General features: G+C 45.6%; 63 protein-coding genes (2 of these 63 only partly in view). 30 read left to right on the top strand and 33 right to left on the bottom strand.

Annotated features, from left to right (window positions below):
* Positions 1–143, top strand: the 3' end of a protein-coding gene (locus PKF022_RS03610; protein ID WP_281777254.1) for a helix-turn-helix transcriptional regulator. Its footprint begins 172 nt before the window's first position; only the last 143 of its 315 coding nucleotides appear in the window; the start codon falls outside the window, past its left edge; its stop codon occupies positions 141–143.
* Between the two features lie 106 nt (positions 144–249).
* Here PKF022_RS03610 and PKF022_RS03605 read toward each other — a convergent pair whose 3' ends face one another.
* Positions 250–1,359: a linear amide C-N hydrolase gene (locus tag PKF022_RS03605; protein WP_281777253.1), complete on the bottom strand. Its 1,110-nt coding sequence runs from the start codon at positions 1,357–1,359 to the stop codon at positions 250–252.
* Positions 1,360–1,695: 336 nt separating this feature from the next.
* Between PKF022_RS03605 and PKF022_RS03600 the strand changes: the two genes are divergently transcribed.
* Positions 1,696–2,355 carry a DUF3820 family protein gene (locus tag PKF022_RS03600; RefSeq protein WP_281777252.1) on the top strand — a complete coding sequence of 220 codons (660 nt, stop codon included), beginning with the start codon at positions 1,696–1,698 and terminating at the stop codon, positions 2,353–2,355.
* Here the strand turns inward: PKF022_RS03600 and PKF022_RS03595 are convergent.
* From PKF022_RS03595 to umuD, 5 genes are all read right to left on the bottom strand, one after another.
* Positions 2,348–2,698, bottom strand: coding sequence for a YkgJ family cysteine cluster protein (locus tag PKF022_RS03595; protein ID WP_281777251.1), 351 nt, complete (start codon positions 2,696–2,698; stop codon positions 2,348–2,350). The genes PKF022_RS03600 and PKF022_RS03595 overlap by 8 nt on opposite strands.
* A 29-nt stretch (positions 2,699–2,727) precedes the next feature.
* Positions 2,728–3,270: a TIGR00645 family protein gene (locus PKF022_RS03590; protein WP_068321073.1), complete on the bottom strand. Its 543-nt coding sequence runs from the start codon at positions 3,268–3,270 to the stop codon at positions 2,728–2,730.
* A gap of 160 nt (positions 3,271–3,430) precedes the next feature.
* Positions 3,431–3,574, bottom strand: coding sequence for a hypothetical protein (locus PKF022_RS03585; protein WP_281777250.1), 144 nt, complete (start codon positions 3,572–3,574; stop codon positions 3,431–3,433).
* Positions 3,575–3,636: 62 nt separating this feature from the next.
* Complete coding sequence (locus PKF022_RS03580; RefSeq protein WP_281777249.1) at positions 3,637–4,962, bottom strand: Y-family DNA polymerase; 1,326 nt, start codon at positions 4,960–4,962, stop codon at positions 3,637–3,639.
* A 1-nt stretch (position 4,963) separates the two neighbouring features.
* On the bottom strand, positions 4,964–5,464 hold the full coding sequence (umuD, locus tag PKF022_RS03575; RefSeq protein WP_281777248.1) for a translesion error-prone DNA polymerase V autoproteolytic subunit: 501 nt from the start codon (positions 5,462–5,464) through the stop codon (positions 4,964–4,966).
* 229 nt (positions 5,465–5,693) lie between these two features.
* Here umuD and PKF022_RS03570 point away from each other — a divergent pair, with 229 nt between their 5' ends.
* The 3 genes from PKF022_RS03570 to PKF022_RS03560 all read left to right on the top strand — a co-directional run bounded on the left by PKF022_RS03570 (position 5,694) and on the right by PKF022_RS03560 (position 8,237).
* On the top strand, positions 5,694–6,761 hold the full coding sequence (locus PKF022_RS03570; RefSeq protein ID WP_281777247.1) for a tartrate dehydrogenase: 1,068 nt from the start codon (positions 5,694–5,696) through the stop codon (positions 6,759–6,761).
* Positions 6,758–7,720, top strand: a complete 963-nt coding sequence (locus PKF022_RS03565; protein WP_281777246.1) for a tripartite tricarboxylate transporter substrate binding protein — start codon at positions 6,758–6,760, stop codon at positions 7,718–7,720. The genes PKF022_RS03570 and PKF022_RS03565 overlap by 4 nt, the downstream gene beginning before the upstream one ends.
* Before the next feature lie 322 nt (positions 7,721–8,042).
* The gene (locus tag PKF022_RS03560; RefSeq protein WP_281777245.1) at positions 8,043–8,237 is read left to right on the top strand and encodes a hypothetical protein; all 195 of its coding nucleotides are present in this window, start codon (positions 8,043–8,045) and stop codon (positions 8,235–8,237) included.
* Between the two features lie 17 nt (positions 8,238–8,254).
* On the opposite strand, the gene PKF022_RS03555 is transcribed toward PKF022_RS03560, so the two are convergent.
* Together PKF022_RS03555 and PKF022_RS03550 are read right to left on the bottom strand one after the other, a co-directional pair.
* A complete protein-coding gene (locus tag PKF022_RS03555) occupies positions 8,255–11,788 on the bottom strand; it encodes a UvrD-helicase domain-containing protein (protein ID WP_281777244.1) in 3,534 nt (1,177 codons plus the stop codon).
* Positions 11,785–14,760, bottom strand: a complete 2,976-nt coding sequence (locus tag PKF022_RS03550; protein WP_281777243.1) for a PD-(D/E)XK nuclease family protein — start codon at positions 14,758–14,760, stop codon at positions 11,785–11,787. Before PKF022_RS03550 ends, PKF022_RS03555 begins: the two co-directional genes overlap by 4 nt.
* A 109-nt stretch (positions 14,761–14,869) precedes the next feature.
* Between PKF022_RS03550 and trxA the strand changes: the two genes are divergently transcribed.
* From trxA to PKF022_RS03525, 5 genes are all read left to right on the top strand, one after another.
* Complete coding sequence (gene trxA, locus PKF022_RS03545) at positions 14,870–15,196, top strand: thioredoxin TrxA (RefSeq protein ID WP_068321063.1); 327 nt, start codon at positions 14,870–14,872, stop codon at positions 15,194–15,196.
* Between the two features lie 258 nt (positions 15,197–15,454).
* Positions 15,455–16,717, top strand: a complete 1,263-nt coding sequence (gene rho, locus PKF022_RS03540; RefSeq protein ID WP_215349008.1) for a transcription termination factor Rho — start codon at positions 15,455–15,457, stop codon at positions 16,715–16,717.
* A gap of 156 nt (positions 16,718–16,873) precedes the next feature.
* Complete coding sequence (locus tag PKF022_RS03535) at positions 16,874–17,221, top strand: type B 50S ribosomal protein L31 (protein WP_068321059.1); 348 nt, start codon at positions 16,874–16,876, stop codon at positions 17,219–17,221.
* An 89-nt stretch (positions 17,222–17,310) separates the two neighbouring features.
* A complete protein-coding gene (locus PKF022_RS03530) occupies positions 17,311–19,029 on the top strand; it encodes a hypothetical protein (RefSeq protein ID WP_281777242.1) in 1,719 nt (572 codons plus the stop codon).
* Positions 19,030–19,032: 3 nt separating this feature from the next.
* A complete protein-coding gene (locus PKF022_RS03525) occupies positions 19,033–20,424 on the top strand; it encodes an MATE family efflux transporter (RefSeq protein ID WP_281777241.1) in 1,392 nt (463 codons plus the stop codon).
* Positions 20,425–20,457: 33 nt separating this feature from the next.
* Here the strand turns inward: PKF022_RS03525 and PKF022_RS03520 are convergent, their stop codons facing one another.
* From PKF022_RS03520 to PKF022_RS03490, 7 genes are all read right to left on the bottom strand, one after another.
* Entirely contained in the window at positions 20,458–21,513 is a 1,056-nt protein-coding gene (locus PKF022_RS03520; protein ID WP_281777240.1) for a hypothetical protein, read from the bottom strand.
* A gap of 28 nt (positions 21,514–21,541) precedes the next feature.
* Positions 21,542–22,132, bottom strand: coding sequence for a penicillin-binding protein activator LpoB (gene lpoB / locus PKF022_RS03515; protein ID WP_216231587.1), 591 nt, complete (start codon positions 22,130–22,132; stop codon positions 21,542–21,544).
* 35 nt (positions 22,133–22,167) lie between these two features.
* A complete protein-coding gene (locus PKF022_RS03510; RefSeq protein WP_216231586.1) occupies positions 22,168–22,524 on the bottom strand; it encodes a YcfL family protein in 357 nt (118 codons plus the stop codon).
* Between the two features lie 11 nt (positions 22,525–22,535).
* On the bottom strand, positions 22,536–24,356 hold the full coding sequence (locus PKF022_RS03505; RefSeq protein ID WP_281777239.1) for a hypothetical protein: 1,821 nt from the start codon (positions 24,354–24,356) through the stop codon (positions 22,536–22,538).
* Positions 24,357–24,465: 109 nt separating this feature from the next.
* On the bottom strand, positions 24,466–25,464 hold the full coding sequence (locus tag PKF022_RS03500) for a tripartite tricarboxylate transporter substrate binding protein (protein ID WP_281777238.1): 999 nt from the start codon (positions 25,462–25,464) through the stop codon (positions 24,466–24,468).
* Positions 25,465–25,500: 36 nt separating this feature from the next.
* On the bottom strand, positions 25,501–26,064 hold the full coding sequence (locus PKF022_RS03495; protein ID WP_281777237.1) for a disulfide bond formation protein B: 564 nt from the start codon (positions 26,062–26,064) through the stop codon (positions 25,501–25,503).
* Between the two features lie 6 nt (positions 26,065–26,070).
* Positions 26,071–26,229, bottom strand: coding sequence for a DUF5993 family protein (locus PKF022_RS03490; protein ID WP_216231583.1), 159 nt, complete (start codon positions 26,227–26,229; stop codon positions 26,071–26,073).
* A 110-nt stretch (positions 26,230–26,339) separates the two neighbouring features.
* On the opposite strand from PKF022_RS03490, the gene PKF022_RS03485 reads away from it, so the two are divergent.
* On the top strand, positions 26,340–27,119 hold the full coding sequence (locus PKF022_RS03485) for an enoyl-CoA hydratase/isomerase family protein (protein WP_281777236.1): 780 nt from the start codon (positions 26,340–26,342) through the stop codon (positions 27,117–27,119).
* 16 nt (positions 27,120–27,135) lie between these two features.
* Here PKF022_RS03485 and PKF022_RS03480 read toward each other — a convergent pair whose 3' ends face one another.
* Both PKF022_RS03480 and PKF022_RS03475 read right to left on the bottom strand, forming a co-directional pair.
* Positions 27,136–27,828, bottom strand: coding sequence for a fumarylacetoacetate hydrolase family protein (locus PKF022_RS03480; RefSeq protein WP_281777235.1), 693 nt, complete (start codon positions 27,826–27,828; stop codon positions 27,136–27,138).
* Between the two features lie 35 nt (positions 27,829–27,863).
* Entirely contained in the window at positions 27,864–28,145 is a 282-nt protein-coding gene (locus PKF022_RS03475; RefSeq protein ID WP_281777234.1) for a SemiSWEET transporter, read from the bottom strand.
* Between the two features lie 106 nt (positions 28,146–28,251).
* On the opposite strand from PKF022_RS03475, the gene PKF022_RS03470 reads away from it, so the two are divergent.
* Complete coding sequence (locus PKF022_RS03470) at positions 28,252–29,253, top strand: tripartite tricarboxylate transporter substrate binding protein (protein ID WP_281777233.1); 1,002 nt, start codon at positions 28,252–28,254, stop codon at positions 29,251–29,253.
* 47 nt (positions 29,254–29,300) lie between these two features.
* Here the strand turns inward: PKF022_RS03470 and PKF022_RS03465 are convergent, their stop codons facing one another.
* From PKF022_RS03465 to PKF022_RS03445, 5 genes are all read right to left on the bottom strand, one after another.
* A complete protein-coding gene (locus PKF022_RS03465; RefSeq protein WP_281777232.1) occupies positions 29,301–29,696 on the bottom strand; it encodes a c-type cytochrome in 396 nt (131 codons plus the stop codon).
* Positions 29,697–29,766: 70 nt separating this feature from the next.
* Positions 29,767–31,680 carry a ferrous iron transporter B gene (locus tag PKF022_RS03460; RefSeq protein WP_281777231.1) on the bottom strand — a complete coding sequence of 638 codons (1,914 nt, stop codon included), beginning with the start codon at positions 31,678–31,680 and terminating at the stop codon, positions 29,767–29,769.
* The gene (locus PKF022_RS03455) at positions 31,673–31,918 is read right to left on the bottom strand and encodes a FeoA family protein (protein ID WP_216231577.1); all 246 of its coding nucleotides are present in this window, start codon (positions 31,916–31,918) and stop codon (positions 31,673–31,675) included. The genes PKF022_RS03460 and PKF022_RS03455 overlap by 8 nt, the downstream gene beginning before the upstream one ends.
* A gap of 158 nt (positions 31,919–32,076) precedes the next feature.
* The gene (gene modA / locus PKF022_RS03450; RefSeq protein ID WP_281777230.1) at positions 32,077–32,832 is read right to left on the bottom strand and encodes a molybdate ABC transporter substrate-binding protein; all 756 of its coding nucleotides are present in this window, start codon (positions 32,830–32,832) and stop codon (positions 32,077–32,079) included.
* A gap of 39 nt (positions 32,833–32,871) precedes the next feature.
* Positions 32,872–33,894, bottom strand: coding sequence for a substrate-binding domain-containing protein (locus PKF022_RS03445; protein ID WP_281777229.1), 1,023 nt, complete (start codon positions 33,892–33,894; stop codon positions 32,872–32,874).
* Positions 33,895–33,970: 76 nt separating this feature from the next.
* On the opposite strand from PKF022_RS03445, the gene PKF022_RS03440 reads away from it, so the two are divergent.
* Positions 33,971–34,792 carry a substrate-binding domain-containing protein gene (locus PKF022_RS03440; protein ID WP_281777228.1) on the top strand — a complete coding sequence of 274 codons (822 nt, stop codon included), beginning with the start codon at positions 33,971–33,973 and terminating at the stop codon, positions 34,790–34,792.
* A 29-nt stretch (positions 34,793–34,821) separates the two neighbouring features.
* A complete protein-coding gene (locus tag PKF022_RS03435) occupies positions 34,822–35,046 on the top strand; it encodes a molybdopterin-binding protein (protein WP_215348965.1) in 225 nt (74 codons plus the stop codon).
* Positions 35,047–35,137: 91 nt separating this feature from the next.
* On the opposite strand, the gene PKF022_RS03430 is transcribed toward PKF022_RS03435, so the two are convergent.
* A complete protein-coding gene (locus tag PKF022_RS03430; RefSeq protein ID WP_281777227.1) occupies positions 35,138–35,719 on the bottom strand; it encodes a hypothetical protein in 582 nt (193 codons plus the stop codon).
* A gap of 162 nt (positions 35,720–35,881) precedes the next feature.
* Between PKF022_RS03430 and PKF022_RS03425 the strand changes: the two genes are divergently transcribed.
* The 5 genes from PKF022_RS03425 (at position 35,882) to selD (ending at position 39,877) form a co-directional block, all read left to right on the top strand.
* On the top strand, positions 35,882–36,322 hold the full coding sequence (locus PKF022_RS03425) for a GNAT family N-acetyltransferase (RefSeq protein WP_281777226.1): 441 nt from the start codon (positions 35,882–35,884) through the stop codon (positions 36,320–36,322).
* A 3-nt stretch (positions 36,323–36,325) separates the two neighbouring features.
* Complete coding sequence (locus PKF022_RS03420) at positions 36,326–36,760, top strand: YbgC/FadM family acyl-CoA thioesterase (RefSeq protein ID WP_281777225.1); 435 nt, start codon at positions 36,326–36,328, stop codon at positions 36,758–36,760.
* 20 nt (positions 36,761–36,780) lie between these two features.
* Positions 36,781–37,359 (top strand): hypothetical protein, encoded by a 579-nt coding sequence (locus PKF022_RS03415; RefSeq protein WP_281777224.1) that lies wholly within the window; start codon positions 36,781–36,783, stop codon positions 37,357–37,359.
* 143 nt (positions 37,360–37,502) lie between these two features.
* Positions 37,503–38,783 carry a DEAD/DEAH box helicase gene (locus tag PKF022_RS03410; protein ID WP_281777223.1) on the top strand — a complete coding sequence of 427 codons (1,281 nt, stop codon included), beginning with the start codon at positions 37,503–37,505 and terminating at the stop codon, positions 38,781–38,783.
* 26 nt (positions 38,784–38,809) lie between these two features.
* Positions 38,810–39,877 (top strand): selenide, water dikinase SelD, encoded by a 1,068-nt coding sequence (gene selD, locus PKF022_RS03405; protein ID WP_281777222.1) that lies wholly within the window; start codon positions 38,810–38,812, stop codon positions 39,875–39,877.
* Here the strand turns inward: selD and mmsB are convergent.
* Positions 39,867–40,748 (bottom strand): 3-hydroxyisobutyrate dehydrogenase, encoded by an 882-nt coding sequence (mmsB, locus tag PKF022_RS03400; protein WP_281777461.1) that lies wholly within the window; start codon positions 40,746–40,748, stop codon positions 39,867–39,869. The two genes, selD and mmsB, sit on opposite strands and share 11 nt — an antisense overlap.
* Positions 40,749–40,758: 10 nt before the next feature.
* Positions 40,759–41,028, bottom strand: coding sequence for a cupin (locus tag PKF022_RS03395; protein ID WP_281777221.1), 270 nt, complete (start codon positions 41,026–41,028; stop codon positions 40,759–40,761).
* A 57-nt stretch (positions 41,029–41,085) separates the two neighbouring features.
* On the opposite strand from PKF022_RS03395, the gene PKF022_RS03390 reads away from it, so the two are divergent.
* Positions 41,086–41,379, top strand: coding sequence for a DUF1330 domain-containing protein (locus PKF022_RS03390; RefSeq protein WP_281777220.1), 294 nt, complete (start codon positions 41,086–41,088; stop codon positions 41,377–41,379).
* 88 nt (positions 41,380–41,467) lie between these two features.
* Here PKF022_RS03390 and PKF022_RS03385 read toward each other — a convergent pair whose 3' ends face one another.
* On the bottom strand, positions 41,468–41,656 hold the full coding sequence (locus tag PKF022_RS03385; RefSeq protein WP_028819023.1) for a hypothetical protein: 189 nt from the start codon (positions 41,654–41,656) through the stop codon (positions 41,468–41,470).
* A gap of 160 nt (positions 41,657–41,816) precedes the next feature.
* On the opposite strand from PKF022_RS03385, the gene PKF022_RS03380 reads away from it, so the two are divergent.
* The 3 genes from PKF022_RS03380 to PKF022_RS03370 all read left to right on the top strand — a co-directional run bounded on the left by PKF022_RS03380 (position 41,817) and on the right by PKF022_RS03370 (position 44,979).
* Positions 41,817–42,791, top strand: a complete 975-nt coding sequence (locus PKF022_RS03380; protein WP_216231568.1) for a tripartite tricarboxylate transporter substrate binding protein — start codon at positions 41,817–41,819, stop codon at positions 42,789–42,791.
* 30 nt (positions 42,792–42,821) lie between these two features.
* Positions 42,822–44,411, top strand: coding sequence for a rhodanese homology domain-containing protein (locus tag PKF022_RS03375; RefSeq protein ID WP_281777219.1), 1,590 nt, complete (start codon positions 42,822–42,824; stop codon positions 44,409–44,411).
* A gap of 346 nt (positions 44,412–44,757) precedes the next feature.
* Entirely contained in the window at positions 44,758–44,979 is a 222-nt protein-coding gene (locus tag PKF022_RS03370) for a TIGR02450 family Trp-rich protein (RefSeq protein ID WP_281777218.1), read from the top strand.
* Positions 44,980–45,041: 62 nt separating this feature from the next.
* Here the strand turns inward: PKF022_RS03370 and PKF022_RS03365 are convergent, their stop codons facing one another.
* Positions 45,042–45,557 carry a hypothetical protein gene (locus tag PKF022_RS03365; protein WP_281777217.1) on the bottom strand — a complete coding sequence of 172 codons (516 nt, stop codon included), beginning with the start codon at positions 45,555–45,557 and terminating at the stop codon, positions 45,042–45,044.
* Between the two features lie 104 nt (positions 45,558–45,661).
* On the opposite strand from PKF022_RS03365, the gene PKF022_RS03360 reads away from it, so the two are divergent.
* Positions 45,662–46,051: a group II truncated hemoglobin gene (locus tag PKF022_RS03360; RefSeq protein ID WP_281777216.1), complete on the top strand. Its 390-nt coding sequence runs from the start codon at positions 45,662–45,664 to the stop codon at positions 46,049–46,051.
* Here the strand turns inward: PKF022_RS03360 and PKF022_RS03355 are convergent, their stop codons facing one another.
* Entirely contained in the window at positions 46,052–47,029 is a 978-nt protein-coding gene (locus PKF022_RS03355) for a tripartite tricarboxylate transporter substrate binding protein (RefSeq protein ID WP_281777215.1), read from the bottom strand.
* Between the two features lie 63 nt (positions 47,030–47,092).
* Between PKF022_RS03355 and PKF022_RS03350 the strand changes: the two genes are divergently transcribed.
* Complete coding sequence (locus PKF022_RS03350) at positions 47,093–47,854, top strand: TerC family protein (protein ID WP_281777214.1); 762 nt, start codon at positions 47,093–47,095, stop codon at positions 47,852–47,854.
* Positions 47,855–47,870: 16 nt separating this feature from the next.
* Here the strand turns inward: PKF022_RS03350 and PKF022_RS03345 are convergent, their stop codons facing one another.
* From PKF022_RS03345 to PKF022_RS03335, 3 genes are read right to left on the bottom strand one after another with little or no spacing between them, the layout of a single operon-like run.
* Positions 47,871–49,088, bottom strand: coding sequence for an NAD(P)/FAD-dependent oxidoreductase (locus PKF022_RS03345; RefSeq protein ID WP_281777213.1), 1,218 nt, complete (start codon positions 49,086–49,088; stop codon positions 47,871–47,873).
* Positions 49,089–49,091: 3 nt separating this feature from the next.
* Positions 49,092–49,604 (bottom strand): hypothetical protein, encoded by a 513-nt coding sequence (locus PKF022_RS03340; protein WP_281777212.1) that lies wholly within the window; start codon positions 49,602–49,604, stop codon positions 49,092–49,094.
* 24 nt (positions 49,605–49,628) lie between these two features.
* Positions 49,629–50,486 (bottom strand): TIGR00730 family Rossman fold protein, encoded by an 858-nt coding sequence (locus PKF022_RS03335; RefSeq protein ID WP_281777211.1) that lies wholly within the window; start codon positions 50,484–50,486, stop codon positions 49,629–49,631.
* A gap of 163 nt (positions 50,487–50,649) precedes the next feature.
* Between PKF022_RS03335 and PKF022_RS03330 the strand changes: the two genes are divergently transcribed.
* Together PKF022_RS03330 and PKF022_RS03325 are read left to right on the top strand one after the other, a co-directional pair.
* Positions 50,650–50,850 carry a hypothetical protein gene (locus PKF022_RS03330; RefSeq protein WP_068320974.1) on the top strand — a complete coding sequence of 67 codons (201 nt, stop codon included), beginning with the start codon at positions 50,650–50,652 and terminating at the stop codon, positions 50,848–50,850.
* A gap of 62 nt (positions 50,851–50,912) precedes the next feature.
* Positions 50,913–51,650: an ABC transporter substrate-binding protein gene (locus tag PKF022_RS03325; protein ID WP_281777210.1), complete on the top strand. Its 738-nt coding sequence runs from the start codon at positions 50,913–50,915 to the stop codon at positions 51,648–51,650.
* 12 nt (positions 51,651–51,662) lie between these two features.
* Here PKF022_RS03325 and PKF022_RS03320 read toward each other — a convergent pair whose 3' ends face one another.
* Entirely contained in the window at positions 51,663–53,078 is a 1,416-nt protein-coding gene (locus PKF022_RS03320) for an MBL fold metallo-hydrolase (protein ID WP_281777209.1), read from the bottom strand.
* A 64-nt stretch (positions 53,079–53,142) separates the two neighbouring features.
* Here PKF022_RS03320 and PKF022_RS03315 point away from each other — a divergent pair, with 64 nt between their 5' ends.
* Positions 53,143–54,027 (top strand): NAD(P)H-hydrate dehydratase, encoded by an 885-nt coding sequence (locus PKF022_RS03315; RefSeq protein WP_281777208.1) that lies wholly within the window; start codon positions 53,143–53,145, stop codon positions 54,025–54,027.
* A 6-nt stretch (positions 54,028–54,033) separates the two neighbouring features.
* Entirely contained in the window at positions 54,034–55,011 is a 978-nt protein-coding gene (locus PKF022_RS03310) for a DMT family transporter (RefSeq protein WP_281777207.1), read from the top strand.
* A gap of 11 nt (positions 55,012–55,022) precedes the next feature.
* Here the strand turns inward: PKF022_RS03310 and PKF022_RS03305 are convergent, their stop codons facing one another.
* Entirely contained in the window at positions 55,023–55,301 is a 279-nt protein-coding gene (locus PKF022_RS03305) for a protein tyrosine phosphatase (protein WP_281777206.1), read from the bottom strand.
* Between the two features lie 81 nt (positions 55,302–55,382).
* Between PKF022_RS03305 and PKF022_RS03300 the strand changes: the two genes are divergently transcribed.
* Positions 55,383–55,910 carry the 5' portion of a heme-binding beta-barrel domain-containing protein gene (locus tag PKF022_RS03300; protein ID WP_281777205.1) on the top strand. The gene runs 102 nt beyond the window's last position, so only the first 528 of its 630 coding nucleotides appear in the window; the start codon lies at positions 55,383–55,385; the stop codon falls past the right edge of the window.

Raw genomic sequence — 55,910 nt, 5'->3', positions numbered from 1 at the left:
TTGCGCAAATTATGGGAACAACAAAAAGCGCTATCTCACGCCTCGAATCATCCATTCGGAGCGATAGCCATTCACCATCGTTTTCAACCTTACGAAAGTACGCTCATGCCTGCGGAAAGAAGCTTCTGATCAAAATGGTCTAGAGTGGGGCCGGATTGATGAGAGCCTAGGGCCGGGGGCTTGGCTCATCCATCCTCCCCCAACTGAATACTTTGCTACAGCGTTAAAAAAAGAGACCTAGCAGCAGTCCTAGTTAATTGGAGTGTAGGTCTGAGGCTTATTGAGGTTGTAGTACTGCACCCCTTTAACTGCTGGATCTACCTTTTTGAAGTCAAATGCCTGAACATTGGTGGTCTCAAACATCTTGACGTAATACATCAAGTTTTTATTGTCTGCAACCACAGACCATTCTGTGATTTCAATACCACCTGCACCACCACCATAGGCATTCGTTGCTGGCAAGCTAATCGCACCAGGTGGAATATCAAAGCTACCCAAAATATGCCAAGCAGTATTCGTTTGCTGAACAGTGGAGTAATTGGTTGGTACAGATTTTGATAAAAAGAGTGCGCGAATAAAGCGGCTAGGACTCAAATAGTCTCCAGGCAGACCATGTAAACCACTACCAGAGCTTGGTGGTACAAAGCTAGTACCGTTAATCACGATTGGATTGCGCTCTACATTCGTCAGATTTGCATAGTTACCAATATTGTTTAACTGCTCTCTAAATGCTGGGTCATTTGTCATCACCCCAGTTGGGTTATCGGTCATCACCAACTCGCCTTTGAGATACTCAATTACTAGACTCTTGCCCGTTGCATCATGCAAAGTCATGCGTACGGGCGCTGATTGATTGCGAAATGCTGGAATGATGGAGCGATTTACCAAAACCTTTGGAAAGCCTGCTTTGACTTCATCAATGGTTGCAAAGTTAGTCAATGCATAAGTCAGCATCTGTACTGACGCAATACTCTTAGCGGAATCAGCTGGTGCTACCGCCTGAAAGACTGCAGTGTTAGGAGCATTGAGTAGGCCACCCACTAATCCTTTTTCATTCATACCGTCAACTAGAACAGGCAAGCCCAAGCCATTCATACCGGCGGCTGTATATTTGGCAGCCCAATTAAGACCTGTTCCGGGTTTGCTATCAACACCCACACCTTGCATGGCAGTATTTTTTGGAATAAGGGTGAGTTGTGACTTTAAAGGCAAACCAAACTCCATGGTTCGTCCATAAACATATCCATTGTCATTGCCCTTTAGCAAGAAGCTAGTACAGGCATTACTGATGAGTGGTGTAAATGCCAATGTGGCAGACACTGATACAGCAAGCATTTTCTTGACCAATGGATGTTTCATATAGCTCCCTTTGAGTTGACTAATCGCTTGGGAAATTCTAACTGAATGGCTATGCAAACCATCCAAAAATTAAAAAATCTTCAGAATCCTGAAAATCCCCCAAATCATCCAAATAATGAGCAAAACCAGGACAGTTCGTGCGTCCAAAGAAATTCTAAATAGTTGTAATTGCTTATGAGAACACTCAATTGACACTCGCAAAGCAAGCCCTCCTCTATATAGAAGAGTTCAGCGTAGCGCCTTCAGATCCGATCGAGTAGGGATTTGGGATGATTTAGATGTAAGCCGTTCGGAAGACAGGGCACAATACATCTACACAACATTACTAAAGACCTTATGCCACAAGCCATTATTTTTGACGTAGAAGCAACTGATAAGAACGATGCTGTCATTATTGAAGCCGCTTCATTAGACGTCACTTCCTTAAATCCATTTGAAGTAGGTAATCCTTGGGTGCAGCGCTACAACCCTGGTAAGTCAATTAGCTTGGGTGCTCTTGCTACACACCACATCATGGATGAAGAGTTGGTCAATTGCCCTGCAAGCAGCTCTTTCCGATTGCCTGCTGGCACCAAATATTTAATTGGTCACAATATTGATTTTGATTGGATTGCCATTGGCAAACCAGAAGTGAAGCGTATCTGCACCTTGGCGCTTGCTCGTAGCCTTTGGCCTGAGCTCGATAGCCATACTCAAAGCGCCCTGCTCTATCACTTCGAACGCGATACCGCTAGAGATCAATTACGCAACGCGCACAGCGCATTAGCGGATGTATGGATTTGCTCCAAGATTGTGGGGCAAATCATTGATAAGCTTCATCCCATCTCTTTAGATGCCTTCTGGGAAATGTCTGAGAAAGCACGCATTCCGAAGGTGATGCCCTATGGCAAACATAAAGGTGAACTGATTAGCCAAATGCCTACTGACTACAAGCAATGGATGTTGCGTCAAGACAATGTCTCGGAATATCTACGCAAAGCATTAGAAGCTAAATAGCCGGCAATCCTTGCTGCTTTTTCTGTTTTGCAATCTGCTGTAGTTTTTGACACACCTCATTGATGCTTCCGTCTTCATTGAGAACATCAAATGATCTACACGAGCTCGAGCGCTGCTCGTAGATAGAGCAGCGATAACCATCTTCCTGGGTATGGCGAAGTGCGATGCATGGTGCATTGCCCTTCTCCGTGCCTTTCATGCAAGCCAAATGTGTAGAGACTCTAGTAGTCAGGTTCCCTGGAACGGTACCCGTACCATTGCCAGCAATTTCTCCATGGTAAAAACTGACCCGGAAATACTGGCAACACATGCCACAGTCAAAACAGGGATTTGTTAAATCCATCTAAATGAGAGAAAAAAATTATTCGGCCATTAATGCGGCTTATGAGCTGCTGTTACTATTTTTTCGGTATAGGCAATCGCTACAGCCGATAGAACAAAAGTAATGTGGATTAAGGTTTGCCACATCAAGGTTTTTTCATCATAGGATGCCGCATTGATGAATGTCTTGAGCAAATGGATCGATGAGATGCCAATAATGGCTGTTGCCAGCTTTACCTTGAGCACTCCTGCGTTTACATGCGAGAGCCATTCAGGCTGATCGGGATGGTTTTCCAATTCCAAACGAGAAACAAAAGTCTCCCAGCCGCCCACAATCACCATCACCAATAAATTGGAGATCATGACGACGTCGATCAAACCTAGAACTACTAACATTAAGGCAGTTTCAGTCATCGACTTATCTGCCATCATCGTGATGAGGTGGACTAGCTCTATCCAGAACTGCCAAACATATACACCCTGGGCAACAATCAATCCCAAATAGAGTGGTGCTTGCAACCAGCGGGACATAAATATCCAACGCGGCAAGGGGCGTAATTTTTTATCTAAGAAGGTTTCTTTATCTGGATTCATATCCGAATCTTAACCACTTTTTAGGGGTATTAAAGACTTAACAACCCTAGGGGAATTATCTACTCGCCCCTAATATGCAATAGGGAATAAGGAATCCGTGATTTCCTTATTCCCCCTCTGCCTACCGCTTATTCTCTACTTGCTGCTACCGCAATGTTCTTTACTGATACTTACGATTAAAGATCTGCTTTGTTTCAACATCATGACGCTTTGTGTTTTTCAACACTGCGCAGTAGGACAGGACCATGATCACTGCCAATGAGATGCCGTTAAAGTTGTTCATTAAGTTGTTGATTGTGTTCATTTGTTTCTCCTTAATATGTTGTTGCGTGTTACTTATTAGTGAATACTTGCTGCTGAATTTCTTTACCTAGCCACTGGCAACTCATCCCAGCGGGTCGTATAGTTCGGCGATCTATTACCCGATCTCATTTGCCACTCTTGTTTAGCGCTATTGGTTCCTGAAGCTGCGGATCTAATGGCCGCATTACCAAAGCGCGTATTGATTTCATCCACTGCTTTCATGAGATGAGCAGATTTGCCTTTGGTTTCGATATCGTCAAACAAGGATTGCTGGGCTGTGGGCTTATCGCTAATCAAATTGAGAATGACGCCTGCTTTCTTATAACGAAAGCTCGCTTGGTAGATTTGCTTCAGACCTGCTAGCGCAGCATTCGTTAGTGTCAGCGTGTTATCTGTTGGGTCTACCAGTGGAATCGTGACACTTTGATGGTGCTGCGGTTCGTTTTGCTTAAACGGATTAGTCTGGATAAATACTGTGAGCGCGCCCGTAGTGCTGTTTTGCGCTCTGAGCTTTTCAGCTGCACGGGCCACATGAGTGGCAACCGACTGCGCAAGCTCAGCTTCGCTAGTGACAGGCTTACCAAAGCTACGTGAGGCAATGATTTGTTGTTTGGCTGGCGCCACTTCCTCTAACTGCAGGCAAGATGTGCCACGTAGTTCGTAGCAAAGACGCTCCATGACTACGCCAAACTGCTGACACATGGCTTGTGGTGAAGCTTGCAAGAGATCAAATACGCTTTGAATATTTTGGGCTTTGAGTTTCTTGGCGATTTGTTTACCTACGCCCCAAACCTCACCCACTTCAGTTTCACTCATCCACTGATAGAGCTCTTCTTTGGCCATAGCATTGACATCGCATACACCAGAAAACTGCTTGTGCTTTTTAGCCAAGTGATTGGCTAGCTTTGCTAAGGTCTTGCTGGCGCCAATACCTACGCAAACTGGTAAGCCGGTAGTATCTTTGACTTGTTCTTTAATCTTCTGACCCAACTCAATGGTGTCTTGATATTGCTTGAGGACAGTTTCGATTTGCAAGAAGCTCTCATCGATGCTGTAGACCTCTAAGTTAGGTGTAAATGTTCTGAGTACCTGAACTACTCGGCTACTCATATCCCCATACAGCGTGTAGTTGGATGATTGAGCCAGGATGCCATGCTTCTTGGCAAGAGCTTTCATCTGAAACCAAGGTGTACCCATCTTCACGCCAAGTGCTTTAACTTCAGCGCTACGCGCTACAGCACAGCCATCGTTATTCGAGAGCACCACCATCGGCACGTCTTCTAGCTTAGGCTGGAATACGCGCTCGCAAGAAACGTAGAAGTTATTTACATCGACGAGGGCGAAGAGTGAATTTGATGAGCTTGATGTGGTTTGTGAATGGGGATTCATCTCACTTGCCCTCTTTGTTATATCTAGTACTGGCATTGCTGTACTTTCGAACCACTCCAACAACTACACCCCAGATTTGCAACTCACTACCCTCATTAAAGGTGATGGGTTGGTAATGGGGGTTTTCTGGTTGGAGCTCAATACGACCACGCAATTGATAGAGGCGCTTCATGGTGTATTCACCATCGACGACAGCCACAACAATGTCTTTGTGTTTTGGTTTGAGTGCTTTATCAACGACCACCTTATCGCCGTCGCAAATGCCTGCGCCCAACATCGAATCCCCCTTCACGGTGAACATGAAGGTGGCTGGCTTGTTCTGAACCAGGTAATGGTTCAAATCCAAACCATCCTCAGCGTAATCTGCTGCTGGACTAGGGAATCCAGCTGAAATCCGGTGACTCAGGAGCTTAAGCTCATAAGCAGCAAAATGCCCCGCCAAGGCTTGTGGTGCCTGGCTTAGAGTTACTTTTGTGGGGTTCATTACTTGCGTCATAGTCATTAATATACTGTATGTTTATACAGTATATGTAAAAACCGCAAAAATGGCCTTATTTTTGTTGTTTTGGGGCTATGGGAGCCTCCCACCCCCTCTTTTTCCGGTCTTTTCAGACTCCTTCTCTAGCCATAAACCCCAAGTGCCTCAAGCTTGCATTGGACTCCAAGAATTGCATAATGGATCTAGAAGTTACGCCTTAAGTAACTCATACAAAAACAATAGTAGGAGACATATGAAGACGTACAAGATTGCGTCCGTGCCGGGCGATGGCATTGGTAAAGAAGTTATTCCCGAATGCGAAAAGGTATTAAACGCCTTAAGCAAAAAACACCCTGAAGTCGCTTTTGAGTTTGAGCACTTTGCTTGGGGTGGCGATTACTACCGCAAGCACGGCATCATGATGCCCGACGATGGTCTCGAACCTTTGCGTTCCAAAGACGCTATCTTGTTCGGCTCCGCTGGTGATCCTAAGATTCCGGATCACATTACTTTGTGGGGTCTGCGTTTAAAAATTTGTCAGGGCTTTGATCAATACGCCAACGTACGCCCTACTCGCATTCTTCCTGGTATTGAAACACCACTGCGCAATTGCAAACCCGGTCAACTCGATTGGGTGATCGTGCGCGAGAACTCCGAAGGCGAATACTCTGGCGTGGGCGGCAGAGCCCACCAAGGCCATCCCATTGAAGTCGCTTCCGATATGAGCATCATGACCCGTGTTGGCGTTGAGCGCGTACAGCGCTTTGCCTTTAAGTTAGCGCAGTCACGTCCTCGCAAGCACCTCACCGTCATTACCAAGTCCAATGCCCAGCGTCATGGCATGGTGATGTGGGATGAGATTGCCAACATCGTTGCTAAAGACTTTCCGGATGTCACTTGGGATAAAGAGTTGGTTGATGCTGCTACTGCGCGCATGGTCAACCGCCCCGAATCTTTAGACACCATTGTTGCCACTAACTTGCATGCTGACGTCTTAAGCGATTTAGCAGCTGCACTCGCTGGCAGTTTAGGTATTGCCCCGACTGCCAACCTGGATCCAGAGCGTCGTTACCCATCGATGTTTGAACCGATTCATGGTTCTGCTTTTGACATCATGGGCAAAGGGCTTGCCAATCCGATTGGTACCTTCTGGTCAGCCGTCATGATGCTCGACTTCTTGGGTGAGAAAGCCCTCGGCGCAAAACTCATGGCAGCGATCGAAAAAGTAACCGCCAATCCAAAGCTACACACCCGTGATTTAGGCGGCACCGCCATGATGAGTGATGTTACTAATGCAGTTATCGAGGAGATCTCCAAATGAAGCTTTTTAAATTACTAAGTGGAATACTAGGTGCTTGCTTGCTTTCATTCGGGTTGCTATCTGGCGTAAGTGCCCAGCCTTTTCCGGATAAAACCATTCAGTACATCATCCCCTTCCCACCTGCTGGCGAGTCTGACCTGGTAGCGCGTTATCAAGCTGATATTTCTGCCAAGAAGTTCAAACAGCCGATGGTAGTGATGAATCGCGCTGGTGCGGGCGGCGCTTTAGTGTGGAGCGCACTCAATACCTATCCTGCTGATGGCGCAACTGTAGTGGGCGTCAATATTCCGCACACCATCTTGCAGCCACTGCAGGAAGGCATTCAGTACAAGACCGAAGACATTAATGCGATCTACTACTACCACTTCACTCCCGATGCCTTGATGGTTTCTGCAGATAGCCCTTACAAGACCTATCAAGAATTTATTGCGGCAGCTAAGAAAGATCCGGGCAAAATGTCTTTAGCGGGTTCAGCGCAGTTCTCTGCTAACCATATGGCAGTGGAGCGTCTGAATAAATTAGCGGGCGTCAAAATCAATTACGTTCCCTTTAAAGGTACCGGTGACTTGATTACCGCTTTGATTGGTATGCACGTTGATGGCGCCATGGGTTACTTGCCTTTAGCAATTCAACAAAAAGGAAAGGTACGCACGCTCGCCATTGCCACCGAGAAGCGCAACCCCGCCCTGCCAGACGTTCCCACCTTCAAGGAATTGGGTCTGAACTGGGTTGATGGTGCTTATCGCGGTGTCGCTGTACCAAAAGCAACCCCACTAGTGCTCCAGCAAAAAATGTCTGACTACTTTGCAAAACTCAATGCGGATCCTGAAACCAAGAAGAAGCTTGAGGATTCTGGATTTGTGATTGTGGATATTCCTTTGGCAAAAATGCCAGCATTCATGAAAGAGAAAACAGCTCAGGCCATGGATGATGCTAAGAATGCAGGAATGATTAAGTAAATTTCACTCTGAGCTTTTTCTGCGCTTCAAATAAAAAACCACCGTAGCGGTGGTTTTTTATTGGGTGCTTGCTTTCTGTTTTAGCAAAAAGCAAAAGCCAGTATTGCTGGGTCATCCAGAAAGGCATTCGACAGATAAACGCTGACTCGGAAAAGCCAAGGTTGTGTAGTTTCTACAAGCTCGAGAATGATGGGGAAGCGTTCCATGCCTCAATGATAGTGCTTAATACCCCTCCAAAGCCCTCATTTATTAGGATTCCCTTAATTTTTTTAGATATATTCGTACGCTAATATATCTAAAATCTCCTCAATAAAATCTGCCAATGAAGAAAAAACTGATTAGACCAAGTGCCGCAGAAGATGCCGCAATCACTAAGGCCGCTCTGTCTGACCCCGATAACCTACCCATGACAGATGAAGAGTGGAGTGAAATTAAACATCGATTAGTTCGTGGCAGAACAAAGGCGGTGTCTAGCAATAGCACCTTAATCAATAATAAATCTAAAGATAATCACTGATATCTCCACCTTGACGCTTACTTCACCTCAACCATCTCACCCTTAGATGAAATCAAGTAAGCCTTGTTTGACTTGTCTTTTCTGATGCGTTTGAGCTCGGCCTGGTAGCCCTGCAATTGCTTGCGGTACTTTTCATACTTATCACTACCCACTTCTGGAATGGTGAGCTTGTAATCGATGATGGCTAAGTGATCATCAAATTCCACCAAGCGATCCATGCGATAGCTCTTGCCATCTTTACTAGTAATATCTAGCTCATTCCAAGCCTGCACCCACTCGCCTGATGTCAGATAGTGTTTCAACTCTGGGGTTGTAAGCACTTTTTGTACGTATGTAATAAGTTTGATTGCGCTGTCCTGATCAACACTAAGCCAGTTCATGAGTTCCTGCTCGCTTGGCATAGGTGGTTTTGTTTCATTACTGGAATCGGGAGTGAGGAACTCTAGCAACTTATGGAAGTTTGTACCCTCTTCCAAGATTTCTGGATCAGGATTACCTGTCTGCTCATCCACGCCCGCAAATACTTCAACCGTCACACCACTCTCGATGTCAGACAGCATTTGCGTATGGCTTTCTTGCGCAGAGTCCCAGTCCAAGACAAAATCCTCAACCGCGTTTTCTTGCGCAGGTTTGATGACCTCAAACTCATCCGTAGCTACCACTTGCTCGCCTACCTGATACACAGACAACTCAACCTTGCTTGCCTTGCCATACCAAGAAGTCTTATCTAAGCCACTAGGATTATTGGTAGTGGGCTTTTGGGCATCACCACTAATCCATAGGCCTTGGCGAGCACGAGTCATGGCAACGTACAAAAGATTCCAATTTTCTTTTTCACCAATTAGCTTCTCAGCCTCATTGATCTCAGCGCGAGGGCTAGTCAATGTTTTAGAGGTAAACAGAGATAAATGAGACGGGCTCTCTTCTTGTGGCGCCCAATCAATTAAGACGCCACTGTAGTCAACATTGGTATCGGTATTGTTCGCGTCTAGGATGATGACAAAAGGCGACTCCAAGCCTTTAGCACCGTGAATTGTCATGAGTCGCACACGCTTATGGCGATCTTCTTCTGACATCTCACTCTCTTCATCAACTTCGACTAGGTTGTCATCGCTTGCTGCATCGACATCCCCCTCGTCAGGGGTTTCATCATCATCGCCACGGCGCTTGGTATTCATCTCCTGAATAAAACGACTCAAGCTTGGGTATTGACCCCCATCTTGATTAAGCGCCACTTCTAAGAAGGCATCCAAGTTTGCCAAGACCTGTGGTCGATCGAGATCCTGACAGACTGCAGCATATTTGAGGCGCACATCACCCTCTTGATAAATACGGTCAAGCAGGTCATGAACCGGTAAGCGCTCACCCAAAAGATGCCAATGCTTAAGATAGCGTGCCGCACCTTGAAGCTTTGCATCTTTACTATCTTGCAACGCATCCCACCAGGAGCGGTAATGACCAGATGTCATCGCTACTGCTAATTGCTGCATTTGTTTTTCAGCAAAACCAAAAATCGGACTTCTCAGAACTTGGGCTAGCGGTAAGTCATGACGAGGTGTTACCAAAACAGTCAGCAAGGCAATGAGGTCATCAATCTCTAGAGTATTAAGCAATCCGCCTAAACGTGGACTTTCATAGGCAAGCTTTACATCACGCAGCGCTCTTTCGTATTGAGGCAAATATTTACGACGCTTTACCAGCAACAGAAAATCACTCGCCCTGGCCTCGCGCCAAATTTCCCTGCCACCTTCTTTATCTGCCACCTTACGCGTAGCAATAATTTCTTTAATGAGGCGCGCAACCAATTCACCCTCACGTTGACGCTGAATCACCCCAACCGTTTCACTTGAATCGGCAATAGCACCATCAAAAGCACTACCCTCTCTTGGTTCCTGCGTCTGCTCTGCATAAGGAATCAAAGGTAATAAATAAATCTCACCTCGCCCAGCATAAGCATCGGTAGGCCTATCCTCATTCGGAGTAGTCCATAGGGTTTGCTGCTCTGTATATGGGTAATCGGGTGGCACTTGCTCGCCCTGAAAGATAGTATTCACGACCCTATTGATTTCATGAGCATTGCGACGCGTTTTATCCTGCTCAATATAAGCAGCACCATGATGTTGATGTAAAAACTGCGCTGCGCTCACAAATAGCCTAGGATCAGCACGACGAAAGCGATAAATCGACTGCTTAGGATCGCCCACAATAAATACTTTTGGCTTCTCATCGCCTACGCTATAGCCTGCTAACCAGGCTCGCAGAATTTGCCATTGCAATGGGTTGGTATCTTGGAACTCATCTACCAAAATTTGTTTGTACTTTGCATCTAGGCGCGATTGCAGATAGGCTGCATGCTCAGGCTCCCCCATCAATAAACTAACGCCAACCTCTAAATCATCAAAATCACGCACGCGCATATTTTCTTTTTGGGCATTCGCGTGCGCCATCATGGATTGATTTAGGGCAAACCAAGCCTCATTGATAGCAAATACATCCTGCTCGGCTCGCCATTGGAGGTACTCCTCAAAAGTATGACCCCAATGTTGCTTAATGGCGATGTGCTCATCGATACGATGAGACTCACCCATCTTCTCGAGATATTTCTTCGCCTCACCCAAAGCTTTATCGTTATTACTACGATATTTTGGTTCTTTGGTTAAGAAAGTAGTTTGAAAGTGACTTGCGACTTCCATCACATTGCCTGCACGCTCTTTGCAGGCAATGGCCGGCAACAAGTATTGCAAAAGATCGCTATCTTTTACGCTGCTATTTTGAAAACAGCGCGCTAGGAACTGTAGATCCTCTAGCGTATTAGGTGCACTCCACTGAGCCAGCAATGGATTAGGTAGATTCAACTTATGCAGGGATTGTTTTAGGTGCTCTAAAGGCGTGATGCCGGTTTGATCACATTGCTTCACAAAGAAGGTCCATGCACCTCTTTGCTTAAAGAGGCTGCTTTTACCCATTAAGAGTTTTTGCGTCTCATAAGAGCCTAAATATTTGAGCAAGACGTCATAATGCGCTTTGAGCTCTGGCGTGAGATCGCCCCACCAATCATCAAGACACTCTTCTTGGAGTCGCTTAGCATCCTCACGTAACATGAACCCCGGCTGAATGCCAAGCGATACTGGAGCTGCTCCTAGTAACCTGCCAAACCAGCCATGAAAGGTATCGATCACAATCGGCTGTGGGTTTGCCAGGACCTGCTCATAAAGCGCTCTGGCTTTAGGAAGGTATTTTTCAGCTTGCACCTCTTCCATACCTCTAGCGGTAAGTTCTTTCATCAATGAGGCATCATCACTTTTAGAAAATTGCTCCAGCAACCCATATAGGCGGTCACGCATTTCTTGCGCAGCCTTACGTGTAAATGTAAGTGCGAGAATTTCTTGCGGCTTCACATCATCGAGCAATAGGCGAACCATGCGCGCCACCAATAACCAAGTCTTGCCGCTGCCTGCGCAAGCAGAAACAATTACCGAGCGATGGGGATCGCAAGCGAGCTTTTCTGAATAGGTTTGCTTGGCTGGAAGCATATTAATTAGATCGCTCACCAAATTCCCTTCCTGCAAACGCCTCTTGCTTCGCAGTATTGGCAAACTCCTTCAGGCGCAAATGCTTGCATTGGCTTTTTGGCCCATAGCTGCTCTACATCTTCTGTAATCTGCTTAGAAAACTGCTGCATCATTTCTGCCATATCTACCACTTCTTGGCTGCGCAGTGCTTTTTGCTCGCCCTTAGAAACATCAGCCTTCAAGGCCACCCACTCTGCCTGCTGAACCTGATGCCCCGTTAACTTATGACTTTCTTGACCCTCATTTGCAGCCCGAGCATAGATTAATAGCTGAGGATCATCTAAGACATGCTCAGCCCGAACTTTGACTCTGTCAAAGCGTTGATTTTTGTAATCAATCACTGAAGCAATCCTGCTGTTATCTATATTGACGTCATAGCGATCAGCATAACCTTCAATGCGAATCATTTTGATATTGCCGTCAGCATCCTGAAATGGCAAATCAAAACCAACCTTGACTTCACCATCAAAATATTCCCAACCCGCTAACTCACGTTGAATCTGCCAATCCACAAAACTTGGAATTTGTTTTTGCCAATCCCTTAAGGCACCCATTACCCTAGCATCACCCTCAATCAATACGGCGAACTCTTGTTCTGAATAGTCATTTAAGCTTTTTTCCATCCAGGCACGCCTTTGATCGGGGTCAGCCTTAAGTGATGGATTAGTATGCTCATGGGTTTTGAGCGCATGGTAAAAACGCTTGAGCAACTTATGCAAAGTTTGCCCTGCCAGTGAAGCATCAAAGCCTTCATCAAATTCTTTGTTCTTACGCAAACCCAACAAACTACGCACATAATAACGATATGGGCAATCCCGCAGAGCCTTATAGGCACTGGGGCTCATTGATAGCGGCATCGGCAGATCTTCATCAAAATGCGCAACTGCCATTTCCATCGGCGTTGCCTCAAAAGCGCGTTTTTTCAATTGAGCTGGAATGGCTTCCCACTTAATTTGATTTTGCAAACGCTGTATCCAAGCCGATGGTCTGAGCGGTTCTCCATTATTGCTTTTGCTTTGCCAGAGTAAATCCACACTGGGGCATGACACTAGTAATTGCGAAAGATCTCTGGCTTGCTGCACAAACTGCATCGCTATCGTTGAGGTCTTTAGTAGCTGATTAAGCGCATCCGAGAAAAATAATGGTGGCTCTGAATAAGCTGGCAACTGCTGCTCGTCGCAACCTACAACAACCACTGCTTCAAAGTCGCGCATACGTGTAGAGCTCAAAGGCAAAATACTCAGCGTTGCTTTAGCTTCTTTACCAGCTTCTTGATAGCTCGCCCCTTCAATAACTGTTTTAAGCAAACTAAGCCACTCACTCAAACGAATAGAGGTTTGTTGGTATTGCGTCTTACTCAAGTCAAATGTCTTGAGCACCTCCAGCAATTGCTTGCCGGCCGAGTCTTTTTCAAGACTTTTATCCATCCCAGCTGCTTGAAGATTAGCCTGCAACAACTGATAGGCCTTATTGCAATCAACCTTAAGCGTCAGCCACTCATGATGACGCTCTCGAGCAAACTGCAACAACTCAAATAATGCTGTGCTTGGCATTGCGCTAGAAGTTTTTGCCGCATTCGCTTGCGCGCCCTCAATGGCCAGGTGAAAGGTTTTCCAACCAGACTCTGCTTTGCTGCCAACTAAAATATCTTCAAGCTCTGCAATCAGCCCAATACAGGCTTCCGCATCTCGATTCAGAATCTTGCCAAGATCTAAAAATGGATTCTGTAAAAACTCAAGCAAGGTTTTTGAGCTCGGCCCATCTTTAGGGGCTCTAATGAGTTCTAACCAACTATTAAGCGCTGCAGCCGCACGTGTAGTCGATAGCTTCCAACCAGTTTCATCACGAATATTAAGTGCTGGACCAAGGCGTGAAAGTAATGCGCGCGCCCTTCTCGCCACTAAACGATCTTGCGCAACCAATGCTAAATTAGTTTTTCCATGAATGAGATGTTGCTCAATTGTTTTGGCAGCAGCCCATGCTAATTCTTCAAAACGTTTCGCAGCTATTAGTCGCCAGCCCTTACTTTGGGAGCGTTTTACATTTTCTAACGCTTGAATCCTTGCTTGTTCACCACCTTCAGCGCCAATAGACTCAGGCCACAAGCCCAAGTCATGCCAATCCATCTTTACATCTATTACTTGTGCGTACTGGGCATACTCATTAAGCAGCGCACCAATGATCTCTTGGTCTATTGGTGTTGGATCGGCAGTCTCCACCCATATCAATGGCCTTGCTGAATTTGCATTCTTACTCGCCTCGAGATGAGCGGCAATTGCAAACTGATTGCGAAATGCAGGGTCACTCACGCTTGCGGTGTAACGCCAAAACTCAAGTAAGACCTTAGTCTCTTGATCCACTACTTTACGCGCCATACCTGAATAGACTTTGGCAACAGTGCTATCTAATAATGCTTGCGCCTCACTGAGGCAAAGCTCGCCAAGATTGCTTGTTTCTTTTTGATTTTTCTGAATGAATTCATGAATCTGTTTTTGTAGTTGCGGACTCACCGCTGTTGATAAGGTGTCACACGCCTTCACAATCGCTTGGGCCAAACCCCAGGCGCCAGATTCAGTCTCTGCCTTAAACCACGTTTGTAAATTTTTATGTTTACGCAAAGTGGCATAAACAGCGAGCCATCTTTCCAAATCTGTTTGCTTCTTTGGAAATTTCCATGCGCCTGGTGCTGCTTCTAGCCAATCCGTAAAACTAATGACTTGGGGCAAGAAGGCAATACCGCTTGGTAAGTCTTTCGGTCGGTTTTGTTCTAGCGCTGCCCTAACCCCGATGAGGGGACCAGCAGTACTGAGTACCACTAAGGGGCGCTGATTAGTTTGCACTGCACAATCCCAGATGCCTTTTGCCAATTGGGTGAGCGCTTGGCTATTAGGCGTAATTGCCCAAGCATGCGGCTGCTTTTGGTCAGAAAGGGCAGGAAAAGGCTGAGACATGAAGTGTGTATTTATCTATTTTGAGCAGAACGTTCCGCTTATTGCTAATATAAGCGTTGTAACGCCATAATTAAATAACTCGCTAAATAAGTCTAAATAAGGAATTTTCATGAGTGCCGGCATTAAATATGTAACTGACGCCTCTTTCGAACAAGACGTCCTCAAGTCCGATAAACCTGTTCTGCTCGACTTCTGGGCTGAGTGGTGCGGTCCTTGCAAAATGATTGGTCCGATCCTGGAAGAGCTCGCTGGTGAATATGGCGATAAGCTACAGATCGCAAAAATGAACGTGGATGAGAACCAAGGCGTACCTGCCCAGTTCAATATTCGTGGCATTCCTACCTTAATCCTCTTCAAAAATGGCACCGTGGCTGCTCAAAAAGTAGGCGCTTTGGCCAAATCTCAGTTGACTGCATTTATTGATAGTCATCTGTAAATAGTCTCAGACCACAGGTTCACCTGCTGAGCCTGTGGTTTTTACCGATTTACCGTAGTCGTCAGACCCGTTTTTTAGTGTAGTATTACTCAAACGCACTAATCAGTGCTCCGATTTCCAGCAATTTACTCCCCCTTCTTTTAGTAAACATCCAAAATTCTGTTTTTCCACATCTGCGTGATCTCAATCAGCGCAGCGATACCTCAAAACAAATTCATACCATTCTGATTTTTCCTTTTATTTACACCTGAGAACCACATGCAATTAACTGAACTCAAAGGCCTCCACGTATCCGCCCTGCTCGAAATGGCAGCTAGCTTGGAGATTGAAAACACTCAACGGATGCGCAAACAAGAATTAATGTTTGCCATTCTCAAAAAACGTGCGAAGGCTGGTGAAACCGTTTTCGGCGACGGCACTTTAGAAGTACTGCCTGACGGCTTTGGTTTCTTGCGCTCCCCTGAAGCCTCTTACATGGCTTCTCCGGATGATATTTATATCTCTCCTGCGCAGATTCGCCGCTTTAACCTACATACTGGTGACAGCGTTGAAGGTGAAGTGCGTACACCTAAAGATGGTGAGCGTTACTTTGCATTGGTAAAGGTCGACAAGATCAACGGTTTGGCCCCAGAAGCCCTCAAGAACCGCATCATGTTCGAAAACTTAACGCCTTTGCATCCGAACCGCGTGATCAGCCTAGAGCGTGATATCAAGGCAGAAGAGAATCTAACTGGCCGCATTATCGATATGATCTCCCCTATTGGTTACGGCCAACGTGGCTTGATCGTAGCGTCACCTAAATCCGGTAAGACTGTGATGATGCAGCATATTGCACACGCAATCTCTGCAAACAATCCCGATGCCATTCTCATCGTATTGCTCGTTGACGAGCGCCCTGAAGAAGTTACCGAAATGCAACGATCCGTTCGCGGTGAAGTCGTTGCCTCTACTTTTGATGAGCCAGCTGTGCGTCACGTTCAAGTTGCCGAGATGGTGATTGAAAAAGCAAAACGTTTAGTTGAGATGGGTAAAGATGTGATCATCTTGCTTGACTCGATTACTCGTCTTGCGCGCGCATACAACACGGTTGTTCCTTCATCAGGCAAAGTACTCTCTGGTGGTGTGGACGCTAACGCATTACAACGTCCAAAACGTTTCTTCGGAGCAGCTCGCAATATTGAAGAAGGTGGCTCACTCACCATCATCGCTACTGCCCTGATTGAAACTGGTAGCCGTATGGATGACCTCATCTATGAAGAGTTCAAAGGTACTGGCAATATGGAAGTTCACCTTGAGCGTCGTTTGGCCGAGCGTCGTGTTTACCCATCTATTAACCTCAATAAGTCTGGCACCCGCCGTGAAGAGTTGCTGGTTAAAGCTGAAAATCTCCAGAAGATCTGGGTATTGCGTAAATTACTGGCCGATATGGACGATATCGAAGCGATGAACTTCATCGTAGATAAGCTCAAATCCACCAAAAATAATGGCGAATTCTTCGACCTAATGCGTCGCGGAGGCTAATTTAGAGGTCCAGGGGGCTGTTTTGGCCCTTTTTGGACCCCAAAAGAGCGCTTTGTTGTTGATTTCATGGCATAATTTCGCCTTTACTGCTTTTAAAACCTGGGAAAGTATTTAAGTCAATTTGACTCAAACGGCTACCCGCTCATAGGACTCATAATGAAACCTGGCATTCACCCCGAATATCGTGAAATTGTCTTTGTAGACGTTTCCAATAACTTCAGCTTCAAGACTCGCTCCACAATGGCTACTAAAGAGACCATTAAGTGGGAAGACGGCAATGAATATCCATTGGCCAAGATCGAGACTTCATCTGAATCACACCCTTTCTACACTGGTACCCAGAAAATTATGGATACCGCTGGTCGTGTTGAGAAATTCCGTCAGAAATTCGGTACCAAGGCTGTTGCTAAGGCTTCCGGTGATGGCGCTGCTAAAACAGCTGAGAAAAAAGCTGCTGCTGCAGAAGCTAAAGCTGCTGAAAAGCCAGCTAAGAAGAAGGCTTAATACAACTCTATTCGCAGGGTATGTGAAATACCATCTCTGCGAGATAATCAAGGCAGCGTTTGCTGCCTTTTTTATTTTGAACTGCACACATGGTCAAACTTACCGCCGCTGCCACTAAATCCATTCCGCGCATTATTATTTTTGCGCTGACTTTGGTTTATGGTTTTGCTGGCCTCTTTTTTCGGGATCCCTGGAAAAACGAAGACGCTATTGGCTTTGGCGGTATGTGGACCCTCTTTCGCGGTAACTCCATTGATTGGATTGTTCCCCATCTAGCTGGTCGCGATATCTCACTTGGTACACCACTGCCCTATTGGATCGGCGCCACTCTCATCAAATGGTTTGGCCCCTTCATTGGCGCTGCTAATGCTGCTCGTTTGTATTCAGCGATTTGTTTCTTTGCTGCTGCACTCGCAATTTGGTACGCAACCTATCTACTAGGGCGTCGTCGCGAAGTGCAACCAATGGCACTCGCTGTTGGTGGTCAACCAGACTTAAAGAGTTATGGCATGACCTTGGCTGATGGTGCCCTACTCATCTTCTTGGCTTGCGTAGGTCTTGCTCAGCGCGCCCACGAAACCACGCCGATGATGGCGCAATTGATGGGCATCAGCATTGTGCTCTACGGCACTGTACGTGGCTTAGATAAACCATGGCAAGGCGGACTATGGACTGGCCTTGGTATCGCCATTGTTGCACTATCGAGCAATCTCACACTAAGCCTCATCATTGTTACCTCAACCATTATTGCGGTCATCGCTAGCAATGCAAAGCTGCGCTTTCGTTGGACTCTTACCAGCACTGTTTTGGGATTAATTGGTTTTGCGATTTGGCCGATAGTTTGGTATCTAACAGACTTACCTACGCATTGGCGTCACATCGCTGAAGAGGGATGGCGCAACGTTCCAGAAATGCGTGCCACACCTTCGATTGAATCTCTCGGATTCTTGAGTGTGAACTTTTGGGCTTATGCATGGCCTGTATGGCCATTGGCAATGATTTCGCTCGCACACTGGGGGCGTGTTAAAGAAGCGGGCACATGGCGCGCCCCACATCTTTGCATTCCACTGAGCCTATTTATTGGTAGCTTAATTTATGTCTTGTTCCGCCTTGAGGCAAATGAACATGATTTATTGATTTTGATTCCGAGCCTTTCTATCATTGCCGCATTTAGCCTGCCAGTGCTTAAACGAAGTGTCATTAGCTTTATTGACTGGTTTGCCATGTTTAGCTTTACGCTAATCGCCCTCGCTATTTGGATTATCTGGTTAGCTAAGGTGACAGGCTACCCAGAAACTACCGCAGCCAATATTGCACGTTTATTGCCGGGATTTGAGAGTCAATTTAATGTATTGGCATTTTTCGTTGCTCTGGCGATTACTGGCGTATGGCTTGCGATCGTGCGCTGGAGAACTTCACGCGCACCAAAAGAAATTTGGCGTTGTCTCATCATCTCCGCTTCAGGTACAACACTTATGTGGGTTTTATTAATGACCCTCTGGCTGCCAACGATTAATTACGCCAAAACCTATCGTCAAGTATCTGCGCGATTAACCCAAGTCATTCCTTCTGGTGGTGGCTGCATTGATACCAGCAATCTTGGCGATGCTCAACTTGCTTCTTTTAAATACTTTTCTAAACTCAATTTGCGGGATGATCCTAATTGCCCCTGGATGCTCACCCACAGCCAATCCGAGGCTAAAGCCTACGCCCAGCTGAACAATAAAAAACTCAGCCTCCTATGGGAGGATCGTCGTGCAGCTGACCGCGACGAACGTCTGCGTCTTTACGAAGTAATCCCAGAATAGATCGTGCTGCACTTTAAGTTATCGCGCCTGCGCGAGGATATCCCCTCCTTACTAAAACTGGCTGGGCCACTACTGATTGGTCAGCTTGCAGTGATTGCATTTGGTGTCTTAGACACAGCCATGACAGCGCGCTACTCTGCCGATGACTTAGCTGCGCTCGCCATGGCTTCGGCCATATTTATTAGCATCTATGTTGGCTTAACTGGCGTCATTTCAGCTCTTGCGCCTATTGCTGGTCAGTTATTTGGCGCTAAACGTTTTTCAGAAATCGGCGAAGAAGTTCGTCAAGCCACTTGGCTTGCTGTAGGACTCACTATTTTTGGTTGTTTTATTTTGCTGAATTCCGATCATCTGCTAGCCATCTCACAAGTCGATGCGGCTATTGAAGATAAAGCAAAGCTCTACCTCAATATTCTAGCTATTGGTTTACCAGCAAGCATGGCTATGCGCGTATTAATGGCTCTTCATAATGCTGTATCGCGCCCTACTGTGATTACGGCGGTACAAATCATTGGCCTAGCCCTTAAATTACCACTCAACCTTCTCTTTATCTATGGAGGCTTAGGCATTGAGGGCATGGGCGGCCCAGGCTGCGCAGTGGCCACTGTGATTATTAATTGGTCATGGTTACTCATGACTTTGGGCTTTGTTTTATTTGATCGCTTTTATAAGCCTTTTAAGATCTTTGCACGCTTTAGCGCGCCCGACTGGCATCGTATTTGGGTTTTACTCAAGCTTGGGGCGCCCATTGGATTTAGCTATTTAATCGAGGTGACCTCTTTCACCTTTATGTCTCTGTTTATTGCGCGGCTAGGAACGACTGCATTAGCGGGGCATCAAATTGTGGCCAATATGGGAACTGTGATCTATATGGTGCCGTTATCCCTCTCAATTGCAACGATGACATTAGTATCCCAATCTATTGGCGCCAATAAACCAGAGCGCGCTGAGGAGATTGGCTGGTCTTCAGTATTTTTTACCACCGCACTTTGCATCAGCATCGGTATAGCAGTCTGGATATTGAGGGTTCAACTGCTAAACCTATACGATCCACCAGAAGCAGTGAAAGTTTTTGCTATTCCCCTCTTTCTATTCATTGCGTTTTATCAAGTCTTTGATGCATTGCAAATTACTGCGGCATTTATTCTGCGGGCTTACCGAATTGCCTTTTGGCCGATGGTCATCTACGCCGGCTCACTCTGGGGAGTAGGTCTAGGTGGCGGCTATCTGATGGGCTTTAACGTCTTAGGCAATACACCTGCCTTCTTACAGGGTGCCAATGGGTTCTGGGCTGGCAATAGTCTTAGCCTTGCTTTGGCTGCATGCTTTTTGCTCTACCTTTTTAGAAGAACGGCGGAGCGCTATGAGAAGTCGCATCCGCCGCTAGAGGTCTAAATGAAAGGTAATGCCTTGTGCTTTTCTGCTCTCTTACTTATAGACCTTCAGAGTAGAAGCATCATCATCTAAACGTCGTTTCAAGTTACGCTGTTGTCCTGCAGATCCAGGATTATTAGTAATGAAGTTCTGATCGGCCAAATGTTTACGGACATCCTCAGCTAAATCTAATGAAGCCAACTTCATTAACTTCGCCGTGCTTGGTTTGTAGCCAGTATCTCTGCCATCAATTTGAACATCCCTACCCTCGCCCGAAGCCACGAATGAAGCAACGATTTGGCTTGTCTTGGTGTCAACGATATTGAAGTCTACCGTCACTTCCAGTGTGAGCTGCTGAGAGGTCGACTTTGTTCCCGGGATATCTGCAACGTTATCTGTGGTTGATACTTCCGCTAAGACGCCATACAGCACATAGTCAGCATCACCAAAATCACCCGCCTTAATACGCTTCACAATATCGAAAAACTCATCGCCCTGGTTAGGTGCAGCCACAGTAGGCTTTGCTTGCACTACCTTATATCCAGACTTGATTAGTAAACCACGTATAGGATTTGCCAGGTAACGCAATTCGCCATATTCATTATTGCTTTGATAGCCTGACTTCTTCATGCTTTGGGTACTGGCATTTGAAGAATTACTACTTGATGGTGCAGCATCAACTACTGGTGTAGGTGGCACTGCTGTGCCAGGGCTAGTTGCCTTAGGATCAGACAAATCAGTGAACTTCACTGGAAACGCAGATGAATTTGCACCGCCAGTCAGAGCAGAAGCATTGGCTTTATCAGCATCTACCTCAATTGTCTTTGGTGCAATAGTTGAGGAGATGGTATTGCCTGTAGTTGTCCTAGTCTCTTCAATAAAGGTTAAATTCTTACCTTCTTTTCTGAAGTAGATATCCGTCACAGCAATAGACTTAGAATCCGCCTTCAGCGCCTCAGCACTAATCACAGGATTCTTGGGCGGATCAGCAGGTACTTGACCAACAATCGCAGACTCTGCTTTGGGAGCAGGTGGTTTAGTAGCGCAACCCGCCAAAAAGACTAGGCCGATACCCGCACAGGCTAACCAGTTTGTTTTACTTAGTGACATTCAATTACCTACCTTCATGTATGGCGTATTAGCGCGTTGCAGTCTTACGAATCTCTTTTTCATCAGCCCACTCCAGCAAGCCAGACTCATTATTGATGAGATTTAAATTAAAGACGTAGTAAACATCCTTAACATCCTTGGTGTTTTTGACAATAGAAGCAATGGATCCTTCAATGCGATATTGAGCGCCTTGCATATTGCCTGTTTTAGCGATTGTGCTGTTCTTGTAAAGTCCTGATTGATTTTGACGCTTGAGTTCATCGGTTTGATTTTGCATTTCAGAAACGCTCACAGCAAACCGTACTTGACCACTCTTCATTAATTGTGTGCGAATCTTATCGGTGATGACGCGCGTATCAATGTATTCAGAAGTCTTGTTCTTCACATCCGCCAAGGTCACAATTGGCGCGTCTTTACTTCCGGAGATGGCTTTAGATTGCAGCAAAGATCTTGTCATTGCCTCAGCAATGATCTGCAGATCGGTCGATCCGTAATTGGCATTGACTGTTTCAACTGCCTTGGCATCGCCATAGCGCACCTGGGGGCCTGAGCACGCTACTAGGGCTGCTGCTGCCAAAACGATGGCAGATAAATGGATAGTTTTGGTTTTCATAGTCATTTTCAATAAGTCCTAATATCTTCTGATGGCGTGTTTTATTTGTATTGGTTTAACTCAAAACGAAAGTCAGTAGCATCTGGGGTTGGAGCTATCCCCATAATGGTGGTCGACTGACCTTTGCCGACGGTTACAGGCTTCCACGGCTCTTCGTCAGTCACAGTCATACCGTTTTTACCAATCCACTTGAATCGATAAGAAACGAGGTTAGATTTACTCTCATTCAGAATAGTCACTTGCGCTGTCAATACACCATTACGCATCAAGCTTCTCATATCCGTAATTTGAATACTATCCGTATCCCCCATGCGCACAGTCATATCTTTCATGGATGGCGTTGAACTACACGCTGCTAATGCAAGCGCAGTTAAAAGAATCGAAAAGTATTTCTTCATCTGGGTCTTTCTTAATTAAAAAGCTGCTGAAAGCTATTTAGCAGATTGGGTGGCTCATATGGCTTTACACCTTCCATATTACTGCCTGCGGGTGCTGGATTGGGGGTTGATGCTGGTGCCGGGCTTGGTGTTGCGGGCTGGACATTGGGGGTAGGAGTAACCGCTTCTACGGGAACAGGTGATGACACTACCGGATTGGCCTCCTCAGGCTTTGGATCTTGAAAACTACCCCATAGTTTCTTGAGGCCGTCCAGGGCAGTACCCGATGATTGAGGTGCGGCTATCGCGGGTAAGGTGGTAGCTGGGGTTGCGGCTGGGGTTGTAGTGACACCGCTAGCGACGGGCATAGCGATTGGCGACTTCGAAGGAAGTGCGGCAGGATCATTAGAGGTTAGGACCGTAGCTTTGTTCCTAAACATACGGATATAGACGACGTTATAGCCACCTACCAAATTCACAGTCTGAGAAACGGTCATGCCAGATGGCAGAGTGTATTTAAGAACGGTTGGACCAATTGGCAAACCCATTCTCACCATATAAGTTTGCGCAGGTAAGGTTGACCAATGGCGCACATCGGTCACATTGACAGACTGCAGGGCATATCCTGTAATGAGTCCAGCGATAGCGCCAATCAGAGCGGCAGTACCACTATTTTGGTTATTTTGATTACGCTGATTTGCTGCTTGCTGCGCAGCACGATCGGCTGCAAATTGGGCTGCTAGAGAAACGAGTGCTCTTGAAGAGGCTCTTAAAACATAAGCAGGCATTTCATCACGCAAGTTCTTGCGTGCCATTGCATCAATATTCGCCACCAATTCTGGATTGGCCACCCTATCACCCAACTGAATGAGTGATGGCCTAAAACGCTCTGTAGACCTTTCAATTACTGGGAACGTTAATGTCACCAACCTTGAATTACCACCTACAGTAAAAGTCTGGCTAATTTGATAAGGAACAATTTTAGGCATGTAGCCTGTATCAATCACGATTAAGGTATCAGCAAAAGCTTTTTTACTAAGATTGGCAATATTAGAATCCAGCTTAGCAATACTGGTTTTAAAGAAATTCACTTGCGGACGAAGTTCTATTGCCAGGCGATATCCTGGCGCAGCTAGGCTAGCTTCTCCTTGTGACTCATGAATAAAGCCTGATAAGTAATAAGCTGCTGGGTTCTGATAAGAATTCTTAAGACTGCGGGTCTCATCATCATCCAATAAATTAATGGGGTAGCCACTGATATTTTCTATGCGACTCGTTGCCGCCTGGGTATTGGGGTTGGCTTGTTGATCACGCTCTACCTTAGAGACAGCGGCAACCTGACTTTGAATCAGCTCCTCAATAACCTTCTCACGCTGCGCCATTTTTTTGGCTTCTACCATGGCGTCATTCCAGCGACCTTGAGAAATATGATTCAAGGCTAAAGTCTGGCTCAAAAAACTCACCTCATAAGGCTTTGGATCATACTCACTACTAAAGCCTTCAGACAATACATAAGAGCTTGCCCCTGAAAAAGAGCGTCTGAGTTTATCGCTGGTAGTGACTTCCCAACGACTGACCAATTGATCAGCAGCTAATAAGTTTTCTGTGCTGCTCGGAATCTGTGAAGGACCTTGCAAGCGCTGTACTTCACCTATCTCCATGTAGTACAAAGTATTTTTATCTTTGAAAGCGCTTTGGATAACGGCAGCAGTGTTTTGTAGGTCCCCGTTCTTGAACGGCTCCTTGGATTCGTTCATCTTCAATTGCTGAGTTTGCGTAGCGCAACCTACCAGTAAAGCAACTGCTAGCACGATACCGAATTTAGAAAAGTCTAATGCTGAAAATTTGAACAAATTTAGGGGCTTATGAGTGGTAGATGAAATCAATCTGTAGTTTAAGACAACAAAGTCTTCATACCTTTAACGCCTGATAGCAGGCTGGAGCTGACACAAAAAAAGCTTATTAGTCCAATTTTGCGCCAGATTGCTGCACCACCCTGCTCCATTTAGCTACCTCAGCCACAATTAACCGAGAAAGGTCTTTTGGGCTGCCAGGCGCAGGATCCAGACCACCCGCCAAGAGGCGCGATTTGACCTCGGCATTACTCAGCGTTTGGCGCACCATTTGATTGAGTTGCTTTTGGATGGGGACTGGCAAATTGGCTGGTGCCATCAATGAAAACCAGGAGACCGCCTCAAAGCCCGTCAAACCCTGTTCAGCCAGGGTTGGGATTTCTGGGGCAGCATGAGATCGCTTAAGGGTGGTTACCCCTAAAGCCTGTACTTCTCCAGCCTTAATCAAGGTCAAAGAAGAAGAAAGGTTGTCAAACAACATGGAGATGCGACCACTTAACAAGTCCGGCAGAGATTGGGCACGGCCTTTGTAAGGAATGTGACGAATTTGTACGCCAGCCATCTCCTTAAATAATTCTCCAGACATATGCAGTGAAGTGCCCACGCCCGAAGAACCAAAAGTCAGTTGATCTGGCTTTGCTTTGGCTAACTCAATTAATTCATGAAGATTGCTGACGCCTAGCTTCTTATTCACAATCAGCACATTCGGCGTACTCGCCAAAAAGCTAATGGGCGTGAAATCCTTCACAGGATCAAAAGAGAGTTTCTCGTATAGGGCGCCATTGATTGCATGAATACCAACGGTTCCTATTAACAAGGTATAGCCATCCGGCTCACTCTTAGCAACTAGGTCAGCTCCAATGTTTCCGCCATAGCCTGGTTTGTTCTCGACAACAACTGGTATTCCTAAGCTTTGCTGCCAATTTTCAGCTAATACACGTGCCAAGATATCCGGTGCACCGCCAGGAGTAAAGGTAACAATAATCCGAATAGGCTGCTTTGGCCATGTAGCTTTGCCGGTTGATTTTGTTTGCGCATGAGCTGTCAGCGCCAGCAGTGATGCCATACAAATCAATACGAAGCTCTTGAAAATCTTAGAGAATGGCATGCTCAATCAATTCGAAACCAGACCAGATGGCCTGAGTTAGAAACCAAAGCGAGAGCGCAGCCACAGCCAGCCCTCATATTTCACGGGGTCATCAGCGCAAGGGCCAATACCGCACTCAAGTAAGGTTGAAACAAGATTACCGAACACCAGGAGAATAAACAGAATCACTAATGTATTGGCGAACCAAGAGCGCGAGCGCACATCACGATTGGGTAACATTAACAATACCGCTAAGCCTAGCAATAAACCTGTGTAGCCAACATAAGCCCAGGTATAAAAATGTAATTCTAAAAAGGTTTTACCAAAACCTTTATCACCTGGAAGAATATGCAAAAACACTTGGCGCAATGAAACCATCATGCCTACTAGGCCGCCAATAATGCCCCAACCGTAATGTGCAGAATGTGCGCCGCAACGAATATTTAAGACCAATGCAAAACCAATGATCACAAATCCAATACGTTGCATTAAACATAACGGGCAAGGCAACTCACCAAAATAGAGTTGATCTACAAATGCATAGGCCAGCATGCCAACAACAGCGAGCAATGCAAGTTGATTTCCTAGAGCCGCTAAAGAAGGGAAAGAATGTCTGCTCACAATAAATTACAGACTAATGTTGAGATGGCTAGTGGCATGAAAGCGGAACCAAACCATCAGTATTCCAACAGTAATTGCTAAAACTACTACAGCAGCAAGTCGCTTCTCAAACCAGACCAAGATGAGTCCGATAAAAGCTGTCAGAAAAGGAAGGAACATATACATAAGGGAATTCTAGCGCAGGAGACTATAGATAAGGGTAAAAACACGATTACAGGGCTTATGAAATGGTCATTTATGGCAATGAGGTGCAAGCTTTTGTTTAGAATGCCTTCATGACTCTACGCTCTACCCCGCCCTGCATAGATTTAGATATCCACGACAACATTGCACGCGTTACTTTTAATAATCCTGCCGCTCGTAACGCTCTAACTTGGCCAATGTATGAAGAGCTTAAGCAGATTTGTGATTCGTTGGCAAAAAATTCCGACATTCGAGTAGTGATATTCAGAGGCGCAGGAGATAAAGCATTTGTTTCTGGAAGCGATATTCAACAGTTTGTTGATCTCAAAGAAAATGAGGCGTATGAAGTTGCTGTTGATCATATCTTTGCCTCTTTGCAGCAACTGCCCATGCCCACCATTGCAATCATTGAAGGTTTAGCAGTGGGTAGCGGCCTATTGATGGCTACCGCTTGCGACTTTCGCATCTCCACACCCGAAGCACGTTTTGGCATACCGGTAGCTAAGACTTTGGGAAATTGTTTATCGCCGAGCAATCTCTCTTGGATTGCAGCCCATCTTGGAGTGCCTACAGTAAAAAAGATGCTCCTGACTGCAGAATTAATTAAAGCGCCAGAGTTATTAGGGACTGGCTATATCTATCAATTAGCTGAAGCAAGCGAAATTGATGCAGCAGCAAACACACTCGCAGAAAAATTATCCACTCTGGCGCCCATTACACAAAAAGCTAGCAAGCTCACCATGGCACGCCTTCTCCAGAGTAATTTGCCTGATTGCACAGATCTCATGCGTGAGACCTATAACAGCAAAGACTTTAGGGAAGGAGTGAACGCCTTCCTAGAAGGACGTCCACCAAAATGGATAGGCAAATAAGGCCTATCTTTTGTAATTAAATAATCTTTGTCTTTAAATTCGGTAAGCCCGCAACACTACCCTCAAGCACGTCACCTTTTTTGACCGGACCAACACCTGCTGGTGTTCCAGAGAAAATCAAATCTCCTGGCTCTAAGGTAAACAAAGTGGAAAGATAGGCAATAGTGTCAGGCACATTCCAAATGAGTTGATTCAGATCACCTTCTTGGCGAACCTCACCATTCACCAACAGTTTGACCAAGCCCTTAGACGGATGACCGCACTGACTAGCCGGCGTGATTTCTCCACATGGCGCAGATTGATCAAATGCTTTGCCTGTATCCCATGGACGCCCCATCTTCTTAGCTTCACCTTGCAGATCACGTCTGGTCATATCTAGACCAACCCCATAACCATAGACGTGCTCAAGGGCTTTATCTGCAGCAATATTCGCGCCACCCTTACCAATGGCTACAACCATTTCAATTTCGTGATGGACATCATTTGAAAGATTGGGATAAGCCATATTCTCGCCATCAGTCACAATCGAGTTGGCCGGCTTCATAAAAAAGAATGGTGGCTCACGATCGGGATCATGCCCCATCTCACGTGCGTGATCAGCATAGTTACGGCCGACGCAATAAATGCGATTGACTGCAAAGCGACGGGTGTCTCCAGTTACCGGCAAAGACACTACTGCTGGGGGGTCAATCACAAATGCTGAGCACATAAAAACCTTTCTAAGAATTTTGATAAGCGTGTGTTTTATTTCTGATGCGGAGAAGTATGGCGTAATTTTAATAACAAGATACTAAGAGCCAGCGCAAAGGTCAATGCATTTGCCATGATGAGAGGCCACTTCTCAATAATCAGGCCGTAGATCAGCCACAAGCCCACCCCAGCAGTAAATAAGGAATACATCCCTAGTGAAATACCTGATAGGTCCTTAGTGCGCCATGAGCGGATTGCTTGAGGCAAGAAGGCGATGGTGGTTAAGAATGCAGCGCAATAACCAATAATCTCTATTTGATGGGGATCTAAGGTCATTTAGGTATTGTAATGAGAGAAATTTACAAATCCTTGACGCAGCGCATAAATTGAATTTGTGTTCATAATAGAAAATCGTAACTTAAACCACTACTAAAAATTCAAAATGAGACAACACATTATTAAGGGCCTAGGCCTACTTCTTTGCAGCAGCCTAATCAGCAGCCCGCTACTCGCACAAACGAATAGTGCCGCAATCAAAAATTATCCTGAAAAGCCTATTAAGCTGGTTATTCCCTATCCACCAGGAGGCGCCACCGACGTCATCGGTCGCATCATGGCACAGGAGCTATCCAAATCCCTCAATCAACAAGTTGTGCCAGACAATCGTGCTGGTGATAGCGGCAATATTGGCGCAGATATGGTGGCTAAGTCACCAGCAGATGGCTACACCCTGTTAATGGGGGCCCTCACCTCTCACTCTATCAATGCAAATTTAGATAAAGACAAAATCAAATACAACCTGGAAAAAGATTTCACTCCAGTTGACGTGGTGGGAGTGGTTCCACTTGTATTTGTCGTAAACCCTTCAGTTCCGGTAAAGAATATGAAAGAGTTTATTGCTTACGCTAAAGCCAACCCAGGCAAACTTACATTTGCCTCATCCGGTGCTGGCGCCCCTCAACGACTTGCAATGGAAATGTTTCGCAACCAGCTTGGCTTAGATTTATTGCATGTGCCTTACAAGGGTAGCGGCCCCGCTATGACTGACTTGGTTGGCGGACAAGTATTAACGATGGCTGAGACCGTCCCAGCAGCATTGCAATTTATTCAGTCTGGCCAACTAAGAGCCTTGGCGGTAACCACATCCAAACGGATTAGCCAATTACCAGATGTGCCAACAGTTACCGAAGCTACTGGCTTACCCAACTTCGATGTAGTGAGTATGTTCGGAATTTTGGCGCCAGCAGGAACACCTAAACCCATCATCGATAAACTGAGTGAAGATATTAAAGTGATCCTGCAACGCCCAGAAGTTCAAGAGCGTATGTTGGCTGCTGGCGTTTATGTGAATTACCTATCGCCTGCTGACTCTGCTAAACGCATTCAAAGAGAATTAGCAATGTGGGCCAAAGTAGTTAAGGACGCTAACATTAAAGCCGATTAAAACCTTTGAATATTCCAACGCTTGTTGCTACAAGCGTTGGATCACAATCAATTCTTTTTTTGGCCAGCTTTACGAGCTTCTAATTCTTTATTGATAGCTGCAAGCATTTTGGCATCTGGTGTTTTCCAGTTGCCGCCAGAATTGTTGACCATATAGACCAAGGCATCGGAGAAGCCCTCAATACTAAGATTGGGATTGCCACCTTTTGGAGGCATAGCTCTCACACCAAAATAAGCGTGAGCAGTCAGGGTTGCCTGACCTTCCGCAATCAAGGGAGCCCATTTAGCCTTATCGCCAAACTTAGGTGCATTAAGCACTCCTGATCCATGACAGCTAGCACAAACTTGTTTATAGGTATTTTCGCCAGATTGAGCCAAAGCCAAATTAGAGGTGGAAAGACCCAGCAGGCAGGACAATAAAAAGAAAACTGGTTTGGATCGCATTTGAGCACTCTCTTAAGTGATGAATGCTTAAGAGGTTATCTGAATTTCAGAAACCTTGCTTTGATCCCAATCAAGCTAGGCCAAGAGCGCTAGCTATTTGATAGGTAATAAAAGCGGCAATATAGGCCAACCCAAACAGGTAGCTCAGCATAATGACCGGGATCTTCCAGCCGCCAGTCTCGCGCTTTACTGCCGCAATGGTTGATAAACACTGAGGTGCAAAGACAAACCAAGCCAACAAAGAAAGTGCTGTAGCTAAAGACCAGCCACTAGAAATTAAAGGAATTAGCGCATCCGCTGCATCTGCGCTGGAACTAGATAAGGCATACACCGTCGCAAGAGAGCTCACGACAACCTCGCGAGCTGCCATGCCCGGCACTAATGCAATGCTAATTTGCCAGTTAAAGCCAATTGGTGAGAAAACATGAGCCAAGGCTTGGCCTAGCATTCCGGCAAAACTATATTGAATAGGCGAACCTGTTGCACCCTCTGGTGGAAATGGAAAGCTAGACAAGACCCAAAGACCAATTGTCATTAATAAAATAATTCCACCAACTCGGCGCAAGAATATTTCTGCGCGTTGCCATAAGCTAATCGCCAAATTGCTTAAGCGTGGCATGTGATAGCTTGGCAACTCCATCATCAGCGCATTCATCTTGAATTGCTCGCTCGTAAAGCGCTTCAGAATCCAAGCTACAGCCATCGCCCCCAAGATCCCAGCAAGATAGAGTAAGAATAAAACTAAGCCTTGAAGATCAATACCGGCCCAGAGTTTTTGTTCTGGAATAAAAGCAGAGATGAGCAAGGCATACACAGGAAGACGTGCTGAGCACGTCATCATCGGCGCAATCAGGATGGTCACCATACGATCACGCGAATTAGAGATACTCCTAGTCGCCATGATTCCAGGGATTGCACAAGCAAAACTGGATAGCAATGGGATAAAAGATCTGCCAGAGAGACCAACTGATCCCATCACCCTATCCAAGAGATACGCTGCTCTCGGAAGGTATCCAGACTCTTCAAGCAACAGGATGAAGAAGAACAAAATCAGAATTTGCGGCAAGAAGATTACAACACCACCAAGACCCGCCAAGATTCCGTTGATCAATAAGCTACGTATCCATCCATTAGGCAGCCATTCTGCAATCTGACCACCAAGATACTCAACCGAATCCTTAATAAGTTCCATGGGCACTGTTGCCCAACTAAAGACTGCCTGAAAAATACAAAACAGCAAGACCACCAAAATAACGGGGCCCAGAACTGGATGAAGCAATACAGCATCTAGGCGATCACTTAACTGGTCCGGGATGATGCGATCTAGCTTTAGGTTTTGCAAAATCTTTTGCACTTGCACATTATCTGATTCTGTATGCGCAATATGGGAGGCTACATTTTCTAATGTGGCATCGCTTGTTCCACTGCGAAGACTATTTAAGTTTCGCCAATCTAAATCAGACAGAAACCGTTTAATCTCATCAGCACCATTAGATTGAATACCGATGCTGGTGAGCACAGGCAAACCCAATTCATTCGAAAGAGCGGCTGTATCAATTTGCAAGCCCTGACGTTTGGCAATATCCAGCATATTGAGTACCACTACACATGGCAGACCCAGGCGCTTTGCGGCCAGTACCAAACGCAAATTGCGACGCAGATTAATGGCACTCAAAACGCAGATCACCAAATCAGGGCGCTTCTCACCTTCTGCCCTACCAAGCAATACATTACAAGTGACTCGCTCATCAAGAGATCTTGGATATAAGCTATATGCGCCAGGTAAATCCAATATACGAATATTTTTTTCGGAGTCTAGTGTTAGACGTCCTTCTTTGCGTTCAACAGTGACACCAGAATAATTGGCGACTTTTTGACGGCTGCCAGTCAATAAATTGAATAGCGCTGTTTTGCCGCAATTGGGATTGCCCAATAGCGCTACGAGTGGCTCGCTTGGAAAAAAATGGACTTTGGATTCAGGCATGCTGCAAAGATTCAACCAAAATCATGCGCGCCTCTGATTGGCGTAAAGCGAAAGTGGAAGCGCCTACACGAACCATATACGGGCCCTTGCCTAGCAAACCCTTACGCAATACTGTGACTTGTTCACCCGGTAAAAAGCCAATATCTTCCAACTGCCCCTTAATTTGAGGAGCTCCTTTTGGCACATCCACTTGAGTGACGCGATAAAGACTGCCTAAGTCAACTTGGTCTAAATTCATTAAATATGCTTTTTAGCTTATGTGAGGCCCATTATAGCGACAAATGAGAATGAATATCATTCGTTTAAAGTGCCAACCCTTTAGCAATAATGCCCCTTTTAAAGCTCTTAAGGCTTGACCCAAAGCAAATGGGAGGGCCTTAATACGCTCTTGAGCAACTAAGGCGTGCTGTAGCCGTATCTTTGCAATATGGCTTGAGCTTGAGGACCCTGCATAAAGCGGTATAAATCAACCGCCTCTTGGGGTGCGCCCTTCATCAACACCATACGTTGCTTAATGGGGTCATACAACCTTGCATCCACCAAGAAATAACGCGTTTGCTTTAAGAGCTCCGGTGACTTAGCCAATGAAAGCGCAGTAAAACCAATGTCAGCAGCACCGCTAGCGACATACGTAGTAGCCGCACCAATATTGTCAGCATAAACAAGCTTATCTTTTGCGAGATCCCATAGGCTCTCAGCTTTTAAATACTGAACTGCTGCCCTGCCATAAGGTGCCAGCTCAGGCTTTGCAATAGCAACCTTATTGGCTTTGCTAATCGCCTTTGCAATTTCCGTCCTGCTAGTTAGCGATTGAGTGCCGGATGATGTTTTGCTAATGATGGCCAATTTACCAATCGCATAAACCGAACCTTCATCTGTGGCTTTACCATTTTTATATAACTCAAGCGGAAACTGCTCATCAGCTGCAATGAATAAATTGAAAGGTGCTCCATTCAGAATTTGCGCAGCAAAGTTGCCAGATGAACCGTAAACTACCCTCATCTCAGGCTTACCTGCAGACCTAAATGCAGCGGCGATCTCAGTAAAGGCATCCTTCATATTGGCTGCTACTGCAATAGTGGCAACCTGTGCGAATACGCTACCGGTAAAGGCGAAAAATACTGCGAGGAAGATAAAGATCCGCTTGATCATGTCGAATCCATTCTAGTGGATTCATTGGTCTTTAGAAAACTATAGCCAATCCTGAATTTGCCGATTGAGACTGACGGCCTTGTATCCCGGCGTTTCTCCAGAAGCGCTCCGAATTTTGCGAATCAGCTTAGAGGATGCAGATTGCGTAGCCATCTCCTGATGCATTGCTATAAAGAAAATTTCATCTTTGATGGGTACAAAACTCAGGCCATTTTCTAAAGCAATATTCTTAACCCCCAAACCCACATCAGCCTTTCCGGCCAGGATGGCATTGGCAACTGCTGAGTGAGTAAACTCCTCATGAAGATATCCATTGATGTCTGAGGGCTCAATTCCCTCCTCCATCAATAAGTTATCAAGCAATAATCGGGTACCGGAGCCGATTTGACGATTAATAAAGCGTACTTTTTTACCCATGAGATCTTCAATCGCACGAATACGAAGCGGGTTTCCTTTTTTTACTATCAACCCTTGGGTACGCTTCATGACGGGATAGATTTCAATATTATTTTTTGATAGACGCTGATAAATAGCCTTTGAGCTAGTGGGATCGGAAACGTGATAGCCAGCAATATGCGCCTCTTTATTCAGAAGTCTCTCCAAAGATTCTCCTGAGCCTGCAATTTTGAGTTCAACCCCCTGAATTTCTCCAGCCGCCTTTTGAATGACTGAATCACTGCTGGAGAAAAATTTCCAGCGCACACTTTCTGACTTTTGTATTTTCTTAATTTCTTTTAATAATCTATCGTGATACTGGGCATCATGCTTTAAGTGCTCAGCCTGCATATCTTCAATAAACTGAATTAAGAAAGTTCCAAATTCAGTCAACTCGGAACCATGGCCCTTGGTCCGAATAATCAGTGGCATACCTAATTCAGCTTCAACTTGATTCAGCTTGCCCCACGCCCCCCTATAGGAAGTGCCTGATTTTTTACTAGCAACTACCAAGGAGCTTCCCTGCCCGATGTCTTTCAGCAGCTGAGCGAGCCAAATCAGATCGACAGAAGCCCTTCCATCAACCTTGGTATTCACAATTAACGTGGGACGGACTTCAATTTTCATATGTAATTTTTTGCATATTCATTAAGTATTAATGTATGCGATGATATCCCTTTAATCAACCCTTTCGAGTGAAAATATGAAAAAAATATTTCGGAGACTATTCCTTTCCACCCTCGTAGCTTTAGCAATTCCTGCGTCACAGGTTTATGCCCAGGAGAAAAGCATTGTGGTTTCCTCCACAACTTCAACTGAGCAATCAGGTCTTTTCAATTACATGCTGCCCATCTTTAAGATGAAAACTGGCATCGAAGTAAAAGTAGTAGCCGTGGGAACTGGTCAGGCCCTAGATATTGGTCGACGTGGAGATGCAGATGTGGTGTTTGTTCACGACAAACCTGCTGAAGAAAAGTTTATTGATGAGGGCTTTTCAACAAAACGATATGAAGTGATGTACAACGACTTTGTTCTCATTGGACCTAAGTCAGACCCAGCGAAAATTGCTGGCGGCAAAGACATTCAAGTAGCACTTCAAAAAATTGCTGCTGCACAAGCTCCATTTGTATCTCGCGCAGATAAGAGTGGCACCCATGCAGCTGAACTGCGTTATTGGAAAGGCGCTGGCGTTACTATCCCACCAAGTCAGGCTTGGTATAAAGAAACTGGATCAGGCATGGGCCCTGCCCTGAACACTGCCTCCGCAATGAATGGCTACATCTTGGCTGACCGCGGAACTTGGCTCAGCTTTAAGAATCGTGGTGATCTCACCATTCTGGTTCAAGGTGATCCAAAGCTATTCAATCAATATGGCGTGATGTTGGTAAACCCAGCTAAATACCCTAATGTGAAAAAGGTACAAGGTCAGGAGTTTATTGATTGGCTCATCTCCAAGAATGGGCAAGACGTGATTGCTAGCTACAAGATTGATGGCGAGCAGTTGTTCTTCCCTAATGCTAAGTAAATTTACAACAGTACAACTTAGGAGAAATCATGGAACTGAAAGTCAAACTTAGCGCTCGCAACACCCTCAACGGGAAAGTAGTTGAGCTCAAAATGGGTCAAACCACTTCTCACGTTAAGCTAGATATTGGTGGCGGACATATTGTGACGGCCTCCATTACTAATGAAGCAGTTGACGAACTTAACCTCAAGGTTGGAGATCAAGCCTGGGCAGTGATTAAAGCCTCTGATGTGATGATTGCCAAAAGCGCGTAAATCAAGACCTATTTTAGGTAACAAAAAAGCCCGCATTAGCGGGCTTTTTCTTACTGGCGTACCGCCCAGTTAATTCAATAACGTCAAGTCTTTATTTCTTTGGTGTTACAAAACCAATCGCTGTGTCGTCAACAAACTCAACCATCACATCATCACCAGCCTTAAACTTCTCAAGACCGAGAACTGATGGATCTACTTTTACTTTTTGCTTCTCGCCGTTAGGCATTGTGAAAGTAACAATACGTGTCTTTTGATCGATTGTTGAAATCTTGACAGTTGCATAGATGGTATCTGTAGTTTCTTCAAATGGCTTAGCAGAACCTTTGCCAGCTACTACTACAGAGCGAACACCAGAAACGCCTGGCTTTTGATCTTTCCCAGCAGCTGTTAATCCAACAGCTACCGCTTGAGCATGCTCAACCAAGAATACATCGCCCTTTTTAACCTTGTCTAAATCATTAATCGATTTAGAAACGTTCATTTGCGCCAAATTACCGTTTGCATCTTTCAATACAACGATACGTTTCTTAACGTCTACAGAATCAACAGTTGCGCTCAAAACGACAACTTCAGCTGCTAATGGCAACATTTTTGCAGGTGTTTGTGCAAAAACTGAAGCAGCACAAGTAATACCAACTGCAGCAAACAAACCAGTCAATAAAGATTTCTTCAAGATAACTCCTAAATGAGTAAAAGGTTTTAGAGGGGCTCAATACAGAGCCACAATTCATTGTAACCATGGATTGGGGCGTTTTTAGTGCGGGCGCGAACTATCCTTTCAACATTGCTTCTTTGGTAAATTGATGAGGAAATCAATATAAAGGCATCAGGAATCTTGGAAATACTGCTCAAATCGTGGAAAGGGGCTGAAGAAGACGCCTTTTTGGTGCGCCAGGAAGTTTTTATCCGGGAGCAAGGGGTTCCAGCCGAACTCGAATTAGACGAATTTGACCCAACCGCGGTCCATGCCATAGCCCATCAAGATGCACAGTGCGTTGGCACCGGAAGGCTGGTGGATTTAGGCAATGGCAAGGCCCAAATAGGACGCATGGCGGTCTTAGCCAAATTCAGAGGAAAAGGTGTTGGAAAGCAGATCCTGCAAAAGCTAGTGGAGCTAGCTGCCTCGCAGGGAGCACAGGAGATCATCCTGCACTCACAAGTAGATGCAATCCCTTTTTATGAAAAACTGGGCTTTACAGCAGAGGGGGCTAGCTACGATGAGGCTGGCATTCCTCATCGTAATATGATTCTTACATTAGCAAATTCAACTCAATAAGCGATGACTACGAATACCACTCCAACCCCGCCAAACTTTATCTACGTCCATCGAGTTTGCTATTCCGATACAGATGCGGCTGGTTTTGTATATCACGGACGCTACCTTGAGATTTTTGAGCGCAGTCGCGCAGAGTGGCTCTCCCAGCGTGGCTTGACCCCTACCAAACTTGCCAATGAATTCTCTATGGTGATGCCCCTACGTGAGCTCACCATGAACTTCTATAAGCCAGGGCGTCTAGATGACTTGCTTTACATAGACCAAGTGATCGAACATCGTGGCCGAACACAAGTCACCGTTAAACAGACTGCACAAAGAAAACTTCCTGACAGCGAGGAGTTTCAAGTGATTGCGAGCGCTGTACTACATATCGTCTGTGTTGATACCAATACACTAAAGCCTAAGGCATGGCCTGAGTGCGTATTCCAGGATGAGTAATGCATTCAATGGAGCAAAAGATGTCTGATGGAAAACTACTGACCTTTGTAAAAGAACTGAGCCTTCTACTTGAGCAAAAGCCAAGCGAGGACGCCATCTTTACTAAAGGGAAAAAATTACTCGAAAATCTCATTGCCAAAGATGATTGGCTTCCTGAAGAATTTACCAAGCCGCATCCACAGTATTACCAGCAATATCTTTTGTATGCAGACCCATTAGAGCGCTTCTCGGTAGTGAGCTTTGTATGGGGTCCAGGACAAAAAACTCCCGTTCACAATCACACTGTCTGGGGGATGGTTGGCCAACTGCGTGGTGAAGAAAAGGGCACCCCCTACTATCTCCAGGCAGATGGTGGATTCCAACCAGGCGATGCTTGCATCAGCCCGCCAGGACATGTGGATACCGTCTCACCCAATACACACGATATTCATGTTGTGGAAAACAATATGAGTGATCAGACTTCAATCAGCATTCATGTCTATGGTGGCAACATTGGACGGATTCATCGTTCTGTATTTGACCCAGCCACTGGCGCAGAAAAATCTTTTGTCTCCGGCTACGCTAATACCACTGTGCCAAACCTCTGGAACCCTGCTTAATCGAACAATTGTCTAGCTTTAGGGCTGATGACTTAAAATAGCTACTCTTACTGCAAACGCACTTGCGTGGCAGCTCACCCCATTGACCGGGATAGTCGATTTTTTAAATACGTTGAATACGGGTCAATACTTTATTGGTCCCTATGTTATTTACAGATCTCGGTTTATCAGAACCCATTCTTCGCGCTATCGCTGAAGAAGGCTATACCAGCCCCACCCCCATTCAAGCTAAATCAATCCCTGCCGTTTTAAAAGGCGGCGATCTCTTGGCTGCAGCACAAACTGGTACAGGTAAAACTGCTGGCTTTACTCTACCAATTCTGCAGCGCTTAACTTCAGCCAAAGCGACTTCTGGCAAGCGCTTATTGCGCGTTTTAATTCTGACACCTACCCGCGAATTAGCAGCGCAAGTCCAAGAATCTGTCGTGACGTATGGTAAATACACTGGCTTAAAGTCCACAGTCATTTTTGGCGGTGTTGGCGCCAATCCTCAAATTAAAGCGATTGCTGGCGGCCTCGATATTTTGGTTGCGACACCAGGACGCTTATTAGATTTAATGTCACAAAATTGCGTATCTCTTAAAGATATTGAAATTTTAGTTCTCGATGAAGCGGATCGCATGCTCGATATGGGCTTCTTGCGCGACATCAAGAAAATATTGGCTGCACTTCCAAAGCAACGCCAAAATCTTCTCTTCTCCGCAACCTTCTCTACCGAAATTAAAGCGCTGGCTGATGGATTGCTAAATGCACCGGAGTTAATTGAGGTAGCTCGCAGCAATAGCACCAACGAGGCAATCGCCCAACTCATACATCCAGTAGATAGAACCAAGAAGCATCCATTATTAGCCCATCTCATTAAGAGCAACGACTGGCAGCAAGTGCTGGTCTTTACTCGCACCAAGCATGGCGCTAATAAATTAGTGACTCAGCTGGAGAAAGATGGCATCACTAGCATGGCGATTCATGGCAACAAGAGTCAATCTGCCCGAACTAAAGCATTGGCTGACTTCAAGGCGGGTAAGTTAACTGCCTTAGTTGCTACCGATATTGCAGCACGTGGAATTGATATTGACCAACTTCCGCACGTAGTGAACTACGACTTACCGAATGTCTCCGAAGACTATGTACATCGTATTGGGCGTACTGGTCGCGCTGGATCCAATGGCGTAGCTGTATCTTTAGTGTGTGTTGACGAGCACCAGATGCTGAGAGATATTGAAAAACTGATTAAGCAAAAACTACCGCAGGAAGTGATTGCAGGTTTTGAGCCAGATCCGAATGCAGTGGCGCAACCCATTCAGCTGCGTAGTCAACAACATCAGCAATCCAGAAAGCCAAGACCTGCTGGTGCCGGTGGCGCCCCAGCTAAAAAGACTCCGGCCAAGCGCGGCAGCCCACCTAAAAGAAGCTTTAACCGTTAATTTCACCTACGTTTAGAATATTTAGCATGAGCCAAAACGCAGAAACTTTACCGAACGAACCACGTCTCACCTCCCTCTCGCACGGCGGGGGTTGTGGTTGCAAGATTGCCCCTGGAGTTCTTTCTGAGATTCTGAAGAATGTTCCGCAGCTACCCTTTCCAAAAGAGTTACTCATTGGAATTGAAACATCTGATGATGCCGCGGTTTATCAAATTAATGAGTCGCAAGCCATCGTTGCGACTACCGATTTTTTCATGCCGATCGTAGATGATCCATTTGATTTCGGAAAAATTGCTGCTACCAATGCAATTAGCGATATCTACGCAATGGGTGGCACCCCCTTGTTTGCGCTTGCCTTAGTTGGCATGCCGATTAAGGTCTTGTCCAATAAAACCATTGCACGCATCTTAGAAGGTGGGGCTGAAGCGTGTCGTAGCGCCGGCATTCCCATTGCCGGTGGACATACGATCGACTCTGTTGAACCTATTTATGGTTTAGTGGCTATTGGTATTGTTGATCCAAAGCGCGTTAAGAGCAATGCCAGCGCTAAACCAGGTGATGTACTCATTCTAGGAAAGCCTCTTGGCGTTGGAATACTGTCTGCCGCTCTCAAAAAAGATCTATTAGGTCCAGATGGCTATCGAGAGATGATCTCCAACACCACTAAACTCAATTCTGCAGGGCCTGATTTAGCTAAGTTAGTCGGTGTTCATGCTTTAACTGATGTCACTGGATTTGGCTTAGCTGGCCACACCTTAGAGTTAGCACGTGGCTCTAACTGCACAGCACATATCGACTGGAGTCAGGTACCGCTACTCTCTAATGTACAGACACTAGCCGATGAAGGTGTGATTACTGGTGCCTCCGATAGAAACTGGCTTAGCTATGGCAATGAAGTCGGCATCCCAGCAGACTTCACGCCAGCACAACGCGCTTTATTAACGGACCCACAAACGAGTGGTGGGTTGTTGGTTTCTTGCAGCCCTGAGAGCGTTAAAGAAGTGTTGGATATTTTTAATCAACATCATTTCTTGGGTGCCCGCGTCATCGGTCAAATGAGCAAGCGCCAAGACAAGCCGTTAGTTATTTCTTGAGATTAAATACGCTTGAGAAATCAAGCTGACCATTTCCTGCTTTGCTATGAATTTCATAAAGTTGCTGCGCTAACTTTCCAAGCGGCACACTCGCATCGAGATTCTCTGCGTTTTCAACTGCCAAGCCCAAATCCTTGAGCATCAGATCTACCCCAAAACCACCGGCATAGTCTTTTGAAGACGGCACGTTTTCCATAACTCCTGGACAAGGGTTATAAAGTTCCAACGCCCAATTGCGTCCCGAGCTTTTTGTCATGATGTCAGACAGCACCTTGGGATCAAGGCCATTCGCAATTCCCAAGCGCAGTGCTTCACTCGTTCCGAGCATCTGAATACCCAAAAGCATGTTGTTGCAAACCTTTACAGTCTGTCCTGCACCATTCGCCCCAGCATGAAAAATATTCTTGCCCATCTTTTCCAGCACTGGACGTGCGCACTCTACAGCCCCAGCATCACCGCCAACCATAAATGTTAAGGTGCCAGCTTGCGCACCAGCAGTACCACCAGAAACAGGTGCATCAATCATGACAAAACTTTTTGCCTGAGCCGCAGCAGCAACAGCTTGCGCTACCTTGGGTGAAATAGTTGAACAATCAATCAACAAGGTTTTAGGATTGGCGTTTGCCAACAAACCTGCGTCGCCAAGATACAAACCCTCTACGTGACGTGAGGCGGGCAGCATGCTAATCAATACATCCGCATCTTTTGCCGTATCGTTGGCATTAGCCGCAACGATACCCCCAGCAGCAGCGAGGCCACCCAGCTGACTCTTTACCAAATCAAAGCCAGTTACCTGATGACCTGCTTTTAATAAGTTAAGGGCCATTGGTAAGCCCATATTGCCAAGTCCAATAAATCCGATTTTCATAATGCTCCTAGTTTTATTGTTTTCTTGAGGCTAAGTATTTCACACCCTCAGGTCCATATGATTCTGCATGAAGCTGCTTAAATTCCAGATGAAAAATTTCTCCAGCCTTGTAATTCTTACTTAGACCATCAATCACGATGGTGATATCGCCTTCGACAACAAAAGCCATCACCTCAAATGGATGCTCATGAATGCCAAGCTGACCATTAGACACTTGCTGAACCTCTACTGGCTCAGGAAAACCCTCCCGAAGTAGTAGCTGTAAAAATTCCTCTGAATTCATGCCTCAACTATAGCGTGGATATACTCACCTGGCGTCGAGCAATTTTCATGGGGAGTCATGATGGTAAAAGTGATTGGATTGATTGAATTAAGGGATGAGGGAGCTTTTGAGCAATACCGCTCCCAAGTAGGTCAGACCGTAGAGCTATATAAAGGTTCGATCAAAAATCGGGGCTCCATTGCCGATGTATTTTGGAATGAACTTGCTTGTGCGCCATTCAGCACATTCGTGGAACTAGAATTTCCCAGCGAGCAGGATGCTAAGACGTGGGCCAATAGCCCTGAGTACCAATCGCTTGTGCCTATTCGTAGCAAGGCAATGAAACTGACTTTATTTAGCATTGGAATCTAAGCTTGCTAAATCGCCTCTGAAATTTAGGCGCTAGAAATAAAAAAGCCTAGCTCGCAAGCTAGGCTCGTCAATCAGTGTGGGATGTGAATTACTTCTTCGCTTCCATCGCCTCTTTAGCAGCTGTGATTTCTTTACGACGCTCTTTGCAAGCACCGGCGATTTCTTGCAATGCCTTACGGGCACGTGCAGCAGACGCCTTAATACCTTTTTCAATGAATTTTTCGTTTTCAGCTTTATATGTTTCAAAAGCAGCCAACAATGTATCGTGTTGTGACATCTCGTCTCCTATTAACAAATGAATATTCTTACTGACAGCGAAATCAGTATATCCCCATAAAAACCACGGAAAATCACCCCCCAAATCAGGGATAACTCTTATATTGATGGCTTCAGCCAAAATAGGTTAATTAATAAAAAATAACTCGGAGACAGACAAAATGATCAGAAATATCTTTCTATTGGTTTTTGGCGCCCTCATTGGGCTCTCAGCCAATGCACAAACCACCTCCTGGCCCAATCCCAGCAAGCCAATCACCTTTATTAACCCCTTCCCGCCAGGCGGGGCTGTAGACGCCTTTGGGCGCCCGCTTGCCAAGCAGCTGTCCACTCAATTAAATGATTCCATCGTGGTCGATAACCGGGGCGGTGCAGGTGGCACGGTTGGTGCTGCAGCTGCAGCAAAAATGGCACCGGATGGTTATACCTGGCTTCTTGGTGCAGTGCATCATTCCATTGCGCCAAGTATGTACACCAACCTCTCTTATGACATCACCAAGGATTTTGAGCCAATCGCGATCATTGGTAGCGTTCCTCACGTCATCGTTGTGAACCCTACTAAGTTTCCGAAGAACGATCTGAAATCCATCATGGAAGAGATTCGTAAATATCCGGGCAAATATAACTACGCATCTACAGGTAACGGTACCTCACAGCATTTAACGGGTGAGCTCTTTAAGATGCAGAATAAATTGTTCATTACGCATATTCCTTACCGCGGTACAGGGCCAGCCCTTCAAGACCTCGTTGCAGGACAAGTCGATATGATGTTTGACACACTAGCTGGCGCTGCACCTTTCATCAAGAATGGACAACTCATTGCAGTTGCAGTGGCAACCTCCAAACGGGTAGATGCGTTTCCAAACGTACCAACCGCTCAAGAATTGGGTATCTCCAATTTCATCGTGTCTAGTTGGTACGCCATGTGGGCTATCAAAGGTACGCCTAAGGAAATCGTTGAAAAGATGAGTGCAGAAGTACAGGTAGCACTTGCTTCACCTGAAATTAAAGAACGCTGGGCAAGTATGGGAGCTACCGTTCCCAAGATGACACGCCCTGAGCTTGCCGCCTATATCAATCAAGAAATTACTCGCTGGGGTGAAGTAGTTAAAAAGTCCGGCGCTAAATTAGACTAAAAAAATAATACAAATTTATCAATAGACAGCATGACCATTCAGACCAAAAACCATTCCTATGTTCGCAACAAGCTTCTCAATAAAGAAGAGATTGCATTCTTAGATGTGCGTGAAGAAGATCCTCACGCACAAGAGCATCCTCTTTTTGCTGCAAACTTACCGCTTTCCAGAATTGAGATTGATGCATACGCCAAGCTGCCAAATAAAAATGTTCCCGTCGTCACCTTAGATGACGGCGAAGGTTTTGCCCGGCTTGCAGCACAGCGCTTAGTAAATTTAGGATTTACAGATGTTTCCGTATTTGAAGGAGGCGTCAAGGGCTGGAAGGCAGCAGGTGGCGAAGTATTTAAGGATGTCAATGTTCCTAGCAAGTCTTTTGGTGAGTTTGTAGAAGCAAAACGTCACACACCCTCTTTGTCTGCGCAAGAGGTAAAGCAATTGATTGATAGCAATGCAGATGTTGTAGTTGTGGACGTTCGTCGCTTTGATGAATACAACACCATGAGTATTCCAACTGGCATTAGCGTTCCTGGTGCAGAACTGGTTCTCCGTCTTCCAGAGTTAGCCCCTAACCCTAAAACTAAAGTGATCGTCAACTGCGCAGGCAGAACTCGCAGCATCATTGGCACACAATCACTCATTAATGCTGGCATCCCTAATGAAGTAAATGCCCTACGCAATGGCACGATTGGCTGGACTCTGGCTGGACAAGAGCTGGATAAAGGTCAAAGTAGAAAATTTCACGAGGTGAACGACGATACCAAGAATGAAGCAGCGATTCGTGCTCGCAGCGTTGCCGATAGAGCGGGAGTCAAGCGCGCCAGCCTTACCGATGTCCAGACTTGGAAAATGCAATCTGATCGCACCACTTATTTCTTCGATACGCGCACACCTGAAGAATATGAGGCAGGTCACCTTCCTGGATTTCGCTCAGTTCCAGGTGGACAGCTCGTACAAGAGACGGAAATGGTTGCCCCAGTTCGTGGTGCCCGTGTGGTCCTAGTAGACCCCAGTGGCGGTGGAGTGCGTGCCAATATGCCAGCCTCTTGGTTGGCGCAAATGGCCTGGGATGTCTATGTGCTAGATGAAGTCCATACCTCCAGCCTCACAGAAAAAGGTTCATGGCAGGCGCCTTTACCAGGTCTCCCAAAAATAGAAAGCGTAGACGCAGTCACCGTTTCTAATTGGCTTAAGAATGACAGCAATACGATTGCTATTGATTTCAGCACTCATGCTAATTACGTTAAAGGGCATATCCCAGGAAGTTGGTATGCCCTGCGCTCTGAACTTGCTGAGGCGATGAAAAAAATTCCTCAAGCAGATCGCTATGTCATCACTAGTTCACCAAGTGAGCTAAGCCTTTTTGCTACCCAAGAATTGCAAGCCCTCACCGATGCAGAGGTGCTTGTTTTAGAGGGTGGTAATGCAACTTGGACGAAGGCAGGATTGGAGCTTGAGAAGGGCCCAAGTCATTTGGCCTCACCTCCACTGGATCGCTACAAACGCCCCTATGAAGGTACGAACGTAGACCCATCTGCAATGCAAGCTTATCTGGACTGGGAGTTTGGCTTAGTAGAGCAGCTAGGCAAAGATGGAACTCACCACTTCTGGGTTCTATAAGTCTTGATAGCCATCCCTCAATCGTTTTCGCTTTTTCGACTACTAGCCTACGTCTCTATTTTTTTAGGGTTGTGTGCGTGCGAACGAGATACCTATACTAGTTGGAACTGCAACTCTGCAACTGAGACCAAAATTCCTATGGTGCTCAGAAAAGCGCAAATGGAATTACAGGGGGATAAATTCGACTATTGCGGCAGCCTGGGAAATCAAAGCTACTTTGATCAGAAATGTCCTGCCCAGATCAATCTATCCAGCATTACATTTACCCCCTCCTCTGGATTGCTTATCAAAAAAGACCAGGAGCTGCAGTGCGCAGCCTTATAAATATCGACATACTGATTAATCGATGAATCGCCTCAGCCCCAAGAAATTACTCCTCACTAAATGGACGGCCGTAAATCCGATTGCCAAACAAAAGCATTTTTTAGTGAGCAAAGTCATTCTTCCTGAGCCGCCAAGCGACAAGATTGAGTTTGTCGAAATTGAGGCGGTCTATTCCAAGAAAACGACGCTGATTGCATGGCGAGACCTCACCAATAGTGAGTTATGGCTGCAGGGATGGCAATAAAAAACCGCCCTAAAGATGAGGCGGTTCTTGTAATACGTTACCAGAGGCAATGATGAATCGGACTACTTTTTGCCCCCAGATTTTTTGACCAAGTCATCGATATTCTTTTCAGCAGCATCCGCTACTTGATTTACGATACGACGACCTTCTTTAAACATCTTCTGTCCGGTTGTGGACATTTCATTTACAACCTTAGATAGCTTATCAGCGTGACTTGGCAGTTTATTTTCAGCGTCCTCTAGCCAATTGACCAGTGAGCTGCGAACTTTCTCAAGATGCTTTTCAGTTTCATCAGCCGCACTCTCACCGATATCCTTGAGAACAGATTTCACTTTCTTTTGATAAACCGCAGCACGCTTAGCAGCTTCTTTTGCCGCCTCTTCTTGTAGTACTTTTAATTTTTCTAAATCATTTTTTGCGGCTGACTTAGCGCTATCGAGAGCATTTTTCATGCCCCACTCCATTTCAGCAATATGATGCTCACTTAACTGTTTAGCAGCATCTAACAGTTTGTGAGAGTAATCAAACAATTCCTTGGCTTTTTCTTGTTGCCACTTTTGCAGGTCTTTTGCATCCATTTTGTCGCTCCTATAAATAAGGGTTAATAAGCCTTTGATACTTAACTCTATACCGAATTAGATGGGCTGCCAATTCCCCTGATTTCAAGCATTAAAATAAGGGAATGAGTGAAAGACAATCCGTTTATGACAGCATTGGTGGAATCGACAAAATCGATGAATTAGTGGATCGTTTTTACGATTTAATGGTCTTGGAGCCGGTTTTTAGCGAATTACGTGAGATGCACCCCCAAGACCTCTCGACCTCACGAGAAAAGCTCAAGTTTTTCCTAACTGGCTGGATGGGTGGTCCTGATATCTATTCTCCAAAGTATGGGCATCCCATGCTTAGAGCTCGTCATTTGCCATTTAAGATTGGTCTAAAAGAGCGTAACCAGTGGCTGGCATGCATGTATAAAGCCATGGAAGAATGCGGCATCGAAGGCAATATTGCGAAACAACTAGAGGAATCGTTTTTCAATACTGCTGACTGGATGAGAAATCAGCCTAACTGATTAATCAATCTTAGCGCCTGCTTGCTTGACTGCTTTTGCCCATCGCGGCATTTCGTTTGCAAGAAACTTAGTGAACTGATCGGCATTTAAGTAGGCAGGATCTGCACCTTGATCGATCATTTTTTTCTGAATATCAGGCGCTTCCAAAGTTTCCTTAAAGGCTTGGCTCAGTTTATTAACGGCTTCAGGCGGCGTACCTTTTGGCGCCAAAATTCCATAAAATCCCACCACATCCAAATTGGCAACACCAGTTTCAATCACGGTCGGAGTGTTTGGTAAAGCGGGATTACGTTTAGCACTAGTAACAGCCAAAGCCTTAACCTTTCCCTGTTTTGCGTAATTGGCTGCTTGTGGCACAGACTCCGCCATGAATTGCACATGCCCTGCAATCAAATCAGTAAAAGCGGGCGCACTACCCTTGAATGGAATATGCACCATGAAGATGCCGGTCTCACTTTTGAGCATCTCTGGAACCAAGTGAGAAATGCCACCGTTACCAGCAGATCCATAATTCAACTTACCTGGATTTGCTTTTGCATAAGCAACTAGCTCCTTGAGTGTATTAGCCTGTACATCCTTATTCACAATTAATGCAAGCGGTTGCTGCGCAGTTCTTGCAACAGGCTGAAAATCTTTTAAGGTGTCATAAGGCGACTTGGTATAAATCGCAGGGTTAATGACCATGGTTCCAGTATTAGCCAACAGAACGGTATACCCATCAGCGGGAGATTGCATAACAAACTGTGCGCCCACCGTACCACCTGCCCCAGCTTTGTAATCAACAATCACTGTTTGACCCAAGGATGTCTGCAGCCTATCAACCAAAAGACGAATGTGCGCATCCAATGGACCACCCGCTGGAAAGCCAATGATGATCTTGATGGGCTTCTCTGGATAGGCGCCCTTGGCTGGATTAATTGCTAAGAAAAGGATAAATCCCAGCAAAAATACCCCGAAGATTCGTTTGGAATTAAGCATAAAAGGCTGCATTGAATAAATTTAGATACACTTTACCTCAAGGAAATCTTAGAAAAGAAAAAAATGATTGAAAGTTTCATGCAGCTTATAAGCGACCCTAACGCATGGATCGCTTTTTTGACACTCTCGGCCCTTGAGATCATTCTTGGTATTGATAACATCATTTTTATCAGCGTCATTGCTAACAGACTTCCAATCGAGATTCGAGAAAAGGTTCGTCAATTTGGTCTGATCTTTGCGCTAGTAACCCGCATCCTTTTGTTGTTGAGTCTTTCTTGGGTTATGGGTTTAACCGAACCACTATTTGAAGTTGCAGATAAATCGATTAGCGGTAGAGACCTCATCCTCTTACTTGGCGGGTTCTTCTTAATCTGGAAAGCTTCAAAAGAAATTTATGTCGAGGTTGAGGTAGGAGATCATAGCGATGAATATGGCGAATCTAGCGACAAAAAGAAGGCTAAAACTCTGCTGTCCCTATTTATCGGATCGGTACTACAAATTGGTTTGCTAGATATTATTTTTTCTCTAGACAGCGTCATTACTGCGGTAGGTATGGTTGATCAAATTAGCGTCATGATCGCAGCAGTCTTAACTTCTGTAGTCATTATGCTAGTTGCAGCAAAGCCTATTGGGGACTTTGTTCATCGCCATCCCTCTATAAAGGTGTTGGCCCTATCTTTTCTAACGGTAGTTGGCGTAGTCCTAATCGCTGAAGGTATGGGTGTGCACATTCCCAAAGGATATGTTTATGTCGCTATGGCGTTTTCATTAACCGTTGAGCTTTTAAACATCCGTTCTCGCGAAAAGAAGAAAAAATTAAAGTGATTTTTTAATGAATTACTTATAGTGCTTGTGCGCAAGCAAATCCGCTTGCCCAAGCCCACTGGAAATTATGTCCGCCTAAATGGCCAGTGACATCAACGCATTCTCCAATAAAGAATAATCCCGGATGTTTACGTGACATCATGCTCTGCCCATCGAGCTCTTTAGTATCTACGCCACCTAACATGACTTCAGCCTTTTTCCATCCCAACGTACCTGCAGGCTTCACTGACCAGTTGGTGATGAGCTCTTTAAGTGCCTGACGATCTTTTTTAGAAACTTCAGCCCATTTACGACCCGTTAAACCTTTTTGATCAGCAAATGCTTTCGCTAGACGTTGAGGCAAAACAGAGGCCAGAATAGTTTCGGTCAGCTTTAAGCGATTCTCTTCATTATTAAAGAGCTCATCACAATTAAATCCACCTGGACGCTCAATTGCACCTAACCAATCAATATGAATCGGCTCGCCCTCTTCCCAATAGCTACTTGCCTGAAGGACTGCAGGGCCTGATAAGCCTTTGTGTGTGAGGAGTAGGTCTTCATTGAATCTACAGGCGCCATAACGATGTCCTTTGGAGCCAGAAGCAATTCTGACAGGAACACTCAGACCAGCCAATTCATTGAGATTCCCAAAATTATCCGCAGTAAATGAAAGCGGCACTAAGGCAGGCCTTGGATCGACTACTTTAAGACCAAACTGCTTTGCAATATCCAATGAATAGGCAGTAGCTCCAATAGCAGGAACGGGTAAGCCTCCAGTAGCCATCACTACTGACTTTGACTTTTCTATACCCACATTAGTATGAACAGTCCACTGATCACCATCTTGCGCAATAGACTCAACCGTCACAGGATGACGAATGGTTACCTTGCCTTTAGCGCACTCAGAAAACAGCATCTCAATAATTTGTTTGGCAGAGTCATCGCAGAACAGTTGGCCCTGATGTTTCTCGTGATATCCAATTTTATAAGCCGTTACTAGCTTGATAAATTCTGATGAAGGATATCTCGCTAGCGCACTTTTAACAAAATGTTGATTCAAAGATAGGAAATTTGCTGGGCTGCTATGTAAATTAGTGAAGTTGCAACGGCCACCTCCGCTAATACGTATTTTCTCGCCCAATACTTCTGCGTGATCCAGCACCAACACTCTCTTGCCCAGCTGACCAGCAACGCCCGCGCAAAATAAGCCCGCAGCACCGCCACCAATAACAATGGCATCCCAAGTTTTACTCATGTCTTACTCAAAACGATCGATGATGTCAGATGAGATATTGAGTTTTCTCATGTGAAGCTTGGTATAGGCTTGACGAAAGTTTTTAGTCATCGAAATCATGACTGATGCCGTCCATGCAAATGAGAACATTCCAGAAAAAGCGATGATGACTGCCAGCATCTTCCAGCCGTCTGGAAGAATATCCTCCATGAATCCCATCGCTGTATAGGTGCTACCACTAAATAAAATACTCTGCCCTAATGCAGGCAGCAATTTGAATGCATACAACGCAATACCCCAGATGAGTATTTCAGCAATATGCGTTAAAAATAAAAGGAATACGCTGATATAAAAACAGAGTGCTACAGCAGAGTATTTTTTCTCTGCCAAATACAAAAATGTTTTCACCTCATAGCGCTTGGCAATTTGGAGTAGCAGTACGCCATGAAACACCATGACCATTAAAAGCATAGCTCCACCCAAGAGATAGCCTGGAAGATCAAGAGATATAGCGAGATTGGCTTGTGAAGGATTCATGGTGATGATTTTACAGGTGCCCCGTTAGCCCAACTGGTACCAATCCTGAATCACCTGCCAAGCCTCCTCGGCAGTCTCGGAGAAATGGATACTCTGCATATCTTCTTGGTCAATTACACCAAACTCAACCATGCTCTTAAAGTTCAGCATTTCATTCCAATAGCTTTTACCCACCAATATCACCGGTATGCGAACGACTTTTTTAGTCTGTATGAGAGTTAATACTTCAAATAATTCATCAAAAGAGCCAAAGCCTCCAGGATAGGCCACGATTGCTCTTGCTCTGAGCATGAAGTGCATCTTACGTAACGCAAAGTAATGAAAGCGAAAACTTAAACCAGGACTGATGTACTGATTTGGATGCTGCTCTCTAGGAAGGCTGATATTAAAACCAATAGTCTTATCGCCAGACTCAAAAGCGCCACGATTTGCAGCCTCCATAATTCCAGGGCCACCGCCCGTACAAATATGAAGCTTATTGGAGTCCTTGTTTTGTGTTGCATTGTAGGAAGCAACGAGAGCACCAAACTCACGGGCAGACTCATAATATTCACTGTGTAATAAGGCTTTATTAGCAGCAGCGATCTCATCTAGAGTCTTTGCTTTTTCTTTGAGCTCTGCTGCTGCTTGATGGCTAATGAAACGGGTTGATCCAAAAACCGTAATCGTATGCTCGATGCCATGTTCTTTGAGCAGCACTTCGGGCTTGAGCAACTCTAATTCAAAACGGATGCCCATGGTTTCTCTACGAGCCAGAAAGGCCTCATCATCAAAGGCAAACTTATAGGAGTCCTCGGAGTCTTCTTCTGAGATCTGACTCTGATGTAGATTTAAAAACTCGGTGATTGTTTGAGAGTTATGTGTGGGCAGCTTTGGGCTCATGTTGTAACCTTTTGAGGTAATTAGGACCATCTTAACTCGCGCCCAAATAAGTGTTAATACCTAGTTCAAGCATGGATACGGGCTTCTAGGGATTATTGGGATTTACCCAGAGCCTATCCCGAGTTAAAATTGATCTAATTTCAATCCAACTGAAGGAAAAGCAATGAGCAACCGTGCAATTATCATTATGGTACTAGTCTTAATTGGTGCCACCGCCTATTTACTAATCAAAGGCGACGGCGATATTGATATGGGTGGTGAAAAGCATGGTGCTGAAGCTGCGCACATGGAAGATGCTAAGAAAGATGCTCCTGCTGCTCCAGCAGCGGCTCCTGCAGCTCCTGCTGCTGACGCCAAGAAGTAATTTCTTATTCTGCACATAAAACCGCGGTCCGCCGCGGTTTTTTTATATCTACTTTTATAACCATGAAAACCATCGACTCTTCTACCCTTTCTTCCTTTGCTCCAACCGCAACTTTGCGTGTTGGCATCAATTTAGGCAATCCAATTCTTGCAAATGAGGAGCCCAATACAAAACGTCTTTATGGCGTGACCATTGATATTGCAAATGAGATTGGCAAGAGAATCTCTCTACCGGTGCAACTCACGCCCTTTAAAACAGCAGGCGCCACAGTGGATGCAGTCAAGACTGGAGAAATCGATTTGGTATTTGTAGCGATTGATCCAGTGCGTGGCGCAGATATTAGCTACACACCAGCCTATATTCAAATAGAGGGTGCTTACATGGTTAAAGCTGAGTCAACTATTCAGAACAATGAGGAAGTGGATGTTACCGGGAATGAAATCGTAGTTGGCAAAGGTAGTGCCTATGACCTCTACCTGTCCCGCGAGATTAAGAATGCTACCCTGCTTCGTGCCGCTAGCTCACAAGCCGTTGTGGACGACTTTATGTCTGGGCAAGGGAATGTGGCGGCGGGTGTAAAACAGCAGCTAGAGAGTGATGCGAAACGCTACAAGGGTTTACGTATGCTGCCAGGAAGGTTTATGGTGATCAATCAAGCGATCGGTATTCCTAAAGCACGTACTGACTATGAAAATACAACCGCCTTTTTAAGTGATGTGATTGCCGAACTAAAACAATCTAGATTTATTGCAGACGCTATGAAGCGCCACAATATTCAAGGCGCCAAAGTAGCTGACTAAATTGATTGTTATCTAACACTCATAAATATGTGAACGCTCAGGGATGATGACATTAGTCCAATTCAGCTCATCCCTGATGCATTCAGCCAATACTGACGAGGACTCTGGCTCGCCATGCACTACAAAAACAGTACTTGGTGATTTTTTAAATCCTCGCAGCCAGTCTAGCAATCCCGCCTGATCGGCGTGAGCAGACAAACCGCCAATAGTATGGATTGAGGCTTTAACAGAAACCTCCTCACCAAATAAGCGCACTTTCTGCACCTTATCTACTAGGCGTCTACCAAGACTGCCATAAGCCTGAAAGCCGGTAATCACAATGGCATTTTGTGAGCGCGGCAAATTACTTACTAAGTGGTGAACAATACGGCCAGCGTCACACATACCGCTAGCCGAAATAATGATCGCCCCACCTTTTACTTTATTTAGCGCTTTTGATTCTTCTACGTCAGCAATGAAGCGCAGGTCTACTGTATTTGGATTATTTTGATACCACTTAAAGGTAGCTTGAGACTCGCCATCTAATTGCGAGAAAAAATGCTGAGTGAGGTGAGTTGCTGCCGTAGCCATCGGTGAGTCCACCCAGATACTTAGGTGGGGTAAGCGCCCCCTCTTCACCAAGTCAATTAACAAAAATAGTATTTCTTGAGTCCGTCCGACCGCAAAAGCTGGCATCACCACATTTCCATGCGCAGTCATAGTTGAAGTAATTACCTCAACTAACTCGTCTTCAGTATCTTGTAGAGTTCGGTGAAGTCGATCACCATAGGTGGATTCAACTACAACAACATCAGCTTCCTGAATCAGATCAGGATCAGGCATTAAGACTTTTCCTTTCATGCCAATGTCACCTGAAAAAACACACCGTTTTTTCTCTAGCCCATCCTCGGTAATATCAATGACAGCGATAGCAGACCCCAAAATATGTCCAGCATTACGAAACTCTAACTGAACGCCTGGCACAAGCTCCACAGACTGCCTGTACTCCAAAGGCTCAAACTGGGCGAGAGTTATTTCAACCTCTTCCCTTGAATACAGTGCAACTGGCATTTCCCCACGCCACTTGCCCGCCTTCTTCCTTCTCTCCGCTCGCTCGACATCGGCACGTTGTAAATGGGCGCTATCAAGCAAAAGAATTTTTAACAACTCAAAGGTAGCGTTAGTGCAGTAGATCGGCCCGGAAAAACCTTGCGCACATAAACGGGGTAACAAACCACTATGATCAATATGCGCATGCGTCAGCACTACAAAGTCGAGGTCTTTAGGCGCAAATGGTAAAGGCTCGAGGTTCTTATTGGTTGCCTCGCGACCACCCTGGAACATGCCATAGTCAACCATGAAATGCCGCAAGCTTCCAGACAGCATCGCCTCAACGGAATGCCGTGAGCCAGTCACCTCACCTGCTGCGCCAAGAAATTGAATCTTCATACAACCAGCATACTCTTTCCTATAATTAGCTCAAGCACCCCATAATCAGAGCGATACTATCTAAATGAACTCTCAACCTGTTGCCCTCGATACTCTGAAGCTCATACCGCTTCTCAAGCGGGGGCCCGCCGAACATAAAGGCAATGCTGGTAAGGTTGTTTTAATTGGTGGTGCACCTGGTATGGCTGGAGCGCTGATTTTGGCAGGAAATGCCTGTTTACATTTGGGAGCTGGCTGGACCATCCTAGAAATACTGGACCCAGCATCAGCACGTGCCGATGTTAGCCAGCCCGAACTCATGATTCGTCTAGCGACATTGAATATTCAAGAGGCGCTTGTCACAACACAGCCCGATGTGATTGCAGTTGGTCCAGGGCTCGGGAAATCGGAGTTGGCATCTCGCTGTTTGCGCTCAGCACTGGCACATCCAAACATTCGATTGGTGATTGATGCTGATGCGCTTAATTTAATCAGTGAGTCTGCTGAGTTACTTGAGCAACTTCAGACTCGCAATAAACAATTTCCGAATTCTACCGTTGTCACCCCCCATCCCGGTGAGGCAGCTAAACTTTTAAATTCGACAACAGAAAAAGTACAGTCTGATCGTGTTAATGCCATTAAGCAGCTTGTTGACTTAACGCAATCCATCGTAGTGCTGAAGGGACAACATACCTTGATAGCATCTCCACAGCACTCTCCGGTGCAATGTCTTGCGGGCAATCCCGGCATGGGCACCGGAGGAATGGGTGATGTTCTCACAGGGAGTATTGCCGCCATTGCTGGTCAAGGCGTTCGTCATCAACTCGATTTATGGCAAGCGACTGGAATCGCAGTTGAGCTCCATGCAAGTGCAGCAGATAACTTAGCAAGCCAAGGGGTTGGTCCTATTGGCTTAACGCCCTCCGAGACCATCTTAGAAATGCGGGCCATACTGAATAAGCTGTTATAAATCTATATGCATTCAGTAAGCGCAGCACATCATCACCGACGTTACCTCTATGGCATCCTGATGGCCGGAGTTGGCTCGATGCTTTTCTCGGGCAAGGCAATTTTGGTAAAACTCGCCTTCGGTTATGGCGCAAACGCCGAAACACTTTTAGCCCTACGCATGCTCATGGCCCTCCCCTTGTTTTGGGGCATCTTCTGGTGGGAATCGCGCCGCATGACGATGAGTCCAATCACTTGGCTTGATCGCGGTAAATTATTTTTCTTAGGGTTTTTGGGCTACTTCTTATCTAGCTATATTGATTTCTTGGGCCTGCAATATATCTCTGTTGGTTTAGAGCGTATCGTCCTCTATCTCACACCAACCATTGTTCTACTCATCTCTTATTTTGTTTTAAAAAAACCAATCTCTAAACTTCAATGGTATTCATTAATCGTTGGTTACATTGGAGTTTTTGTCGTATTCATACAAGACGCTAGCTCTTCTGGTCTTAGCGCCTGGCTTGGAATGTTTTTAGTCTTCGGTAGTGCCTGTTCCTACGCAGCCTACATGATTGGCGCGGGAGAAATGGTTAAGCGCATTGGCAGTGTCCGCCTGGTTGTTTACGCTAGCTCAGCCTCAGCGGTCTTAAGCATATTGCAATCAACTATTCATAATCCATCAGCCATATTCGAGCAAGTTCCACAAATTTATTGGTATAGCCTGCTCAATGCGAGCCTATGCACTGTGATTCCAATGCTTCTCATCATGATTGCTATCAATCGCATTGGCTCACCATTGGTAGCGCAAGCAGGAATACTAGGCCCCGTATCCACGATCTTTATGGGATATCTCATTTTGGCAGAGCCTATTACCTGGACGCAAATTAGCGGTATGACTTTAGTTATTGCGGCGATGTGGTTACTGGTGCGCAACGATGCCCCAACAAAAAAGTCACCAGATCCAAAAAAATCTGATGACTTTGATAATACGGAGCCCCTTAATTAAGGGGTATTCAATTACTGAGCTGGTGCGTCGGCAGCAGCTTTGGATTTCTTCTGAGATTTCTTTTTGGTCTTTTTCTCAGCTTTCTTTTCTTTCTTGGCTTTTTTCTTAGCCTTCTTCTCAGCAGATTTCTCGCTAGGGGCAGCAGCCGTTGTAGGTGTTGGAGCGGCAGCAGGAGTAGCGGCTGGCGCAGAAGCTGGCGCTGGATCAGCAGCCATTACGGAGAGTGGAGTAATACCAATAGCAGCAGAGGTAAGGGCAGCCAAGCTCAAGCGTGCGAAACGAGAAATCATGTAGTTCTCCGAGTAAGTTTGTGGATAATTTAATAATACTCAAAAAATTGAGATTAATGCTTCATTTTTAGAAGGCTAGTCATGAGTGATTTTCCGAGCGACATCTTTACCGAACCCCAAGGTTATTCAGTAAACACCCTAGAACAACTGGGACCCTTGACTGGTATGGCCGGCATCTGGGAAGGTATTCGAGGTTTGGATGTTAAGCCTAAGGCTGAGGGTCCTAAGAAGCAGGTATATGTAGAGCGCATCGAACTCCAACCTATTGACCCCCAAACTAATGGGCCACAATTGTTCTACGGCCTGAGATATCACACGCACATCACCAAACCCGACCAAGTAAAAACCTATCATGATCAGGTGGGTTATTGGCTATGGGAGCCAGCGACTGGCAACATTATTCATACCCTCTCGATACCGCGAGGCATGATCACAATGGCAACCGGCAAAGCCACAGCCGATGCCAAGCAATTTGAGTTGCTCTCCAAAGAAGATGATCGATGCGCAGGCATCTCCTCTAACCCTTTTCTGGATTACGCATTTAGAACGGTCGAGTTTCGCATTCAGGTTTCGGTTCATGATGATGGCACCTGGTCCTATGAGCAAGAC

The organism is Polynucleobacter sp. KF022 (assembly GCF_027924105.1).
GTDB lineage: Bacteria > Pseudomonadota > Gammaproteobacteria > Burkholderiales > Burkholderiaceae > Polynucleobacter.
This window is presented reverse-complemented; position numbering and strand designations above follow the sequence as displayed.

Excerpts from the sequence above, each read along its gene's own strand:
- PKF022_RS03605 (WP_281777253.1), bottom strand. The coding sequence starts at position 1,359 with ATGAAACATCCATTGGTCAAGAAAATGCTTGCTGTATCAGTGTCTGCC.
- PKF022_RS03600 (WP_281777252.1), top strand. The coding sequence starts at position 1,696 with ATGCCACAAGCCATTATTTTTGACGTAGAAGCAACTGATAAGAACGAT.
- PKF022_RS03595 (WP_281777251.1), bottom strand. The coding sequence starts at position 2,698 with ATGGATTTAACAAATCCCTGTTTTGACTGTGGCATGTGTTGCCAGTAT.
- PKF022_RS03590 (WP_068321073.1), bottom strand. The coding sequence starts at position 3,270 with ATGAATCCAGATAAAGAAACCTTCTTAGATAAAAAATTACGCCCCTTG.
- PKF022_RS03585 (WP_281777250.1), bottom strand. The coding sequence starts at position 3,574 with ATGAACACAATCAACAACTTAATGAACAACTTTAACGGCATCTCATTG.
- PKF022_RS03580 (WP_281777249.1), bottom strand. The coding sequence starts at position 4,962 with ATGAATCCCCATTCACAAACCACATCAAGCTCATCAAATTCACTCTTC.
- umuD (WP_281777248.1), bottom strand. The coding sequence starts at position 5,464 with ATGACTATGACGCAAGTAATGAACCCCACAAAAGTAACTCTAAGCCAG.
- PKF022_RS03570 (WP_281777247.1), top strand. The coding sequence starts at position 5,694 with ATGAAGACGTACAAGATTGCGTCCGTGCCGGGCGATGGCATTGGTAAA.
- PKF022_RS03565 (WP_281777246.1), top strand. The coding sequence starts at position 6,758 with ATGAAGCTTTTTAAATTACTAAGTGGAATACTAGGTGCTTGCTTGCTT.
- PKF022_RS03560 (WP_281777245.1), top strand. The coding sequence starts at position 8,043 with ATGAAGAAAAAACTGATTAGACCAAGTGCCGCAGAAGATGCCGCAATC.
- PKF022_RS03550 (WP_281777243.1), bottom strand. The coding sequence starts at position 14,760 with ATGTCTCAGCCTTTTCCTGCCCTTTCTGACCAAAAGCAGCCGCATGCT.
- trxA (WP_068321063.1), top strand. The coding sequence starts at position 14,870 with ATGAGTGCCGGCATTAAATATGTAACTGACGCCTCTTTCGAACAAGAC.
- rho (WP_215349008.1), top strand. The coding sequence starts at position 15,455 with ATGCAATTAACTGAACTCAAAGGCCTCCACGTATCCGCCCTGCTCGAA.
- PKF022_RS03535 (WP_068321059.1), top strand. The coding sequence starts at position 16,874 with ATGAAACCTGGCATTCACCCCGAATATCGTGAAATTGTCTTTGTAGAC.
- PKF022_RS03530 (WP_281777242.1), top strand. The coding sequence starts at position 17,311 with ATGGTCAAACTTACCGCCGCTGCCACTAAATCCATTCCGCGCATTATT.
- PKF022_RS03520 (WP_281777240.1), bottom strand. The coding sequence starts at position 21,513 with ATGTCACTAAGTAAAACAAACTGGTTAGCCTGTGCGGGTATCGGCCTA.
- lpoB (WP_216231587.1), bottom strand. The coding sequence starts at position 22,132 with ATGACTATGAAAACCAAAACTATCCATTTATCTGCCATCGTTTTGGCA.
- PKF022_RS03510 (WP_216231586.1), bottom strand. The coding sequence starts at position 22,524 with ATGAAGAAATACTTTTCGATTCTTTTAACTGCGCTTGCATTAGCAGCG.
- PKF022_RS03500 (WP_281777238.1), bottom strand. The coding sequence starts at position 25,464 with ATGCCATTCTCTAAGATTTTCAAGAGCTTCGTATTGATTTGTATGGCA.
- PKF022_RS03490 (WP_216231583.1), bottom strand. The coding sequence starts at position 26,229 with ATGTATATGTTCCTTCCTTTTCTGACAGCTTTTATCGGACTCATCTTG.
- PKF022_RS03485 (WP_281777236.1), top strand. The coding sequence starts at position 26,340 with ATGACTCTACGCTCTACCCCGCCCTGCATAGATTTAGATATCCACGAC.
- PKF022_RS03480 (WP_281777235.1), bottom strand. The coding sequence starts at position 27,828 with ATGTGCTCAGCATTTGTGATTGACCCCCCAGCAGTAGTGTCTTTGCCG.
- PKF022_RS03475 (WP_281777234.1), bottom strand. The coding sequence starts at position 28,145 with ATGACCTTAGATCCCCATCAAATAGAGATTATTGGTTATTGCGCTGCA.
- PKF022_RS03470 (WP_281777233.1), top strand. The coding sequence starts at position 28,252 with ATGAGACAACACATTATTAAGGGCCTAGGCCTACTTCTTTGCAGCAGC.
- PKF022_RS03465 (WP_281777232.1), bottom strand. The coding sequence starts at position 29,696 with ATGCGATCCAAACCAGTTTTCTTTTTATTGTCCTGCCTGCTGGGTCTT.
- PKF022_RS03460 (WP_281777231.1), bottom strand. The coding sequence starts at position 31,680 with ATGCCTGAATCCAAAGTCCATTTTTTTCCAAGCGAGCCACTCGTAGCG.
- PKF022_RS03455 (WP_216231577.1), bottom strand. The coding sequence starts at position 31,918 with ATGAATTTAGACCAAGTTGACTTAGGCAGTCTTTATCGCGTCACTCAA.
- modA (WP_281777230.1), bottom strand. The coding sequence starts at position 32,832 with ATGATCAAGCGGATCTTTATCTTCCTCGCAGTATTTTTCGCCTTTACC.
- PKF022_RS03445 (WP_281777229.1), bottom strand. The coding sequence starts at position 33,894 with ATGAAAATTGAAGTCCGTCCCACGTTAATTGTGAATACCAAGGTTGAT.
- PKF022_RS03440 (WP_281777228.1), top strand. The coding sequence starts at position 33,971 with ATGAAAAAAATATTTCGGAGACTATTCCTTTCCACCCTCGTAGCTTTA.
- PKF022_RS03435 (WP_215348965.1), top strand. The coding sequence starts at position 34,822 with ATGGAACTGAAAGTCAAACTTAGCGCTCGCAACACCCTCAACGGGAAA.
- PKF022_RS03420 (WP_281777225.1), top strand. The coding sequence starts at position 36,326 with ATGACTACGAATACCACTCCAACCCCGCCAAACTTTATCTACGTCCAT.
- PKF022_RS03415 (WP_281777224.1), top strand. The coding sequence starts at position 36,781 with ATGTCTGATGGAAAACTACTGACCTTTGTAAAAGAACTGAGCCTTCTA.
- PKF022_RS03410 (WP_281777223.1), top strand. The coding sequence starts at position 37,503 with ATGTTATTTACAGATCTCGGTTTATCAGAACCCATTCTTCGCGCTATC.
- selD (WP_281777222.1), top strand. The coding sequence starts at position 38,810 with ATGAGCCAAAACGCAGAAACTTTACCGAACGAACCACGTCTCACCTCC.
- PKF022_RS03395 (WP_281777221.1), bottom strand. The coding sequence starts at position 41,028 with ATGAATTCAGAGGAATTTTTACAGCTACTACTTCGGGAGGGTTTTCCT.
- PKF022_RS03390 (WP_281777220.1), top strand. The coding sequence starts at position 41,086 with ATGATGGTAAAAGTGATTGGATTGATTGAATTAAGGGATGAGGGAGCT.
- PKF022_RS03385 (WP_028819023.1), bottom strand. The coding sequence starts at position 41,656 with ATGTCACAACACGATACATTGTTGGCTGCTTTTGAAACATATAAAGCT.
- PKF022_RS03380 (WP_216231568.1), top strand. The coding sequence starts at position 41,817 with ATGATCAGAAATATCTTTCTATTGGTTTTTGGCGCCCTCATTGGGCTC.
- PKF022_RS03375 (WP_281777219.1), top strand. The coding sequence starts at position 42,822 with ATGACCATTCAGACCAAAAACCATTCCTATGTTCGCAACAAGCTTCTC.
- PKF022_RS03370 (WP_281777218.1), top strand. The coding sequence starts at position 44,758 with ATGAATCGCCTCAGCCCCAAGAAATTACTCCTCACTAAATGGACGGCC.
- PKF022_RS03365 (WP_281777217.1), bottom strand. The coding sequence starts at position 45,557 with ATGGATGCAAAAGACCTGCAAAAGTGGCAACAAGAAAAAGCCAAGGAA.
- PKF022_RS03360 (WP_281777216.1), top strand. The coding sequence starts at position 45,662 with ATGAGTGAAAGACAATCCGTTTATGACAGCATTGGTGGAATCGACAAA.
- PKF022_RS03355 (WP_281777215.1), bottom strand. The coding sequence starts at position 47,029 with ATGCTTAATTCCAAACGAATCTTCGGGGTATTTTTGCTGGGATTTATC.
- PKF022_RS03350 (WP_281777214.1), top strand. The coding sequence starts at position 47,093 with ATGATTGAAAGTTTCATGCAGCTTATAAGCGACCCTAACGCATGGATC.
- PKF022_RS03345 (WP_281777213.1), bottom strand. The coding sequence starts at position 49,088 with ATGAGTAAAACTTGGGATGCCATTGTTATTGGTGGCGGTGCTGCGGGC.
- PKF022_RS03340 (WP_281777212.1), bottom strand. The coding sequence starts at position 49,604 with ATGAATCCTTCACAAGCCAATCTCGCTATATCTCTTGATCTTCCAGGC.
- PKF022_RS03335 (WP_281777211.1), bottom strand. The coding sequence starts at position 50,486 with ATGAGCCCAAAGCTGCCCACACATAACTCTCAAACAATCACCGAGTTT.
- PKF022_RS03330 (WP_068320974.1), top strand. The coding sequence starts at position 50,650 with ATGAGCAACCGTGCAATTATCATTATGGTACTAGTCTTAATTGGTGCC.
- PKF022_RS03325 (WP_281777210.1), top strand. The coding sequence starts at position 50,913 with ATGAAAACCATCGACTCTTCTACCCTTTCTTCCTTTGCTCCAACCGCA.
- PKF022_RS03320 (WP_281777209.1), bottom strand. The coding sequence starts at position 53,078 with ATGAAGATTCAATTTCTTGGCGCAGCAGGTGAGGTGACTGGCTCACGG.
- PKF022_RS03315 (WP_281777208.1), top strand. The coding sequence starts at position 53,143 with ATGAACTCTCAACCTGTTGCCCTCGATACTCTGAAGCTCATACCGCTT.
- PKF022_RS03310 (WP_281777207.1), top strand. The coding sequence starts at position 54,034 with ATGCATTCAGTAAGCGCAGCACATCATCACCGACGTTACCTCTATGGC.
- PKF022_RS03305 (WP_281777206.1), bottom strand. The coding sequence starts at position 55,301 with ATGATTTCTCGTTTCGCACGCTTGAGCTTGGCTGCCCTTACCTCTGCT.